Annotated in this window: 53 protein-coding genes (2 of these 53 cut by a window edge); 34 read left to right on the forward strand and 19 right to left on the reverse strand. The window is 63.6% G+C overall.

All coding sequences use genetic code 11. The annotated features are described in order from the left end of the window. The 5 genes from mbfA to ABVK50_RS27965 all read right to left on the reverse strand — a co-directional run. On the reverse strand, window positions 1–576 hold the 5' portion of the coding sequence (gene mbfA / locus ABVK50_RS27945) for an iron exporter MbfA (RefSeq protein WP_353643486.1). 408 nt of this gene lie to the left of the window's left edge; only the first 576 of its 984 coding nucleotides appear in the window; it begins with the start codon at window positions 574–576; the stop codon falls past the left edge of the window. Between the two features lie 173 nt (window positions 577–749). After that, complete coding sequence (locus ABVK50_RS27950) at window positions 750–1,901, reverse strand: ABC transporter permease (protein ID WP_353643485.1); 1,152 nt, start codon at window positions 1,899–1,901, stop codon at window positions 750–752. Next, a complete protein-coding gene (locus ABVK50_RS27955; RefSeq protein WP_353643484.1) occupies window positions 1,898–2,815 on the reverse strand; it encodes an ABC transporter ATP-binding protein in 918 nt (305 codons plus the stop codon). Before ABVK50_RS27955 ends, ABVK50_RS27950 begins: the two co-directional genes overlap by 4 nt. A gap of 131 nt (window positions 2,816–2,946) precedes the next feature. Further along, window positions 2,947–3,891 (reverse strand): HlyD family efflux transporter periplasmic adaptor subunit, encoded by a 945-nt coding sequence (locus ABVK50_RS27960; protein ID WP_353643483.1) that lies wholly within the window; start codon window positions 3,889–3,891, stop codon window positions 2,947–2,949. Next, entirely contained in the window at window positions 3,888–4,577 is a 690-nt protein-coding gene (locus ABVK50_RS27965; RefSeq protein ID WP_353643482.1) for a CerR family C-terminal domain-containing protein, read from the reverse strand. Before ABVK50_RS27965 ends, ABVK50_RS27960 begins: the two co-directional genes overlap by 4 nt. Before the next feature lie 82 nt (window positions 4,578–4,659). Here ABVK50_RS27965 and ABVK50_RS27970 point away from each other — a divergent pair, with 82 nt between their 5' ends. Genes ABVK50_RS27970 through ABVK50_RS27980 form a run of 3 tightly spaced genes read left to right on the forward strand, consistent with a single transcriptional unit; the run spans window position 4,660 to window position 6,871 of the window. After that, window positions 4,660–5,130: a CYTH domain-containing protein gene (locus ABVK50_RS27970; RefSeq protein ID WP_353643481.1), complete on the forward strand. Its 471-nt coding sequence runs from the start codon at window positions 4,660–4,662 to the stop codon at window positions 5,128–5,130. Beyond that, on the forward strand, window positions 5,127–6,059 hold the full coding sequence (locus ABVK50_RS27975; RefSeq protein WP_353643480.1) for a CHAD domain-containing protein: 933 nt from the start codon (window positions 5,127–5,129) through the stop codon (window positions 6,057–6,059). Before ABVK50_RS27970 ends, ABVK50_RS27975 begins: the two co-directional genes overlap by 4 nt. Beyond that, window positions 6,056–6,871: a YiiX/YebB-like N1pC/P60 family cysteine hydrolase gene (locus tag ABVK50_RS27980; protein WP_353643479.1), complete on the forward strand. Its 816-nt coding sequence runs from the start codon at window positions 6,056–6,058 to the stop codon at window positions 6,869–6,871. Before ABVK50_RS27975 ends, ABVK50_RS27980 begins: the two co-directional genes overlap by 4 nt. Before the next feature lie 5 nt (window positions 6,872–6,876). On the opposite strand, the gene ABVK50_RS27985 is transcribed toward ABVK50_RS27980, so the two are convergent. The 3 genes from ABVK50_RS27985 to ABVK50_RS27995 form a co-directional block, all read right to left on the reverse strand. After that, a complete protein-coding gene (locus ABVK50_RS27985; RefSeq protein ID WP_353643478.1) occupies window positions 6,877–9,069 on the reverse strand; it encodes an EAL domain-containing protein in 2,193 nt (730 codons plus the stop codon). Between the two features lie 115 nt (window positions 9,070–9,184). Further along, window positions 9,185–9,670, reverse strand: a complete 486-nt coding sequence (locus ABVK50_RS27990) for an SRPBCC family protein (protein ID WP_353643477.1) — start codon at window positions 9,668–9,670, stop codon at window positions 9,185–9,187. Between the two features lie 201 nt (window positions 9,671–9,871). Continuing rightward, window positions 9,872–10,591 carry a phosphatase PAP2 family protein gene (locus tag ABVK50_RS27995; RefSeq protein ID WP_353643476.1) on the reverse strand — a complete coding sequence of 240 codons (720 nt, stop codon included), beginning with the start codon at window positions 10,589–10,591 and terminating at the stop codon, window positions 9,872–9,874. A gap of 167 nt (window positions 10,592–10,758) precedes the next feature. Between ABVK50_RS27995 and ABVK50_RS28000 the strand changes: the two genes are divergently transcribed. Next, window positions 10,759–12,750, forward strand: coding sequence for a PhoX family phosphatase (locus tag ABVK50_RS28000; protein WP_353643475.1), 1,992 nt, complete (start codon window positions 10,759–10,761; stop codon window positions 12,748–12,750). A 174-nt stretch (window positions 12,751–12,924) separates the two neighbouring features. Here the strand turns inward: ABVK50_RS28000 and ABVK50_RS28005 are convergent, their stop codons facing one another. Then, window positions 12,925–13,263 (reverse strand): hypothetical protein, encoded by a 339-nt coding sequence (locus ABVK50_RS28005; RefSeq protein ID WP_353643474.1) that lies wholly within the window; start codon window positions 13,261–13,263, stop codon window positions 12,925–12,927. 211 nt (window positions 13,264–13,474) lie between these two features. Here ABVK50_RS28005 and ABVK50_RS28010 point away from each other — a divergent pair, with 211 nt between their 5' ends. The 4 genes from ABVK50_RS28010 (at window position 13,475) to ABVK50_RS28025 (ending at window position 16,989) form a co-directional block, all read left to right on the forward strand. Then, on the forward strand, window positions 13,475–14,179 hold the full coding sequence (locus tag ABVK50_RS28010) for an SDR family oxidoreductase (RefSeq protein WP_353643473.1): 705 nt from the start codon (window positions 13,475–13,477) through the stop codon (window positions 14,177–14,179). An 84-nt stretch (window positions 14,180–14,263) separates the two neighbouring features. Then, entirely contained in the window at window positions 14,264–14,491 is a 228-nt protein-coding gene (locus ABVK50_RS28015; protein ID WP_353643472.1) for a hypothetical protein, read from the forward strand. A 117-nt stretch (window positions 14,492–14,608) separates the two neighbouring features. Beyond that, entirely contained in the window at window positions 14,609–15,985 is a 1,377-nt protein-coding gene (locus ABVK50_RS28020) for a cytochrome ubiquinol oxidase subunit I (RefSeq protein ID WP_353643471.1), read from the forward strand. After that, window positions 15,985–16,989 (forward strand): cytochrome d ubiquinol oxidase subunit II, encoded by a 1,005-nt coding sequence (locus tag ABVK50_RS28025; protein WP_353643470.1) that lies wholly within the window; start codon window positions 15,985–15,987, stop codon window positions 16,987–16,989. The genes ABVK50_RS28020 and ABVK50_RS28025 overlap by 1 nt, the downstream gene beginning before the upstream one ends. Before the next feature lie 369 nt (window positions 16,990–17,358). Here ABVK50_RS28025 and ABVK50_RS28030 read toward each other — a convergent pair whose 3' ends face one another. Further along, complete coding sequence (locus ABVK50_RS28030; protein ID WP_353643469.1) at window positions 17,359–17,562, reverse strand: hypothetical protein; 204 nt, start codon at window positions 17,560–17,562, stop codon at window positions 17,359–17,361. Between the two features lie 236 nt (window positions 17,563–17,798). Then, complete coding sequence (locus ABVK50_RS28035) at window positions 17,799–18,746, reverse strand: homocysteine S-methyltransferase family protein (protein WP_353643468.1); 948 nt, start codon at window positions 18,744–18,746, stop codon at window positions 17,799–17,801. 243 nt (window positions 18,747–18,989) lie between these two features. Here ABVK50_RS28035 and ABVK50_RS28040 point away from each other — a divergent pair, with 243 nt between their 5' ends. Beyond that, on the forward strand, window positions 18,990–19,643 hold the full coding sequence (locus ABVK50_RS28040; protein WP_353643467.1) for a TetR/AcrR family transcriptional regulator: 654 nt from the start codon (window positions 18,990–18,992) through the stop codon (window positions 19,641–19,643). 143 nt (window positions 19,644–19,786) lie between these two features. On the opposite strand, the gene ABVK50_RS28045 is transcribed toward ABVK50_RS28040, so the two are convergent. Continuing rightward, window positions 19,787–19,963: a hypothetical protein gene (locus tag ABVK50_RS28045; protein WP_353643466.1), complete on the reverse strand. Its 177-nt coding sequence runs from the start codon at window positions 19,961–19,963 to the stop codon at window positions 19,787–19,789. 604 nt (window positions 19,964–20,567) lie between these two features. Further along, window positions 20,568–22,541: a PatA/PatG family cyanobactin maturation protease gene (locus tag ABVK50_RS28050; RefSeq protein ID WP_353643465.1), complete on the reverse strand. Its 1,974-nt coding sequence runs from the start codon at window positions 22,539–22,541 to the stop codon at window positions 20,568–20,570. A gap of 254 nt (window positions 22,542–22,795) precedes the next feature. Between ABVK50_RS28050 and lepA the strand changes: the two genes are divergently transcribed. After that, window positions 22,796–24,604: a translation elongation factor 4 gene (gene lepA / locus ABVK50_RS28055; protein WP_353643464.1), complete on the forward strand. Its 1,809-nt coding sequence runs from the start codon at window positions 22,796–22,798 to the stop codon at window positions 24,602–24,604. 107 nt (window positions 24,605–24,711) lie between these two features. Here the strand turns inward: lepA and ABVK50_RS28060 are convergent, their stop codons facing one another. Further along, entirely contained in the window at window positions 24,712–25,143 is a 432-nt protein-coding gene (locus ABVK50_RS28060; protein WP_353643463.1) for a hypothetical protein, read from the reverse strand. A 210-nt stretch (window positions 25,144–25,353) separates the two neighbouring features. Between ABVK50_RS28060 and ABVK50_RS28065 the strand changes: the two genes are divergently transcribed. From ABVK50_RS28065 to ABVK50_RS28130, 14 genes are all read left to right on the forward strand, one after another. Beyond that, window positions 25,354–27,189, forward strand: a complete 1,836-nt coding sequence (locus tag ABVK50_RS28065; RefSeq protein ID WP_353643462.1) for a Z1 domain-containing protein — start codon at window positions 25,354–25,356, stop codon at window positions 27,187–27,189. Further along, window positions 27,186–27,623, forward strand: a complete 438-nt coding sequence (locus tag ABVK50_RS28070) for a hypothetical protein (protein WP_353643461.1) — start codon at window positions 27,186–27,188, stop codon at window positions 27,621–27,623. Before ABVK50_RS28065 ends, ABVK50_RS28070 begins: the two co-directional genes overlap by 4 nt. Before the next feature lie 38 nt (window positions 27,624–27,661). After that, window positions 27,662–28,813 (forward strand): hypothetical protein, encoded by a 1,152-nt coding sequence (locus tag ABVK50_RS28075; protein ID WP_353646984.1) that lies wholly within the window; start codon window positions 27,662–27,664, stop codon window positions 28,811–28,813. 98 nt (window positions 28,814–28,911) lie between these two features. Beyond that, window positions 28,912–29,352: a D-aminoacyl-tRNA deacylase gene (gene dtd, locus ABVK50_RS28080; RefSeq protein WP_353643459.1), complete on the forward strand. Its 441-nt coding sequence runs from the start codon at window positions 28,912–28,914 to the stop codon at window positions 29,350–29,352. A gap of 510 nt (window positions 29,353–29,862) precedes the next feature. Next, the gene (locus ABVK50_RS28085; protein WP_353643458.1) at window positions 29,863–30,261 is read left to right on the forward strand and encodes a hypothetical protein; all 399 of its coding nucleotides are present in this window, start codon (window positions 29,863–29,865) and stop codon (window positions 30,259–30,261) included. 199 nt (window positions 30,262–30,460) lie between these two features. Next, entirely contained in the window at window positions 30,461–32,482 is a 2,022-nt protein-coding gene (locus ABVK50_RS28090) for a hydantoinase/oxoprolinase family protein (protein ID WP_353643457.1), read from the forward strand. 136 nt (window positions 32,483–32,618) lie between these two features. After that, entirely contained in the window at window positions 32,619–34,832 is a 2,214-nt protein-coding gene (locus ABVK50_RS28095; RefSeq protein WP_353643456.1) for a malate synthase G, read from the forward strand. A gap of 314 nt (window positions 34,833–35,146) precedes the next feature. After that, window positions 35,147–35,830, forward strand: coding sequence for a tRNA (adenosine(37)-N6)-threonylcarbamoyltransferase complex dimerization subunit type 1 TsaB (gene tsaB, locus ABVK50_RS28100; RefSeq protein ID WP_353643455.1), 684 nt, complete (start codon window positions 35,147–35,149; stop codon window positions 35,828–35,830). Between the two features lie 3 nt (window positions 35,831–35,833). Continuing rightward, window positions 35,834–36,316 (forward strand): ribosomal protein S18-alanine N-acetyltransferase, encoded by a 483-nt coding sequence (gene rimI, locus ABVK50_RS28105; protein WP_353643454.1) that lies wholly within the window; start codon window positions 35,834–35,836, stop codon window positions 36,314–36,316. A gap of 27 nt (window positions 36,317–36,343) precedes the next feature. Beyond that, the gene (locus ABVK50_RS28110) at window positions 36,344–37,135 is read left to right on the forward strand and encodes a 1-acyl-sn-glycerol-3-phosphate acyltransferase (protein WP_353643453.1); all 792 of its coding nucleotides are present in this window, start codon (window positions 36,344–36,346) and stop codon (window positions 37,133–37,135) included. A gap of 57 nt (window positions 37,136–37,192) precedes the next feature. Then, entirely contained in the window at window positions 37,193–38,602 is a 1,410-nt protein-coding gene (gene miaB / locus ABVK50_RS28115; protein WP_353646985.1) for a tRNA (N6-isopentenyl adenosine(37)-C2)-methylthiotransferase MiaB, read from the forward strand. Between the two features lie 74 nt (window positions 38,603–38,676). Continuing rightward, a complete protein-coding gene (locus ABVK50_RS28120; RefSeq protein ID WP_050898773.1) occupies window positions 38,677–39,672 on the forward strand; it encodes a PhoH family protein in 996 nt (331 codons plus the stop codon). Between the two features lie 13 nt (window positions 39,673–39,685). Next, entirely contained in the window at window positions 39,686–40,198 is a 513-nt protein-coding gene (gene ybeY / locus ABVK50_RS28125) for an rRNA maturation RNase YbeY (RefSeq protein ID WP_353643452.1), read from the forward strand. A gap of 26 nt (window positions 40,199–40,224) precedes the next feature. Further along, the gene (locus ABVK50_RS28130; protein WP_353643451.1) at window positions 40,225–41,295 is read left to right on the forward strand and encodes a hemolysin family protein; all 1,071 of its coding nucleotides are present in this window, start codon (window positions 40,225–40,227) and stop codon (window positions 41,293–41,295) included. 91 nt (window positions 41,296–41,386) lie between these two features. Here ABVK50_RS28130 and ABVK50_RS28135 read toward each other — a convergent pair whose 3' ends face one another. Further along, window positions 41,387–42,925 (reverse strand): MFS transporter, encoded by a 1,539-nt coding sequence (locus ABVK50_RS28135; RefSeq protein ID WP_353643450.1) that lies wholly within the window; start codon window positions 42,923–42,925, stop codon window positions 41,387–41,389. A gap of 340 nt (window positions 42,926–43,265) precedes the next feature. On the opposite strand from ABVK50_RS28135, the gene lnt reads away from it, so the two are divergent. The 4 genes from lnt to ABVK50_RS28155 all read left to right on the forward strand — a co-directional run bounded on the left by lnt (window position 43,266) and on the right by ABVK50_RS28155 (window position 47,565). Then, window positions 43,266–44,855: an apolipoprotein N-acyltransferase gene (gene lnt, locus ABVK50_RS28140; protein WP_353643449.1), complete on the forward strand. Its 1,590-nt coding sequence runs from the start codon at window positions 43,266–43,268 to the stop codon at window positions 44,853–44,855. A 122-nt stretch (window positions 44,856–44,977) separates the two neighbouring features. Continuing rightward, window positions 44,978–45,397, forward strand: a complete 420-nt coding sequence (locus ABVK50_RS28145; RefSeq protein WP_353643448.1) for a helix-turn-helix transcriptional regulator — start codon at window positions 44,978–44,980, stop codon at window positions 45,395–45,397. A gap of 183 nt (window positions 45,398–45,580) precedes the next feature. Continuing rightward, on the forward strand, window positions 45,581–46,861 hold the full coding sequence (metK, locus tag ABVK50_RS28150) for a methionine adenosyltransferase (RefSeq protein ID WP_353643447.1): 1,281 nt from the start codon (window positions 45,581–45,583) through the stop codon (window positions 46,859–46,861). Between the two features lie 5 nt (window positions 46,862–46,866). Continuing rightward, window positions 46,867–47,565, forward strand: a complete 699-nt coding sequence (locus ABVK50_RS28155; protein WP_353643446.1) for a tRNA (guanine(46)-N(7))-methyltransferase TrmB — start codon at window positions 46,867–46,869, stop codon at window positions 47,563–47,565. A 48-nt stretch (window positions 47,566–47,613) separates the two neighbouring features. Here ABVK50_RS28155 and def read toward each other — a convergent pair whose 3' ends face one another. Next, window positions 47,614–48,144, reverse strand: a complete 531-nt coding sequence (gene def, locus ABVK50_RS28160; protein ID WP_353645778.1) for a peptide deformylase — start codon at window positions 48,142–48,144, stop codon at window positions 47,614–47,616. Window positions 48,145–48,242: 98 nt separating this feature from the next. Here def and ABVK50_RS28165 point away from each other — a divergent pair, with 98 nt between their 5' ends. The 3 genes from ABVK50_RS28165 (at window position 48,243) to sugE (ending at window position 50,232) form a co-directional block, all read left to right on the forward strand. After that, window positions 48,243–49,502, forward strand: coding sequence for a DNA recombination protein RmuC (locus ABVK50_RS28165; RefSeq protein ID WP_353643445.1), 1,260 nt, complete (start codon window positions 48,243–48,245; stop codon window positions 49,500–49,502). Window positions 49,503–49,591: 89 nt separating this feature from the next. Beyond that, window positions 49,592–49,720 (forward strand): hypothetical protein, encoded by a 129-nt coding sequence (locus tag ABVK50_RS28170; protein WP_353643444.1) that lies wholly within the window; start codon window positions 49,592–49,594, stop codon window positions 49,718–49,720. 197 nt (window positions 49,721–49,917) lie between these two features. Then, window positions 49,918–50,232: a quaternary ammonium compound efflux SMR transporter SugE gene (sugE, locus tag ABVK50_RS28175; RefSeq protein WP_353643443.1), complete on the forward strand. Its 315-nt coding sequence runs from the start codon at window positions 49,918–49,920 to the stop codon at window positions 50,230–50,232. A gap of 12 nt (window positions 50,233–50,244) precedes the next feature. On the opposite strand, the gene ABVK50_RS28180 is transcribed toward sugE, so the two are convergent. After that, window positions 50,245–50,652, reverse strand: a complete 408-nt coding sequence (locus tag ABVK50_RS28180; RefSeq protein ID WP_353643442.1) for a DUF6481 family protein — start codon at window positions 50,650–50,652, stop codon at window positions 50,245–50,247. Window positions 50,653–50,870: 218 nt separating this feature from the next. On the opposite strand from ABVK50_RS28180, the gene ABVK50_RS28185 reads away from it, so the two are divergent. The 3 genes from ABVK50_RS28185 (at window position 50,871) to ABVK50_RS28195 (ending at window position 54,253) form a co-directional block, all read left to right on the forward strand. Beyond that, the gene (locus tag ABVK50_RS28185) at window positions 50,871–51,926 is read left to right on the forward strand and encodes an LLM class flavin-dependent oxidoreductase (RefSeq protein ID WP_353643441.1); all 1,056 of its coding nucleotides are present in this window, start codon (window positions 50,871–50,873) and stop codon (window positions 51,924–51,926) included. A 102-nt stretch (window positions 51,927–52,028) separates the two neighbouring features. Next, window positions 52,029–53,174 (forward strand): AI-2E family transporter, encoded by a 1,146-nt coding sequence (locus ABVK50_RS28190; RefSeq protein ID WP_353643440.1) that lies wholly within the window; start codon window positions 52,029–52,031, stop codon window positions 53,172–53,174. A gap of 77 nt (window positions 53,175–53,251) precedes the next feature. Then, a complete protein-coding gene (locus ABVK50_RS28195; RefSeq protein WP_353643439.1) occupies window positions 53,252–54,253 on the forward strand; it encodes an LLM class flavin-dependent oxidoreductase in 1,002 nt (333 codons plus the stop codon). Window positions 54,254–54,365: 112 nt separating this feature from the next. On the opposite strand, the gene ABVK50_RS28200 is transcribed toward ABVK50_RS28195, so the two are convergent. Together ABVK50_RS28200 and ABVK50_RS28205 are read right to left on the reverse strand one after the other, a co-directional pair. Continuing rightward, a complete protein-coding gene (locus ABVK50_RS28200; RefSeq protein WP_353643438.1) occupies window positions 54,366–54,839 on the reverse strand; it encodes a hypothetical protein in 474 nt (157 codons plus the stop codon). A gap of 727 nt (window positions 54,840–55,566) precedes the next feature. Continuing rightward, window positions 55,567–56,420: the 3' portion of a lytic murein transglycosylase gene (locus ABVK50_RS28205; protein WP_353645777.1), read on the reverse strand. It continues 352 nt past the right edge of the window; the window shows 854 of its 1,206 coding nt (coding positions 353–1,206); its start codon lies beyond the right edge, outside the window; its stop codon occupies window positions 55,567–55,569.

Below are 56,420 nucleotides of genomic sequence, written 5' to 3' on the forward strand. Positions count from 1 at the left end.
TCCGTCCATCAGCCCGGCCAGCCCCGGCTGCACATAGGTCAGGATGAACTGCCGCCGCTCACTCTGCCGCTCCTCCTGCCGCACATCTTCAGGCGTATGCTTCAGTTCAAGCCGCTGCGCGAGCGTTTCATGCGCCTGCTCGGCGGCGGCAAGATCGCCGAGCAGTTTGCGCGTCGAGGCTTCCTCGGTGCGCTTGGCCGCTTCCAGATAGAAGCGCTGCGCCTGCCGCTCCATTTCCTCGGCCTGGCCACGCACCTTGTCGATGCCGAGCGGCCGCACCAGCCAGTCCGGCTTGCGCTCATAATAGCCGCGCACATGCTCGCGGCGGATCAGCGGGATGCGCTCGCCGAAGCGCCTGCGATGCAGTTCGATGAGCTGATTGCGATGCCCGTCCTCCTCGTCGGCCATGCCGTCGAAGACCTTCGCCGATTGCGGAAAGTCTTCGCGCAAGCCGTCGGCATAGGCTCGGTAGATCCGCCCGTCGTCTTCTTCCGACGAAATCGCCAGCGCCAGTATCTCCTGCTCGCTAAGCGAATCGAAGGAGCGGCGGCCGAAGCCGAAGACGCGCGAAAGCATTCTCGAACAGTTCCAGTCTAGAATGATTCTAAATTAAGCCGGGTGTGCGAAGGCGTCAATGGCTGCATTGCGGCCGGCCCAATGCCGGGCGGGCGTCCGGTGTCGAGCCGCCATCGCTGTGGCGGTCGGCTTCCTCCGTCATGTTCGTCCTGTCGGAATTGGTTTGAATGGCTTCAATCCAGCGTCCGCCTGAACCTGAGCAGCGCCAACCCGGCAAACAGCGCGACGAATATCGCCAGCGCGCCGATTTCGCCGGCGATGGCGGGAAATTCCGCGCCTTTCAACATAACCGCGCGGGTGATGCGCAAAAAATGCGTCAGCGGAAATATTTCGCCAAAAATCTGCGCCCAGTCGGGCATGCCGCGATAGGGGAACATGAACCCCGAAAGCAGGATCGACGGCAGGAAAAAGAAGAATGTCAGTTGCAATGCCTGCATCTGCGTGCGCGCCATGGTCGAGATGGTGTAGCCGAGCAGCACCAGCGACAGCACGAAGACAAGGATGGCGAAGAGCAGCAGCGTCAGCGATCCGGTGAAAGGCACCGAGAACAGGAGCTTTGCCGCGATCAGCACCACCACCACCTGCACCGCGCCGACGACGAGATAGGGCAGCACCTTTCCGAGCATGATCTCCAGCGGGCTTGCCGGCATGGCGAGCAGGTTTTCCATTGTCCCGCGTTCGGTTTCGCGGGTCAGTGCGATAGAGGTCATCATCACCATGGTCATTTGCAGGATCACGCCGAGCAGGCCGGGCACGATGTTGTATTGCGAAATGCTTTCGGGGTTGTAGCGCCGTTGCACCACCACTTCGAGCTGGGTCTTGGCCTCCTCGGCCGCCACCGCTTCCATTCCCCGTTCGCGCAGCAGCGCCTGGCTGGCCACGGTGCCCAGGGTGGAGATTGCGCCGCTCGCCACCGCCGGGTCGGTGGCGTCGGCCTCGATCAGCAATTGCGGATTGTCGCCGCGCTCCACCCGGCGGGCAAAATCGGGCGGGATCGTCACCACGAAAGCGACGCTGCCGCTGGCCATCAGCGCTTCGGCCTCCGCGGCGCTCTCCGCGAAATGGTCGAAGCGATAATAGCCGGTCATCTGCAGCGCCGAGACCATGGCGCGCGTATAGTGATCGTTGCTGGTCGCGACCAGCGCTGCCGGAAGGCTCTTCGGGTCGTTGTTGATGGCATAGCCGAACAGCACGAGCTGCATCAGCGGCACCCCGAGCATCATGGCGAAGGTGATGCGGTCGCGCCGCATCTGGATGAACTCCTTCAGCAGTAGCGCGCCCAGCCTGGCGAAGGAGAACACGGTGCTGACGCCGTATCGCTTCATGCCATATTGTCCTTCGACCCGGCCATGAACTGGATGAACACGTCCTCCAGGCTGGTTTCACCCGGCCTGACGGTTGTGCCGTCGCGTTTCCTGACATCCGTCAGCGCCGCATCCAGCAGTTTCTGGTCCGACCCGACGACATGCAGCGTCGTGCCGAAGGGCGCCACCTGCTCGACGCCCGGCCGGCCTTCCAGGGCCCGGGCCACCTGGTCGAGCCGCGGGCCTTCAACCACGAAGGTCGTCAATCCGGCATTCTTCACCACTTCGTCGACGGTGCCGGTGGCCAGCAGCTTGCCGTAGGAAATATAGCTGATGCGGTGGCAGCGCTCGGCCTCGTCCATGTAGTGCGTCGACACCAGCACGGTCAGCCCGCCTTGCGCCAGTCTGTGGATCTCGTCCCAGAACTCGCGCCGCGCCTTGGGGTCGACGCCGGCAGTCGGCTCGTCGAGCAGAAGTAGCCTCGGCTGGTGCATGATGCAGGCGGCGAGCGCCAGGCGCTGCTTCCAGCCGCCCGAGAGCGTGCCGGCGAGCTGGTTGCGCCGCGAGCTCAGCCCCAGATCCTCCAGCGTTCGGCCGACATGTTCGGCCACCGGCCTTAGCCGGTAAAGCCGGGCCACGAATTCGAGATTCTCGGCGATGGTCAGATCCTCGTAGAACGAGAATCTCTGCGTCATGTACCCGACTTCGCGCTTGATCTTCAGGCTCTCGGTCAGGAGGTCGTAACCGAGCACCTGGCCTTCACCTTCGTCGGGGGTCAGGAGCCCGCACATGATGCGGATCGTGGTCGTCTTGCCCGAGCCGTTCGGTCCCAGGAACCCGACGATCTCGCCCTCGGCGACATTCATCGTGACATGATCGACGACGGTTTTGGCGCCGAAGCGCTTGACGAGATTGCGGACTTCGATGGCGTTCATATTGCGCTCCGCGCAAGGGGAACAAGAGTAGGGAGTAGGGGAATAGGGCAGTAGGCAAGATGGGGTTGGCGCACTCGTTCACTCTGTGACTTTGATCTACTCCCTACTCCCTACTCCCTACTCCCTACTGCCTACTGCCTCAGACTCACATCCACGATCTGCCCCGGCTGCAGCGGCGATGCGTCGTCTTCCGGCCGCGCCTCGACGAGGTAGACCAGCTTCTGCCGGGTCTCGAGCGAGAAAATCACCGGCGGCGTGAATTCGGGGTCGGGCGAGACATAGCTGACGCGCGCCGTCAGGCCGTCGGGGCAGCCGTCGCATCGCACGTCGAGCACGGCTCCGACCTGCACCGACGAAAATTGGGCCTGTGGCACGAACACCTTCAGCTTCACCGCGCCGTCGGGCAGCATCGAGATTACCGGCGCCGAAGGCCCGGCGATGTCGCCCGCATTGCGGATGACGTCGTCTATGCGGCCGGGAGAGGGCGCTTCGAGAACGCGCCTGGAAAGACGCCAGCGTGCCTGCTCGAGTTGCGCTTCGGCCTGCTTCACCTGGTATTCGGCCGCCCTGATCGTCTCCGCCCGCGCCGCCAGGCCGGCCACGGCCAGATTGGCCTCCGCCTGCCGGACCTCGGAGTCGGCCAGTTCGGCCCTTGTGGAGGCCTCGTCGAGCTGCGCCTGGGGCGCTATTCCGCGCTTGAAGAGATCCTGGGCTCTCGCCAGCACGCGCTTTGCCTCCGCGGCCTGGGCTTTGGCCGAGCGCACCGCTGCTTCGAGAACGGCTATTTCCTCCGGGCGCTTTCCGAGCTTCAAATCGGCAAGCTGCGCCTGCGCCCTCGCCAGCCCGGCCTCGGCCTCGGCGACCGCGATCTCGGCGTCGCCGCTTTCCAGCTCCACGATTGTCTTTCCCGGCATGACGCGGTCGCCGCGGCGAACCGAAACCGTCTCCACCTGCGCCGTCTCGATCGGCGCCAAAAGCACGAACTCACCCTCGACATAGCCGACGGCCAGCGGCGCTGCCGGCCCGCAGGCTGAAAACAGCAGCGCGGCGAGCGGGATGGCGCAGAGGAGGCTCATGGCTTTTCGCTCTTCCGCTCCGCGATGATCGCTTCGAGGTTGCTCTTGACGACGGAGATCACCGCCTCCGCCTCCGCCGGCCCGATGCCCTGCCACCCCATCCGCCGCATCACGGCCGGGCCGGCGATCCGGAAATAGACGACCTGTCCGATCATGGTGAAGACGGTGATCTTCGTGCGTTCACTTTCGGCGTCTTCGCCGGTCGCCTCGGCCCAGATGCGGCAAAGCCGGTTATGGACCGGTTCGAACACGCCTTCATAGATTATGTCGAGCGCCTCGCTCGGCTGTGAAAGTTCGCGCAGCACGAACTGCACGAACTCGCCCGCTTCCGGGCGCGCCACAATGAAGCCGACCATTGCTTCGAGCACGATGCTCAGCCGCGCGCGCGCCGCTTCGGCGCCCTTCGCCTCCCCGGCCTCCTCCGCCATTGCCGCCCCGGCAATGCCGCCGATCGTCTCGACGATGTGGTTCGCGCAGGCCGCCCGCAACCCTTCCTTGCCGCCGAAATGATAGGCGATCGAGCCGATATTGGCTCTCGCGGCTGCCGCAATCTCGCGGGTTGAGGTGGCGTGGAAGCCTTGCCGGCCGAACAGCCGCAGCGCCGCGTGGATGAGGGCGGCGCGAGTAAGCTCGGCCGAGGACGGCGGCGCTTTCAAGGGCGTGGGATTTTGCGGTGCTTCGATCATGCACTTTTGATTATTCAATCGAATGATTAAAGTCAACTGCCCGTCTTGCCCTGCGCGGCCCGGTGCGCTTTATTCACGCGCCATGGCCAAGGAAGTCGAACGCAAATTCCTGGTGACGAGCGACGACTGGCGCGGTCAGGCCGACGCGAAGACGGCGATACGCCAGTTCTACCTCGCAGCGGCCGACGGCCGGTCCTTCCGGGTGCGCATACGCGACGGCAGTTCGGCGGTCCTGACGCTCAAATTCGGCGCCCACGAGCGCGAAAGAGACGAATTCGAGTATCCAATACCGTTATCCGATGCCGAGGAGATGCAGAAATTTGCCGTCGGTCTGGTGATCGAGAAGGTGCGCCACCAGGTCCGGCACAACGGTTACGTCTACGAGGTGGATGTTTTTGCCGGTGCTCTTGCCGGGCTGGTCATCGCCGAACTCGAGACGCCCGACGATGTCCGGAAGGCGAAGCTTCCCCCGTGGCTCGGCCGCGAGATCACCGGCGAGAGCGCCTTCTACAATGCCTCGCTTGCCCGCAACGGTCTGCCGGTGGCGGCATGAGCTACCGCATCGACCCGCGCCTGCCGGTGACCGGCGAGATAAGGCGCATCGCGGCCGATGAGATCGGTAAGGCGATCGGCGATCTCACGGCCTCCCGCACCAAGCCCGAAAAAGGGCTGCACGCCTGCCGAAAGCGGTTCAAGAAACTTCGCGCCTTGTTCCGCCTCGTCCGGCCGGGCAACGAGCAGTTTTGCCGAACCGAAAATGAGCGCTACCGCGACATCTCGCGCAGTCTTGCCGGCGCGCGCGAGGACACCGCGCTCATCGAGACGATCGACCGCCTGGTCAAGGCGTTTCCCGGCCAGACCTCCGCTGGAGAGCTTGACGCGGTCCGCTCCGCCCTCGTTGCCCGCCGCGATGCGCCTGTGCGGGAAAGAATCGGTCTGAAAGAGATGGTCGATGCCGCTGTCGAGGCTTGCGAACAAGGCCGTTCGGCGCTCCCCGGCCTGGTCCTGCCTGACCTTCCGGAGGCCGCGGCCGAGGTGCTGGCCGACGGTGCCGGGAAAACCCTGCGCCGGGCCCGGCGCGTGCTTGACGCCGCCGGCAAGCGCGGCCAGCCAGAGGACTTCCACGAATTGCGCAAATGCGTCAAGGCGCACCGGATACACGTCTTGCTGCTGCATCGTTTCTGGCCGCGCCCGGTCAAGTCGCGCCGCTGGGCGCTCGATGCGCTCGGCGAGCGCCTCGGCGAATTGAACGATATTTTCGTCATGCGCCAGCTGATCAAGTCCAATAGCGAAGCTCTCGGTTCGAAAGAGCAGCTAAAGCTCCTTTGCCAGCTGATGAGACGCAGCGAGAAAGCGCTCCGCAAGCAATGCCTTCGCGAGGCGGAACTTCTGTTCGGCAAAGCGCGAAAGCCAATGGTCAGGAAGATCGCGGATCGCTATCAGGCCGGCGCCTCCCATTCTCAGCCAGGAATCAACCAATGACGGAAGCCGCCGACACGCTGCTGGATCGGCTGGGCCGCTGGCTGGCGGGCCGGCTGCAGGGGGAATCTTCCGGTTACGAGCCCTACACGCCGTCCGATCCGCAGACGCTCCGCCGCGCGCTGGAGCCCGGCGATATCCTGCTCATCGAGGGAAATCAGCGGATTTCGGCCACCATCAAATATCTTACGCAATCGACCTGGTCGCACTCGGCGCTCTATATTGGCGATGCTCTGCCCGAACCCGAGGACGGTTCCGAGCGCCCGCGCCTGATCGAGGTCAATCTCGGCGAGGGCTGCGTGGCCGTGCCGCTGTCAAAGTACCGCACCTACAACACCCGCATCTGCCGCGCCCGCGGCCTGACACCGGAAGATCGCGACCACGTGGTGGGTTTCATGGTCGCCCGGCTCGGGCTGAAATACGATCTGAAGAACATCTGGGACATGCTGCGCTTGTTCATGCCGGCGCCGCCGATACCGGTGCGCTGGCGCCGGCGCGCTTTGGCCTTCGGCTCCGGCGATCCAACCCGCGCCATCTGCTCGTCAATGATCGCAGAGGCTTACGAGGGCATACGCTATCCGATCCTGCCGGAAATCACCCGCGCACCCGGCCGCGCTTCGGCGCAGTCGACCTACTCGCGCCGGGAGATCCTGCACATCCGCCATCATTCGCTCTACACGCCGCGTGATTTCGATCTTTCGCCCTACTTCCAGATCGTCAAGCCGACGCTGGAATATGGCTTCGATTACAAGACGGTCACATGGGCCGAACAGGAGAAGCTGGATGCGGTTCCGGAGAGCGGCGGCACAGCTTGAGGCTGCTAGCCCGCCAGAACCTGCCGGCTTGAAACCGCGCCGGCTCCGATCTGGCTGCGGCTGAGCGGCGGCGACAGCAGAAAGCCCTGCAACTCCTGGCAGCCCATGGCTACCAGCGCGTCGCGCTGCTGGACGGTTTCGACGCCCTCGGCAGTGACCTGGATGCCCAGAGCGGCCGCCAGATCGACCAGCGCCTTCACGATCGCCGCCGATTCGTCCGAGCTGCCAAGCTGGTGCACGAAGGAGCGGTCGATCTTCAGCTTGTCGATGGAATAGTGCCGCAGATAATTCACCGACGAATACCCCGTGCCGAAATCGTCGAGCGCGATCCGCACCCCGCGGCCACGGAGTTCCTTCAGAACGGCCGTCGTTGCCGGCGTGTTCTCCAGCAGCACGCTTTCGGTGATCTCGAGCTGTATGCGGCTCGGCTCCACGCCCGCCGCTTCCATGATTACGAACAGATCGGCCGCGAAATTCTCGTCGCGCAATTGCAGCGGCGAGACGTTGACCGCCAGCCATGGCAGATCGCTGGTGGCGGCGAAGCTGCATGCCTCGCGCAGCACCCAGCCGCCAAGCATGCCTATCATGCCGCGCTCCTCCGCGATCCCGACGAAATGCGACGGCGACAATGCGCCATGAGCGGGATGGTCCCAGCGGATCAGCGCTTCCGCTCCAAGAAGCGTTTTGCCGTCCGCGGCGTAGATCGGCTGGTAGAGCAGCTTGATCTGGTCCCCCGTTTGCAACGCTGCGCGAAGGTCGCTCTCGACTGTTCGCCGGCGCAGCAGGAGGTCGTCCATATCGCCGGCAAACACCTGGTGGCGTCCGCGGCCGCCACGCTTGGCCTCGTACAGTGCGATATCGGCCTTGCGCAGGAGATCGTCGGGGTCGGCGCCGAAGTCCGGCGAAATAGCGATGCCGATGCTTGCGCCCACGAACACCTGGTCGTCGGCGAGCTGAAACGGCCGGCTGAGTTCCTCCAGCAACTGCCCCGAAACGTCCTCGGCGGTGCGAACATCCTTTATGCCGACCAGAATGATGGCGAACTCGTCGCCGCCAAGCCGCGCCACCGTATCCACCTCGCGCACCGAATTGCTCAGCCGCAACGCCGTCTGGCGCACCAGTTCGTCGCCGGCCGGGTGGCCGAACGTGTCGTTGACATGCTTGAAGCGGTCCAGGTCGAGATAGAGCAGCGCGATCCTGTCTTTTTCACGCTTCACCGTAACTAGAGCGCGCCTCAGCCTGTCCTCGAACAAAGCGCGGTTGGGCAGCCCGGTCAGCGTATCGTGAAACGCCAGGTACTGCGCCTGATCCTGGCTTCGCTGCAGCTGCGAGGAGGCGCGCCGCAGCCGCCGGAGCAGGAATACCAGCACGCCCGTCGCCATGAGCGCGCCGCCGATCAGTGCCGGGCTGGCCTTGCGTATCAGGCTCAGGCCGGGCCTGTCCTGCTGCCAGGCGATGTAGCCGAGCGTCGTGCCTTCCGCATTCCCGAACGCGATCGCGGCGTCCGCCTGCGGCCGCTCGGTTGCAAGGCGCGCATCCGTAAGCTGGTACTGCTCGGCGATTTTGCCGATCACCTCGCCGTCCAGATATTTCATGGTGACGTGGAGATATTCGGAGCCGGGCGCCTGCGCGATCTGATCGGTGCTCGGCACGATCGGCATGATGCTGAGAATGACCGGCTGGCCCGCTACTTCCAGCAGATCCCACACGACCGCTTTCGGCGCGACATCGTCCGGTTCGGCCTCAGCCGGCTCGGCGAGCATGCCGCGCATCCGCTCCACATAAGGCGCCAGCGGGCCGCGGTCCTCGGTGTAGAGCGCGGGCTCGACCGTCGCGCCGTCCTGCATCACATGTACCGGCTCATCCTGTTCGTCGAGCACGTATATGCGGTCGTGGCCATAATATTCGTGCATCCATTCGCCGAGATTGTCGCGCATCCAGGGATCGTCGCGTTCCTTGGCCTTCACGACCGCATCGTCCCAGACGGCTATGCTCTCCTGCTCGCGCTGCACGTTTCGAATTTGCTCTGCCAGCCCGTTGGCCACGAAGGTTTTCTGCTTTTGCAGAGCTTCGCCATCGGCTTGCTGGGTGGCGAAGAACCCGAAACCCACAATCAGCGCCAGACATAAAAAACCCACGGCCAAGACCGTGGATGTGACTTGATGGGTCAGCTCGTTGTGCCGGGCGTGCAATGTCATTCAGATGGCGTCCCGCGCTGAAGTTGCGCGCCATCCAAGCGACTCCGTCTTAACATCACGTTATGCTGAAATATCAGGCCGGCGGGGCAAGCCGCGCCGGCCATTCTGGAGGTATTCAGATCTTCGCGGCGAGAGCCGCAAGCTGGTCGGCGCACTGGCCCCAGCCTTCGTGAAAGCCCATCTCCTCATGCGCCTTGCGGTCCTCGACGGTCCAGTGGCGGGCGACCGCCGTGTAGCGCGTCTTGCCGCCTTCGTCCTCGAAGGTGATGATGCCCGTGAAGAACGGCTTCTCCGACGGCTTCCAGGCCTCGGTGTAGGCGTCGGTGAATACGATCTTCTCGTTTTCGACGACTTCCAGATAGACGCCCAGGCTCGGGAATTCCTGGCCCTCGGGGCTGCGCATTACGACCTTGCTGCTTCCGCCGGCCCTGAGGTCGACTTCGGCATGCGACAGCGTCCAGGGCAGCGGCGCAAACCACTGCTTCATCAGTTCCGGCCGCGTCCAGCATTTGAAAAGCTTTTCGCGCGGTGCGTCGATCAGCCGGGTCAGCACGAGTTCGCGGTCGTTGGCGGGGGCGGCGGTCTGGGCGGTATCGGTCATGGTTTCTCTCCGTTGATTGGGTGGTTCGGCCTAAGGACGAACCTTGCGACGGAAATCCGACAACGCTGTGATTTTTTATTGAGCCTGTTCTTCCCTTTCGAGCCGCAGCTGCTGCAGCGCGTTCTCGATTGTCGCCTTGTAGCGGACATGGGGCAGGCTTTATTTCTTTGCGCCTTGCGCACCGACATTAATGATGATGTTTCAAGCATCATCCTGCATGGTTTCTTCCCCACTCCGGCCGGATCTCCGCCTGAGCACGACGTGCGCCGCCAGCCAGCAGAGCATCGCCCAGGCGGCGCCAGCGCACCAGCCGGCCAGCACGTCCGAAGGCCAGTGGACACCGAGATAGACGCGGCTCGCCCCGATCAGGAATGTCGCCAGCACGGCGACGCCAAGGACGTAGATCCTGAGCGCAGTGCTGGGCATTATCCGGGCCAGCAGCGCCCCGAGCGTCAGATAGGTCACAGCCGACATCATCGCGTGTCCGCTGGGAAAGCTCAGCGTGTGCACATCGGCCAGATGCGACACCAGTTCCGGGCGGGGGCGGTCGACACCGAGCTTGAGCACGCTGCTCAGCAATTGACCGCCGGCGACGGAAACGAATACGAACAGGGCGGCGGCCGATTTGCGGACGATCATCAGGTAGAAGATGACGACCGCCGTGAAGAAGATCAGCACCGCCGCACTCCCCAGGCTGGTCATGTCGCGCACCGCCTCTTCCATCCAGAACGGACCGATTGGATTGTCGGGCTGGCCCGGTGTTCGGAAGGCGAGCAGGATGCGCGTATCGAATGCGTGCGGTGTTGTCTCGCGCGCGATCTCCGTAAGTTCGACGAAGCCATAGGCGCCGCCGGCAATGATCATCGCCGCCAGCAGCACGGAAAACGCGGGCCTCTTTCGAAAATAGGTAAAAAATTGCATGGCGTCTCTCGTCGAGGATGTGTGCGGGCGGGCCTTCAACCGCGCTAGACCTATAGGTTCGACGCCTTGGCCGGCAAGTGCGCCAAGGCGCAAAACCTGTCATCCTCCTGTTATAAGACCGCACTAGCCATCGCTCATCTCAAGCCGCCAGCCAGAGGGTCTGCCCGATGAACGAACACGTCTCTCCCGAAACCAAATTCCGCACCAGCCTGCTCGAGGATAATGACGGTCCGGGCCACAATCCGACTGGCAACCGCACGATGGGCGAGATCATCGGCGCACGCTTCTCGCGCCGCGGATTTCTGAAAGGCTCGCTCGCCGTTTCGGCCATTGCCGCCACGGTCAGTCCGATCGCCCTCATCACAGCCGATCAGGCGCGCGCCGGCGGCGGTTCGGCCTTCAGCTTCGACGAGGTCGAGGCCGGCATTGACGAGAACCATCACGTCGCCGCCGGCTACGACGCCGATATCCTTTTGCGCTGGGGCGATCCGATCTTTGCCGACGCGCCGGAATTCGACCCGGCCAACCAGACGCCGGAAGCGCAGGCAAAGCAGTTCGGCTACAACAACGACTATGTCGGCTACATCCCGCTCGACGGTTCGTCCGAACACGGCCTGCTCGTGGTCAACCACGAATACACCAACGAGCATCTGATGTTCCCCGGCATCGTCACCGTCACGGATGGCAAGGCCGAGGTCTCGCCGGCCGACCAGAAGCGGGTCGACATCGAAATTGCCGCCCACGGCATGTCGGTCGTCGAAATCCGCAAGACCGATGGTAAATGGCGGGCCGTTCGCGACGGCAAGCAGAACCGCCGCATCACCGCGAGCACCGAAATGCTGCTGACCGGTCCGGCCGCCGGCCACGAGCGAATGAAGACCAACGCCGATTCGTCGGGAACCAAGGTGCTCGGAACGCTCAACAACTGCGCTGGCGGAACCACGCCCTGGGGCACCGTCGTGTCGGGCGAGGAAAATTTCCACGGCTACTTCATCGGCGAACTTCCCGCCGATCATGCGGAGACGGCGAACTTCAAGCGCTACGGCATCCCTGGTGAGTCTTACGATTGGGGCAAATTCTACGACCGTTTCGATGTCTCCAAGGAGCCGAACGAGGCCAACCGCTTCGGCTGGATGGTCGAGATCGATCCCATGGACCCGAACTCCGTGCCGAAAAAGCGCACCGCGCTCGGCCGCTCCAAACATGAAGGCGCCGAATCGATCGTGGCGAAGGACGGCCGAGTCGTCTTCTACCTCGGCGACGACGAGCGCTTCGACTACGTCTACAAATTCGTGACCGCCGGCAAGTTCAACCCCGACGACCGCGCCGCCAATATGGACCTGCTCGACGAAGGCACGCTCTACGTTGCCAAGTTCGCCGAGGACGGCTCGTTCGAATGGCTGCCTCTGGTCCATGGCCAGGGCCCGCTGACCGCCGAGAACGGTTTTGCCAGCCAGGCTGACGTGCTGATCGAAACCCGCCGCGCCGGCGACCTACTTGGGGCCACCAAGATGGACCGCCCCGAGGACATCCAGCCCAACGCTGCCAACGGCAAGGTTTACGTCATGCTGACCAACAACACCAAGCGCAAGGCCGAGGCCGTTGATGCCGCCAACCCGCGCGCCGAAAACGCCTTCGGCCATATCATCGAGCTAATCGAGGACGGTGGCGACTTCGCCGCAACCGGGGGCAAGTGGGAGATCCTGCTGAAATGCGGCGATCCCTCGGTTGCCGAGGTCGGCGCATCCTTCTCGACCTCGACGACAGCCAATGGCTGGTTCGGCATGCCCGACAATTGCGCGGTCGATTCCGCCGGCCGGCTCTGGGTTTCCACCGACGGCAACGGCCCGAAAGAGACCGGCCGCACCGATGGCCTTTGGGCGGTCGACACCGAAGGAGAGGCGCGCGCCACCTCGAAACTGTTCTTCCGCGTGCCGATCGGCGCCGAGCTTTGCGGCCCGCTGTTCACGCCCGACGACGAGACGGCCTTCGTCGCCGTCCAGCATCCGGCCGATGGCGGCGAGGATTGGGAAGGCTTCGGCCGCCCGTCCTACTACGAGGATCTCTCGACCCGCTGGCCCGACTTCAACGATGACATGCCGGTGCGCCCCGCTGTCGTGGCCATCACCAGGCAGGGCGGCGGCAAGATCGGGGTTTAGCGTAATCCCGCAGCTTGGTGCTGCCCCTCACCCTTACCCTCTCCCCGTGAAGAACGGGGAGAGGATGCCGGCAGGCAGGTGAGGGGCAGCGCCGTGCGTCGTACGAAATCCGCAACTCTCCGGAAGTGCGGAATCCGCGTCAGATACCCGCCGAAGTAAAGTCATCAAACGTCTCTACCGTCCGCTCAGCGCGGGCCCAAGCGTAATCAGCCCGACCGCCAGGATCGCCAGCACGATCCCGCCGCTCTGCAGTGCGTTCAGGCGCTCGCCGAAATAGGCCAGCGCGATCACATTGACCGCGACGAGCTGGATCACCGCAGACAGGCTGAATGCCGAGGCCATACCGAATTCGCGCACCAGCCTGAGCATGATCAGGTTGCCCAGCGAATAGAGCGCCAACGTCAGAAGCAGCTTGGGGATGCTCGGCGCCAGCGCCCAGTATTTCGCCACGGTCGCGGCGAGGAGGAAGATCACGGTGGAAAGGCCGAGCTGAAGCAAGCCGGATAAGGTCAAGGCAGTTTTCTCCCCGTTGCGCCTTAAGACCCGCAAGCGCAGGCGCGATCTCTCGGGCAAAGCCGGCAAGCCGTCAAGATGCCGCCACGGCCGCAAGCCATGGTCCACGCCGGGCCGAACCGGCTGCCAGTCATTTACCCGCCGCTGGCTGCTTGCCCTGTCGCGCCTATATGGCTACCGCTCCCCTCCCGATACAGCGATGGAGAATGAAATGGCGGAACTGAAGACGGCGATCATCACGGCGGGCGGCAGCGGCATGGGCGCGGATGCGGCCCGCAAGCTCGCCGAGGACGGTTTCCAGGTCGCAATCCTGTCCTCTTCCGGCAAGGGCGAGGCCCTGGCCAAAAAGCTCGGCGGCATCGGCGTCACCGGCTCCAACCGCTCGAATGACGACCTGAAGCGCCTGGTCGACGCGACAGTCGACAAATGGGGCCGCATCGATGCGGTGGTCAACAGCGCCGCCCATGGCCCGCGCGCGCCGGTGCTGGAGATCAGCGACGAGGATTGGCATCTCGGCATGGAGATCTATCTGCTCAACGCCATCCGCGTCGCCCGTCTGGTCACGCCGGTCATGCAGGCGCAGAAATCCGGCTCGATCGTCAACATCTCCACCTATGCCGCCTTCGAGCCGGAAGCGCTGTTCCCGACCTCCGGTGTGTTCCGCGCCGGGCTTGCCTCCTTCACCAAGCTGTTCGCCGACAAATACGCGCCCGACAATGTCCGCATGAACAATGTCCTGCCGGGCTTCATCGACAGCCTGCCGGAGAGCGGCGACCGCCGCGAACGCATTCCGATGGGCCGCTACGGTCGCGTGGAAGAAGTGTCGGAGCTTATCGCCTTCCTGGCGAGCGGCCGCTCCAGCTACATCACTGGCCAGAACATCCGCATCGACGGCGGCATCACGAAATCGGTGTAACCGGGGTTGACGTTTCGCCGCCTGCAACAATGTCTCCGGCTGGCGGTTAGGCGTCAGGACCTCATCGGATCGGAGCAGGCGGCCGTGAAAAGAATCCTCATCGCCATCCTCATACTCGCCGTGCTCGCCATTCTGGCCGGCGTCGCCGTTTTCTTGATGACGCGCGAGGAGGCGCCGGTTCCGGTGGAGCAGGGCTACGGCGCCCGCACCGGCTCGCTCGGCCGGCCGGTCGGCATCGCCATCGACTGGCAGCGCGCGCTGCTTGTCGCCGACAATATCGGCAACAAGGTGTGGCGGGTTGTTCCGCGCTGAACGCCAGTCAATTTCTCAACCATAGGCTGCGACACTCCGCCCCGCGCCATAGCGCCGCTTTGACGGCGGGCCAGCCGCCGCTTACCTTTCGGTCGCAACAGCCGGGAACTACTGGCCATGGAAGCAGACCCGCTCATCCTGTCGCGAATCCAGTTCGCCGCGAACATCTCGTTCCACATACTGTTTCCGTCGATCACCATCGCGCTCGGCTGGATGCTCCTCTTCTTCAAGCTCCGCTACAACGCCACGTCCGACGCAGCCTGGATGCGCGCCTACTTCACCTGGGTGAAGGTGTTCGCGCTGTCCTTCGCCATGGGCGTGGTCTCCGGCGTCACCATGAGCTTCCAGTTCGGCACCAACTGGCCGGGCTATATGGAGAAGGTTGGCAACATCGCCGGCCCGCTGCTCGCCTACGAGGTGCTCACCGCCTTCTTCCTCGAGGCGGTGTTCCTTGGCATCATGCTGTTCGGCTTCCGCCGTGTCTCCAACAAGGTCCACACCGCCGCGACCTTCCTGGTCGCCTTCGGCACCACCATGTCGGCCTTCTGGATCCTGGCGCTGAATTCCTGGATGCAGACGCCGGCCGGCTTCGAGATGCGCGACGGCGTCGCCCATGCCACCGACTGGTGGGCGGTCATCTTCAACCCGTCCTTCCCCTACCGCCTCGTCCACATGCTGCTCGCCTCCGGGCTCACCGTATCCTTCTTCATTGCCGGCCTTTCCGCCTTGCGTTTCCTCGTCGGCGACCGCTCGGAATCGATGTGGAAGGCGCTGCGCACCGGCGTCTTCGCCGCCGCTATCCTGATCCCCATCCAGATCTTCGTTGGCGACCAGCACGGGCTGAACACGCTGGAGCACCAGCCGCAGAAGATAGCGGCCATGGAGGCCAATTGGGAGACCGAGGCCAACGTGCCGCTGATCCTGTTTGCCTGGCCCGACGAGGCCGCCCGCGAGAACCGCTGGGAAATCGCGATCCCCAACGCCGGCAGCCTGATCCTGACCCATCACGCCGCCGGCGTCGTTCCCGGTCTCAACGATTTCGTCGGCAATCACCCACCGGTTGCGCCGATCTTCTTCAGCTTTCGCATCATGGTCGGCATCGGCATCCTGATGCTCGTCATCTCCTGGTCAGCCGCATACTTCCTGTGGCGTCGGCAGACCCTGCCTCGGCTCCTGGCCTATCTGCTGGTGCCGATGACGCTGTCCGGCTGGGTTGCGGTGCTCGCAGGCTGGTACACGACCGAAATCGGCCGCCAGCCCTGGCTGGTCACCGGCGTCATGAAAACCCACGAGGCGCTGGGTCCGGTCGCCGGCGGCCATGTCGCGATGACGCTAGCCGGCTATCTCGCGCTCTATCTCGTGCTCATCGTCGCCTATCTCGCCACCTTGGTGCATCTGGCGCTGAAGGCCGCGAAGGACGGCGACGAGTCGCCGCTGCCTTCGGTGCTCGGCCGGCCCTTGTCGCAACCGCTGCAGCATGAGGGGAAGATCTGATGACGCTCGACTGGCCGACCCTCCTCCCGTTCATCTTCGCCGGCCTGATGGGCCTCGCCATCCTGATCTACGTCATCCTGGACGGCTTCGATCTCGGCATCGGCATCCTGTTCGCCTTTGCCGGCGGGGAGGAGCAGGACACTATGGTCGCGGCCATCGGCCCATTCTGGGACGCCAACGAAACCTGGCTGGTGCTTGCCGTCGGCCTGCTGCTCGTCGCCTTCCCGCTGGCGCACGGCGTCATCCTGACGGCGCTTTATCTGCCGGTCTTCGTGCTGCTGTTCGGACTCATCCTGCGCGGCGTCGCCTTCGATTTCCGCGCCAAGGTGCCGACCCACCGTAAGCAGCGCTGGAACCGAGCCTTCTTCGCCGGTTCTCTGATCGCCTCGCTGGCGCAGGGCTACATGCTCGGCGTCTATGTGCTCGGCCTCGCGACCGGCCTGCCGGCCATGGTCTTCGGCGCGCTGGTGGCGCTCTGCCTCGCCGCCGCCTATGCCGCCATGGGCGCGGCCTGGCTCATCTACAAGACTGAAGGCGAATTGCAGCAGAAGGCTGTGCTGTGGCTGCGCTCGGCGCTGGTCTTCACTGCGCTCGGCATGGCCGCCGTGTCGATTGCGACCCCGCTCGCCAGCCCGCGCATCTTCGACCGCTGGTTCGTACTGCCCGACATGATCTATCTGGCGCCGCTGCCCATCCTGTCGGCCATTCTCTTTGCCTGGCTCTGGTGGCAGACCTTCCATATGCCCAAGGCCAATGACCGGCACTCGATGCTGCCCTTCCTGACGCTCGCCGCAATCTTCGCGCTGGGCTTCGCCGGGCTCGCCTGGTCTTTCTATCCCTTCGTGGTGCCGGACAGGCTCACCATCTGGCAGGCCGCGTCCGCCCCCGAAAGCCTGGCGATCATTCTTGTCGGCACGCTGTTCGTGCTGCCGGTCATCATCGGCTATTCCTTCTACGCTTACCGCGTCTTCGGCGGAAAGGCGTCCGACCTGCGCTACGATTGACTGATCAGGAGTTTGCCGCCGGGCTGCGATGCGGCCCGCCTTTCGAGCAGCTTCTCCATGTCCACGCATCCGAAACTCAGGCCGTTGCGAAGTCCGATCGCCCGGCGCGCGGTTTCCCGGTATCCGAGCTCTTGGTAGAGCGCCACGCCGGCGAGGCGAAGGTGAGCGCCGCGGCCGCCGCGGCAGCGGCGATGATGTTGTTCGCTCCTTTCGGTTGGTGTTAAGGCGAGGGGGAGGTTCCCTGCGCGGCCTTGGCGCTCAGGGCCGTGCGGCCGGGCTGTCGGCCCGCCGCGTCATCCGCCGGGCAGCGCCGCTTGGCAAGGGCGGCCGGTTCAGGATCTGGTCTGGGGTAGAGCGCGGCGAAGGTCTTCAGAACCGCATCAGGTGCCGCCGGTGATTGCCGGACGGACAACGCTGGAGGCCGATGTCGCGCAGCAAATGGTCGTTGAAGGTTTCGAGCCGGGGGAGATCCCGGCCTTCAGACGAACGGCATTCCCGCTCCGTCAGCCAGCTTCTGATGCGGCCGGTAATGCCGCTGCGCCGCTCAGCGCCGCTATAGGTCGAGATACTCATGGCAATGCTCCGCATCGGCGGGACGATCCGTCCCGCTGCAAAGTGGGTTCAAACTTCCAAGTAAGCGCTAGATCTGCTGAGATTCAGGTCAGGCCGAGCCTGGAATCGAAGATGGGCGCGCAGCGACCAAAATGGCGGGTTTCGAGAACCGGAGCAGAGCGTACTGCAGTACGTGAGCACCGGAAGCCCAGAAAGCCGCCATTTGCAGGCCGGCATCACCTGAATATCAACTGATCCTACGCAGCCTGCGGCACACATGCCTCGCAGATCGCCTCGATGTGCCGGTGGTCGGTGCCGCAGCAACCGCCTAATATCCGCATCGTCGGAAACGAGGCTCTCAGCCCGCTGTATCGCCGCCCGAGATCGTCCGGGTCGCCCGCATCAAGCGTGATAGATTCGTCCAGTTCGGCATGACTCTTGGCCGAGGCGTTGGCCTTCACACCATAGACGCGATTGAGCCATTTCTCGCCCTTCTTCAGCGCCTGCATGAAATGCGTCGGATGCGCGCAATTGATCATGAAATAGGCCGGCGAGCCATCCGTGGCCTGGTCCGTCAGGGTGATCGCCCGTTCAAGCTCCATTCCGGTCGCCAGCTTGCCGTCCGTCTCGACCGTAAACGAGATTGCGCAGGGCATCCGAGCCGCCTTCGCCGCCCGTGCGATGCCGATCGCTTCCTCGACGGTGTTCATCGTGTAGGCGCCAACCATGTCGGCTTCGCTTTCGACAAACGCCGCGATCTGCGCGGCGTGGTAGGCCTCCGCCTCTCCGGCATCCATTCGGCCCGCCTTGTAACCGTCGCCGCGGGGCCCGATCTGGCCACTGATGACGATCGGCGTCGTTGAAGTCTCGTACTCGCGGCGCAGCTCGGCGATCACGGCCGCGGCGTCCCTGTTGATCGCCCGAAGCGCTTTCGCATCGAAGCCGAGCTTCGCGCCCCAATCGGCGCTCGCCCGCCACGTGGCGGTATCGAGAACGATGCCGACTTCGTTCTTCACCGCGACATCGAGATACTTCCGGTAGTAGTTCTTTATCTGTGTGCGTCCTTCGGGGGTGGCGAGCAGCACGAACGAAGCGAAATGCGGCAGGTCGGCGCCCTCGAGGAAGATCAGCGTCGTTTCCATGCCGCCGTCATTCAGGAAAGTACTGTTGGCGAGTTGCGGCAGATTCTGGCGGTACTTGGCCATGCTTTTCTCCAGTGATAGGATAATTTCCGCGCCGCTGGGTTGCGGCCGGTTCGGAATGGCCGTGTTTTATCCGCACGGGCCGCCGTGAACTAGAATGCTTGCGGTCCGGTAGCGCCGCCGAAGCGGGAACTGCTGAAATTACAGAAGGATAGCCGGACCCGATAGAGCCCGCATCTTTGCCGGTTCATTGTTCGCCGGCCGAAAACTGTACCGCAGGTACAGTAAATTCGAGGGGATTTGGTCATGCGCAAGGGTCAAGAAACCCGCGAACGTATTCTGGAGATCGCCGAGTCCTCGGTTCTCGCCAAGGGATTCGGCGCGACTTCGATCGAGGAGGTGATCGCCGAGGCCGGCATAACCAAGAGCGGCTTCTTCTACCATTTCAGGGACAAGAACGAACTCGCCCGCGCTTTGCTGCTGCGCTATGTCGAGATGGAGGATCGCATTTTCGACGAGGCGTTCAATCGCGGCCGGCAATTGTCGGACGACCCGTTGCAAGCCTTCCTGATCACGCTGAAACTGCTGGCCGAGCTCATGAACGACCTGCCCAACGGCCATCCGGGTTGTCTGGTCGCTACTTTTGTCTACCAGGAACGGCTGTTCGATCGCGAGGTGCGGGAGATGACCGCTGATGCGGCGCGCAAGTGGAGCGAGCGCTTCCGCGCAGCCCTTGCCGGCGTAGCGGAAGCCTATCCGCCACAAGATACCGTCGACATCAACGATGTCGGCGACATGTTCTCCTGCGTGGTCGACGGCGGCATCATTATGTCGCGGGCGCTCGGCGACTCAAGCATCCTGCAACGCCAGATACTTGCCTTCCGCAGCTTCGTGAAGATGCTATTCACGCCCGCCGCCCAAGCCGCAATGCCGCGCCCCACCGCGGTCGCCGCCGAATAATCAGGGTCGTCACCCGCGGCATGGCCCGCGACCTGCCGGCCTCGGCGGTCAAGCGCCTTGTACTTCGCCTGGATTTCGATGCGACGCGGCGGGCGGTGTTGAAACCTCCCGCCGCAGCCGGGTTGGTCGTCGCCTCGTTTACTCTAGCACTGGCCGATATTCGGCACGCACACCCCGGCGCAGCCGCCGCCGAACGGCAGGCACGCGCCGACGCAGCACCGGCCTGGTCCGCAGCAGTCGGAAGGCGCGATGCCCGCTGTTTCGTCCCGCCCTTTGTTCATCTGTCGGGCGACAGGCTTGGCCTGGATTGGAAACTTCATGGCAGTTCTCCTCTGAACCGGCTCGGGATGCACGGTTTGCTTCGAGAGACCCTATTGAGGAAGGGTCTGGATATCGCTCCCGCGGCGATACCTTTAAGCTAGAGACAATCCATGCAGTCGCTTGCCCCGATACCTGCGAAGCAGGCGATGCAAGCTGCCGGTCCCGCAGCGCATGCGGTGACGCATGCGGCTACGGAGGCGGCGCACCTGATGCCCTTCCAGATGTCGCACCCCGACGATCTTACCGCACCATTGAATGGATCGGCACTCCTGCCACGGACGACAGTAGGTGCTTGGTTAGGAAGTCTCATGGTCGTTTCTCCTTCTCGGTTTCATGGCTCATGTAAAATGTGTATGCCGCGGTCGCCACGCTTCAGCTGAAGCAGACTGCCGCGCGGAGGCTCTCGCAGATCGACCGCAGGTCGCCTCTGATACGGCTGCATGCGAGCAGACATCGCGTGCAATCTCCGTTTGATGCGCCCGCCCGCACACGGATTGAGTCGGCAGTGACGCCCCGAAACACCGGCTGGGATTGGGCGGGCAGCCGTATGGACGGGACGCTTCGCGGCGCGGTCTTGCGTGGCGTGCGCGTTCTGCGCGGACATCACGCCCGCCGCGTCCAGCTGCGCACTGCGCCGACGGTGACCGGGATGACGTCGCTAACGTCGACGGTGAAGCGGTAGACCCTGTTGGCGACGTTGGTATTGGCCGGATTGAAGAAGGACAGCTCCACGTCGTAGCAGTCCGAATCCGGGCGGCAGACCGGGCTTTTCTTGACCGCCAGACGGTCGAGGTCGAGCTGATCCCTGGTGGTGCTGCGGATCACGTCGGCGATCTGCACCGCATTGGTCGCCGAATAGTTGATCGCCCGTTCCTCGCCGGTGACGCCGAGATTGCGAAGATCGTAATAGACGCGGTCCAGGAAGTTGGTGAGCCCCGCCGAGGATCGCTCATAGCTCTCGCGCTCGGCCGCGGCCTTCGGGACCGGGCCCAGCACATGCGCGACCAGCGGCTGTGTGGCCCAGCTGTACATGCCGCGGATCGCCGGAACGATGATCGGCACCACCTGGCCCGATTGCAGGCGCATGCTGCCGGAGATCACGCCCGGCACCGAGATCAGTTCGACGCCCTCCACGAGCTGCACCCTGAGCGCTTCGCGCAGGCGGATGTAGGCGTCCGCCCCGAACGGCCCCATCGGCAGGATGGCGTAGATCGGCGTCGCGTCGAGGTTGAGCGTCCAGATCACCGCGGAGGCGTCATAAGGAGCGGCGTCGAGATAGGCGAGCAACTGGTTGGGCAACTGCGGATTGTTGGCCTCGGCCGGCATCGCCTGCGCCAGCGAATCGCGCCGCGCCTCGGTGCCGAAATCGTAGCCGAGCTTGCCCAGCGCATAGACCAGCTGCGGCTTCTTGGCTTCACCGCCCTTGCCGCCGCAACCGCAGCCGCAGTCCTTGTGATCCTCGCCGGCGCTCTTGCCTTTTCCGCCGCAGCCGCAGCCGCAATCCGAAGGCTCGATCTGCCCGGACGCGGTCACGGCCGACGGCTGCGCGAATTCCTCCACCGCTTCGGCCGCTTCGTCGCTCGACATCGCGATGCCGCCGCCTGCCGCTGGATGCGGCATCGCCGACGGCCGGAAGGCTGCTTCGGCCGGCGCCTGCGAGACCATGTCCCGCTCAGCGAAAATATTCATCTCGGTTTTCATGTCGTGTCCCCCTCCAAGGTCTCTGATGGTTCTCTCGATATCGATGCTGCCGGCCAGGAACTTTTCGCAACCCATGGCCGCGCCTTCCGGGCATGGTGTCGCGTTGCGCAGGATCGCGGCGCGTATGCCGTGCGGGTCGGGCGTTTCGCCTCTCGCCAATTGCGCTGCCGCGAGCAGGGCGCACACGCCCGGCACGTAGGGCGCGGCGAAGCTCGTCCCGCTCTTGGCCACCGTGCCGCCGCCGGGCGCCGCGCCCAAAACCTCCATGCCCGGCGCCAGCACCCCCTGGCTCGCATAGGCCGCGCCCCAATTGCTGGAGGCGAGCGGCGCGCCGTCGTGGCCCATCGCGCCGACCGCCAGAACCGAGGGCGCCGCCGCCGGAATGTGCAGGCACTCGCAGCCGTCGTTGCCTGCCGCCGCCACGATCAGCACGTTGCGCCTGAGGCAGGTCTCCACGGCCTGCGCCAGGATCGGCTCCGCCAGGCCAGACGGCGTCAGCTGGCCGCCGCTGATGTTGATGATGTGCGCGCCGTGCTCGACCGCAAGCAGGATCGCCCGCGCCAGGTCGAGCTGCGAGCAAGTCAGCCCGCTGCCCGCATCGGAGAAGATCGGCGCGATCAGCCCCCGGCAGGCCGGCGCGATGCCGCGCACCGGGCTGCCCGGCTGGCCGAAGATGACGCTGGCGACATGGGTGCCATGCGCCAGCGCCCGCCCGCCGCCGCTTCCCGCCGCCAGCGTCGGAAGCTCGGTCAGCTTCGCCCCTGCAAAACACGGATGCGCGAGATCCACCGGCCCGTCCAGCACCGCGATCGTGATCCGCTCGTCGCCGCCCGGCAGCGCCCTTTCCAGTTCCGCATAGGTCTTCGACCCCTGCACGCGACGGCTCCCCTGGACCGATGTCCAACCCCGCGGCCATGGTGTTCCTCTCTCAAGGAAAAGTCAACTATAGATTGTATTATCATTTTTGATACAACCAATGCGATCTGCGGTTGCCGCTTCCCTCATCCTGGCCTGTCGAAGGCCCCCTCATCCTGAGCCTGTCGAAGGGCTGAGCCTGCCAAAGCGCCTGTCCTGAGCTTGTCGAAGGGCCGCGCTTGCCGCACTGCACCGCCCCTGCTACATGCGCGCGCATGACAACACCCCTCTCCCACATCCGCAATTTCTCCATCGTCGCCCATATCGACCACGGCAAGTCGACGCTCGCCGACCGCCTGATCCAGTCGACTGGCGGTCTGGAGCTGCGCGACATGAAGGAGCAGGTGCTCGATTCGATGGACATCGAGCGCGAGCGCGGCATCACCATCAAGGCCCAGACCGTGCGCCTCAACTACCGCGCCAAAAACGGCGAGGACTATGTGCTGAACCTCATCGACACGCCCGGCCATGTCGACTTCGCCTACGAGGTGTCGCGCTCGCTCTCGGCCTGCGAGGGTTCTCTCCTTGTCGTCGACGCCTCTCAAGGGGTCGAGGCGCAGACGCTGGCCAACGTATACCAGGCCATCGACAACAACCACGAGATCGTCGTGGTCTTGAACAAGATCGACCTGCCCGCCGCCGAGCCCGAGCGCATCAAGGAGCAGGTCGAAGAGGTCATCGGCCTCGACGCCTCCCAGGCCGTCTACATCTCCGCCAAGACCGGCCTCGGCATACCCGACGTGCTGGAGGCGATCGTCAACCAGCTTCCGCCGCCGCGCGAGGGCGACATCAACGCGCCGCTCAAGGCCATGCTGGTCGACAGCTGGTACGACACCTATCTCGGCGTCATCGTTCTGGTCCGCATCATCGACGGCCGCCTGAAAAAGGGCCAGACCATCCGCATGATGGAGACCGGCGCCAGATATCTGGTCGAGCGCACCGGCGTCTTCACCCCCAAGATGATCACCGCCGAAGAGCTCGGTCCCGGCGAGTTCGGCTTCTTCACCGGCTCGATCAAGGAGGTGGCCGACACCCGCGTCGGCGACACCATCACCGAGGACAAGCGCCCGACCGCCGCCGCTCTCCCCGGCTTCAAGCCGGCGCAGCCGGTGGTGTTCTGCGGCCTGTTCCCGGTCGACGCCGCCGACTTCGAGGATCTGCGCGCCGCCATGGGCAAGCTGCGCCTCAACGACGCCTCCTTCTCCTTCGAGATGGAGACCTCGGCCGCGCTAGGCTTCGGCTTCCGCTGCGGCTTTTTGGGTCTGCTCCATCTCGAGATCATCCAGGAGCGGCTGGAGCGCGAGTTCAACCTCGACCTGATCGCCACCGCGCCATCCGTCGTCTACCGGATGAACCTCACCGACGGCACGGTGAAGGAACTGCACAACCCGGCCGACATGCCGGACCTCGTCAAGATCTCCTCGATCGAGGAGCCGTGGATCCGCGCCACCATACTCACCCCCGACGATTATCTCGGCGGCATTCTGAAGCTCTGCCAGGACAGGCGCGGCATACAGGCCGACCTCTCCTATGTCGGAAAGCGCGCAATGCTCATCTACGATCTGCCGCTCAACGAGGTGGTGTTCGATTTCTACGACCGGCTGAAGTCGATCTCCAAGGGCTATGCCTCCTTCGACTACCAGCTCACCGACTACCGCGAGGGCGACCTGGTGAAGATGTCGATCCTGGTCAATGACGAGCCGGTCGACGCGCTTTCCATGCTGGTCCACCGCTCGGCGGCGGAAAAGCGCGGCCGCGCCATGTGCGAGAAGCTCAAGGAGCTGATCCCGCAGCACATGTTCAAGATTCCGATCCAGGCGGCGATCGGCGGCCGCATCGTCGCCCGCGAGACCATTTCCGCCCTGCGCAAGGACGTGACGGCCAAATGTTACGGCGGCGACGTCACCCGCAAGCGCAAGCTGCTGGAAAAGCAGAAGGAGGGCAAGAAGCGCATGCGCCAGTTCGGCAAGGTCGACATTCCCCAGGCGGCGTTTATTGAAGCGCTGAAGATGGGGGACAATTAAGCGCCTTTATCTCCCCCCTTGCGGGGGAGAAAGGGCGCGGCATCGCGTTCCCGGCGGCGCAGGTCTGTTCGCCAGGTTTCGAGAAGCCGTCGCCGTTCAGGTGTGCCTCACGACGTGTCGGGCGCGGGAAGCGCCGGGGCCTCCCGCCACGGGTGGACCGATCCGGCCGGCTCGGCGCGCGACAGCCCGGCTCGCGGGCCGGCCTCGCCGACGACGCGCCGGGCCTCGGCCAAAAGGACGCCCAGCACCAGCGCCAGCACCCGCAAACCCGCCGCCAGGCGTGCGGCGTCGTCGAGCGGCGCGGGCTCCGGCGCGACATCGCCGCCGCATGCCGGAGAGCCGGTCGCCATGCCGAGGACAAGAGCGCGCGCCTCGGCCTCGCCGCGGCCAAGAATTTCGAGCACGGTGCGGCGACGGCGCAAGGGCAGGCCGGCCGCACGGTCGGCCAGCGACGCCATGAGGAGAAGGAGCGCCAGTATGCGCTCCAGCACGTACCGGTGCCGGTTCACCTCCCTCATCCCCTCAAATCGTCCCATCACGCACTCCTGTTTCGGACGGACGGAGTATGAGGGCGGCGCGGAGGGCGTGGATAAATTTGCGCAAAAAAAATTTGGAGGGCTCGGGGCGATCCGAGTCTTGCCGCAATCCCAGGCGTCGGCGACTTGGCGCGGACCGCGCTGCAACTGGGGACTACAACGCTTAATTGAATGGCTTTAACATGCCGCCGGGTTGTTGAGTCGGGGGGAACGATGGACATCGCAAAATGGGCAGGCATGGTCGGCAATGTGGGCCGGCATCAATACGAGGATCGTCTGGCCACGCTAAAGCGAAAAGGCATTAATACCGCGTCGATCGAAAAGACGATAAAAGCTACGGGAGAATCTCTCGATCATCGAGATAACGTCTCATTTGTGATCTTCGGCGAGCCGCAAAGCGGCAAGACCGAAATGATGATCGCGCTGAACGCCAAGCTCCTGGACGACGGTTATGACGTAATCATCAACCTACTGACCGATAGCGTCGATTTGCTCCACCAAAGTCTCTCAAGATTTCGAGGTGCCGGTCTTAGCCCGTCGCCGAAACAGTTTTCTGAACTCCCCTCGAATGCACGAGAGATCAAGGGGAAGCAGTGGGTGATCTTCTCAAAAAAGAACGCAAGAGATTTAGAAAAACTGAAGGAATCTCTCAGGTTTGTTGACAAGGTCATGGTCATTGATGATGAAGCTGACTACGCCTCTCCAAACGCAAAGATAAATTCAGGCGACAGGACCAAGATTAATTGGCTTATCCAGGAGCTCATCAAGGGTAGAGGACAGTACATTGGGGTGACGGCCACAGCAGCTAGACTTGATCTTAACAATACCTTCGACAACAAAACCGAAAGATGGGTGGATTTTGAGCCGCATCCTGAATACGTCGGTCAGGAGTTTTTCTTTCCACAAAATGGAAAGGTTACATATATACTCAAGCAATTTGAGGCGGACGAAGGAAATGAGCGTTTAGAACTGCGTAGCGCGATATATCATTTTTTATGTGGAGTGGCTGAGCAACATCAGAAAGGCTTATCTGAAAATTTCACTATGATCGTCCACACCAGCGGAAAGACATCAGAACATCGGGAGGATTTCTCGATCGTGGAGGAAACGCTTGGGATACTGGCAAATCCAAATCATAGAAAATTTGCCTCAAGTATCAGTCAGCTCCTGAAGGTCGCCCAGGACTTTGGGTCTCTCGGACCCGATTCAATCGTCGAATTTGTGCTTAAAAATATAAACAAGAATCAGATAGTAGAGATAAATTCTAAGAGAAGAAACGACAATATATCAGATATACTAAATCCAAAAAGCTTATTTTCTTTTGGGGTAGGTGGAAATATTATATCTCGGGGCGTTACGTTTGACAATCTTCTCTCTATGTATTTTACGCGGAGCGTAAAAGGGAAATTCACCCAAGATACCTACATTCAGCGCGCTCGAATGTTTGGTAGTCGCGGGAAATATAAAAATAGCTTCCAATTGTGGGTCACGAAGTCGCTGCTAACAAATTGGACGAAATGTTTCGCGTTTCACAAGCTAGCGATCGAGGCCGCACGATCGGGAATGGGTGCCCCGGTTTGGTTGTCTGACCACAAGACATCCCCTACCTCTTCTGCCTCGATAGATCGCTCCTCCGTTGATTTCGAGGACGGCGAAATGTCGTTCGCGCTTTTCCAGTTCGACAAGACTAAATCCTATATGGGTGACGAAAAGCTCAAGGACCTTCAACGGCTAGATGCTCTGCGAAAGTCTGTGCCCGCGGGCGTTTTTCCGGACTATGTGTTCAACTATCTAAAGACGCAGCATGAGAAGGAAGGTGACATCTGTTTTCACCCGTCTTCCGCGTTCGGTGTGACGGCTCGATATCCGCAGTCCGAGATCGACGCAGTGAGGAGGAGCAAAGGAATTTTCTCGACCAATGAATTTGCCAGGGGTGGGCGGCCAGACGCTAGGCATCATCTGAAAATTTACTACAACCCAAAAGGCAAAGCGCGACTTTTCTATAAGATTAACGGTAAAACTATTCGCTTTATGCAAAATAGAAGATGATTTCTGAATCGGCGCGATATTACGGTGTGGTGTTGTCGTATTTAGTAGACAACACTGATGGTCCTATTTTGATTTGCCAGCAGGAAGACGCTCTACCTGGAGAGTACCTTATCAACGAATCTGTATCAGTTTTGATTAAATACTCCACTAGGAGGAAGGGGCCGTGGTCATTTAATGTCCATAGAAGCCACTTGCTACGCGTGAAACAGATCAGCAAATCTGTGCAAAAGAGCGTGGTCGTGTTCGTTTGCGGCTCCGACGGAATTGTAGCGATTGCCCTAGACGATCTTAATAAAATCGTCGTCGACGGACCTGCCCAGCAAGCAATCTCGGTACGCCGCAAATTAAGACAGATGTACGGACTGAAGGGCCCGGCTGGTGGGCTCGATCGCCGGCTGTCCAGAGGCAGTCTGGCATCTCTTATCCAAGCATAGGGAACCTCGTGAAGCACATACATCCTTTCCCCGCTAGAATGGCACCGGAAATCGCGCTTGAACGCATCCTAAAAATGAATGCGGGTCAGGTCGTATTAGACCCGATGGTCGGATCGGGCATGGTGCTCGCTGTCGCAGCTCGTAACGGTATTCGCGGTATCGGTGTTGATTTAGATCCTTTGGCTCGGCTCGTATCGAGAACATGCTCGACCAGGATTGATGACTCCAAGGCACGGTCGGCACTAGTTCAGCTTATTTCTCGAGCTCAGATGACGGACCCCCGGAAGATCTGCCTGTCCTGGATGGACGATGACAAAGAGACCCTAGCATTTGTGAGGTATTGGTTTGGAGCGAAGCAAATTGCGCAATTGCGAGCGCTCAGCTATCACCTGATTGAAAGACCTTTGCTCGAAAATGGCCGAATACTAAGAGTTTTAATGGTATCCCTGAGCAGGCTTATCATTTCTAAGGAGCCGAAGGCGTCGTTAGCGCGTGACACCGCGCATAGCCGACCGCACCGCACGATCAAGCAAAATGAGTTCGATATTTTTGATGCCTTACCCGATTCACTCGAACATGTTCTCTCGGCGCTAGAAAGCGATAAAATCGCTGTTAACTCTCGGACATTTCTTGGTGATGGGCGCAAGCTAGCGAATATTCGTACTAGCAGTGTGGATGCTGTTGTGACGTCCCCGCCTTATTTGAATGCTATCGACTATATGCGTGGCCACAAATTTTCGTTGATTTGGTTTGGTTATCGGGTCGAAGACTTAAGGAGGATCAGAACCCTGTCGATCGGATCGGAGCGATCAGCAAATGCAGAGGTTGCGGCTGGATTTGAACTTGCTGCTAAAGAGCTTGCACTAGATCGTCTTTCCTCGCGGCATTTGAGGGTATTGGCCCGATATTTCGAAGATTTGTCGGCTCAGCTCCGCCAAACGAAGAGAGTTCTTAAGTTAGGCGGCTCGGCATGCTATGTAATCGGCAATTCGGAAATTCGGGGCATCTCCGTGGCTAACAATGAATTGTTGAAGCGAGCGGGGCTGACCGCTGGCCTTTCAGTTCTGTCCGAGACAGTTAGGAAAATCCCCGACAAAAACCGCTATCTTCCACTTCCATCACAAGTCGGAAATGCATTAGGCAAGCGTATGCGAACTGAGCATGTGCTTGAGTTCATTAAGGCTGCATGATTGATTGTTCGGGAACCTCCTTGCGAATTCTGGCAAAGTTCCGCCTAACGTGCTGAAATCGCTATCTCTCTCGCAAGGGGAGAGATAGAAGCGCTGCCATGCGAGCCCTCATCCAACGTGTCTCCTCCGCTTTCGTCGCCGTCGACGGCCAGACCGCCGGCGAGATCGGCCCCGGCCTTCTCGTGCTGGTCTGCGCCATGCAGGGCGACGGGGAGAAAGAATCCGAATGGCTGGCGCGCAAAGTGGTCAACCTCCGCATTTTCCGCGACGATGCCCGCCGCATGAACCGCTCGCTGCTCGACACCGGCGGCGCGGCGCTGGTCGTCAGCCAGTTCACGCTGGCGGCGGAAACCAAGGGCAACCGGCCGGGCTTCTCCACCGCCGCCGCGCCCGACGAGGGCAGGCGCCTCTACGAGCATTTTTCGCAAAAGATCGCCTCGCACGGCGTCACGGTCGCCAACGGCGTCTTCGGCGCGGAGATGAAGGTCTCGCTGGTCAATGACGGGCCGGTGACGATCTGGCTCGACACGGCGGAATGAGCGCCCGTTATCTCGCCCTGGCGGGGTGGGAAAGGCCGCCTCTCCCTTCATCATCCTGGGGCAAGCGCAGCGGAGCGAGCGCGACCCTAGGATCCGTGCCGTATCAATGCGGCAGCGCTCCTGCGGATCAGAACAAGCCGTGGCCAGGCCCGCGCCGATCCCCATCCTGCGCCGCCTCAGTCGTCCGCCAGGTCACGGCATGGATCCTCGGGTCTGCGCTGCGTCGCTTCGCTCCTGGCTACGCCCGAGGATGACGAAGAACAACGTTTCCAAAAAATTTGCCAACTTTATCCACACCCCCAAACCCTACCGCATAATCCACTCGTCCTTCCTGCCGGGAACGCTCTGGGGTCGTTCGAAAGCGGGGAAGGATCGGCGCCTCCGCTCCACTGCCGTCGAAGCCATGGGCCGGGGAGGCCCCGGCGATTGCCGCTTCCAAAACTCCCGGCCGCGTGCCAATCTCAACGGCGCGGCCGGGTGGGCCGTTTCTTTGTTTCCGGGGGCTTTTCCATGAACTTTTCCGCCGTGGCGCGCCGCGCCGCATCGTCCGCTTGCGCGGCAGTCCTTCTCGGCCTTGCAGCGCTCGCCGGCTCGGCCGGCGTCGCCGGCGCCGACGACGTCACCTTCATCATGAACAACGGCCATCCCAACGCCGTCCGCGTCGAGCTTTACAGCCAGGACCGCGATCATGTCTGGCCGGGCGGCGGCGAGGATTATTATCTCGACGACGGCGAGACCAAGGAGATGTCGCTCGCCTGCAAGGCCGGCGAGACCATCTGCTACGGCGCCTGGATCGACGGCGACGAAGACACCTATTGGGGCGTCGGCCCCAAGGACCGGCAGAGCTGCGACGATTGCTGCTACGTCTGCGAGGGCGGCGAAACCGAGGAGATCAATCTGGTGCCGTGAGTTTCCTTCTCCCCCCGATTCTGAGCTTGTCGAAGAAACGGGAGAAGACGCCGGCGGGCGTATGAGGGGCAGCGCCGACGCCCGAACGGCCAAGCGCTAATTCTGGCCCAACCCGGCGCGGCTAGCCTGCCGCAGAGCGATGGTCTAAAGGGCGCGGACGCAGAAAAATCCGTCCACGCCCCTTGGAACGCCCGCCAGAATGACCGCCAGGAAAACACCGCCCGCCTCGCCGCTTTTTCTCGGCATCGATACGGGCGGCACCTACACCGACGCCGTGCTCTGGTCGGAGGCGGCGGGAGTGGCCGCCAAGGCCAAGGCGCTGACCACGCGCCACGATCTGGCGGTCGGCATTTCCGGCGCGGTCGGCGCGGTGCTGGAAAAGGCGAAGGTCGACCCGGCGGCTATTAAATTGGTGTCGATGTCGACCACGCTCGCCACCAACGCCCTCGTCGAGGGACAGGGCGGGCGGGTGGCGCTCATCATGATCGGCTTTTCCGAGGCCGACCTTGCCCGCGACGGGCTGAAGGCGGCGCTCGGCACCGATCCGGTGGTGTTCTGCGGCGGCGGCCACGACGTCCACGGCAACGCCAAACCGCTCATGCTGGAGGAACTGGAGGCGGCGCTGCCGGAACTGGCCAAGGGCGTTTCGGGCTTTGCCGTTTGCGCCTATTTCGCCACGCGCAACCCTGCGCACGAGATCGCGGCGCGCGATCTGATCCGCGAGAAGACCGGCCTTCCCGTCACCGCCAGCCACGAGCTATCGGCAAAACTTGGCGGTCCGCGCCGGGCGCTGACGACGCTGCTGAACGCCCGGCTGATCTCGATGATCGACCGCCTCGTCGCCGCCACCGAAGGTTTTCTGGCCGATCGCAACATAAAAGCTCCGCTGATGGTCGTACGCGGAGACGGCGCGCTGGTCTCCGCCGCCTTCGCCCGCGCGCGGCCGATCGAGACCATCCTGTCCGGTCCGGCCGCCAGCCTCGTCGGCGCCCGCCACATGACCGGCCTCGACAACGCCGTCGTCTCCGACATAGGCGGCACCACCACCGACGTCGCCGTGCTCGACAAGGGCCGCCCGCGGCTGGACCCGGAAGGCGCGACCGTTGGCGGTTTCCGCACCATGGTCGAGGCGGTCGCCATGCGCACCTTCGGCCTCGGCGGCGATTCGGAAGTGGCGCTGGAGGAGGGGGGCCTGCGCCCGCGCCTGTTGCTCGGCCCCCGCCGCCTCGTGCCGCTGGCGCTGGCCGGTATGGTTCATGGCGAGGCCGTCACCGCAGTGCTCGAGCGGCAGTTGCGTGCGCCGAACCCCGGCCGTATGGACGGCCGCTTCGCCGTCCGAACCGGCGTGCCGGAACGGCTCGCTGCCGGCCTATCCGGACCGGAAGCGAAACTCTACGAGGCCATCCGCGCTGTGCCCCTGCCGCTCGTCACTCTGCTCACGTCGAACGCGCAGAATGCGACGCTGAACCGCCTGGTCGCGCGCGGGCTGGTGCATGTCGTCGGCTTCACGCCTTCCGATGCGGCCCATACGCTCGGCAGGCAGTCGAACTGGGACGCCGCCGCCGCCCGGCTCGGCGCTGAGCTTTTCGCCCGCAAGCGCGACGGCCGCGGACAGCCGATCGCGGCGAGCCCGGAGGCTCTCGCCGAGCGCGTTCTCGCGGCGCTCACCCGCTGGTCGGCGGAAGTCATCCTCGAAACCGCCTTCGCCGAAGATGGCCTCGACGGCGCGGCAACTGTCGCTCACGCGCTGGTGCAGCGCTCGGTCGACGGCCATGAAGGCATCGCGCGGCTGACCGTGGCGCTCGACCGTCCGGTGATCGGCCTCGGCGCGTCGGCCCCGCTGCATTATGCCGGGCTGCCGCAACTGGTCGGCAATGAATGCGTCGTGCCGGACGACACCGATGTCGCCAACGCGCTCGGCGCGGTGGTTGGGCAGGTGCGCGTCTCGGCCGAAGCCGGCATCAGCCAGCCGAAGGAAGGGCTGTTCCGCGTCTCGTCGGGCGACACCGTCCGAGATTTTTTGAGCGAGGCCGAGGCGATCGCCGTCGCCGAGGCCGACGTGCGCGAGATCGCCGCCTCCCGTGCCCGCGCCGCCGGCACCGACACGGCCGAGATCGAGGTGCTGCGCGAGTTCCGCACCTCGACGGTCGAGGGCCAGCGCATGTTCATCGAGGCGCAGATTCTTGCCGTCGCCACCGGCCGCCCGCGCATTGCGGTGTAGACCCGGCGGAATTCGTCCACGCTGCCCCTGCGCTATCCCGGCATTACCGGAACTTAGGGTGAATTGACCCGTTCCGCCCGGCATGGTCAAAGGCGGGAAAATCATGAAGTCCCGGACGCCTTTTGGAGAAGAGATGATGACGGATCTGGTCGAGATCGCCGGCTTGCGGATCGCGCGCCCGCTGCACGATTTCGTGGAGCGCGAGGCTCTGCCCGGCACGGGCGTCGACGCCGCCGCCTTCTGGGCCGGCTTTTCCGCGATCGTCCACGATCTCGCCCCGAAGAACCGCGCTCTGCTGAAGACGCGCGACGAGATGCAGGAGCGCATCGACCTCTGGTACCGGGAGAACGGTGCGCCGGTCGACATGGCCGCCTATCGCGCCTTTCTTGAGGAGATCGGGTACCTCGTTCCCGAGGGGCCGGATTTTCAGGTGACGACGGAAAATGTCGACCCGGAAATCGCCGTCGTCGCCGGGCCGCAACTGGTCGTGCCTGTGATGAATGCGCGCTATGCGCTGAACGCCGCCAATGCCCGCTGGGGTTCGCTCTACGACGCGCTTTACGGGACCGATGCGATTTCCGAGGAAGGCGGCGCCGAAAGGGGCAAAGGTTACAACCCGGCGCGGGGCGCGAAAGTCATTGCCTGGACGCGAGATTTCCTCGACGAGGCGGTTCCGCTCGACGGCGCCTCGTGGAGCGCGGTGGCGAAGTTCGAAGTGGCGGATGGCGTGCTTGTACTGGGCGTCGGCACGCCGGCCCAGCGCTCGGTCGGCGACGGCGAGGAAGAGCTGCAGCAGATCGCGTTCGCCGACCCGGCGCAGTTCGTCGGCTATCGCGGTGATGCGGATTCCCCCTTGGCGATCCTGCTGAAGAAGAACGGGCTGCATATCGAGATCGTCATCGACCGAGGCAGCGCGATCGGCAAGACCGATCCCGCCGGCATTTCCGACGTGGTCCTGGAATCGGCGCTGACGACTATCCAGGATTGCGAGGATTCAGTCGCCGCCGTCGACGCGGAAGACAAGGTTCTCGCCTACCGCAATTGGCTCGGTCTCATGAAAGGCGACCTGGAGGAGGAGATAGAAAAGGGCGGCAAGACTTTCGTCCGCAAGCTCAATCCCGACCGGACCTACACGGCCCCCGATGGAAGCGAGCTGACGCTGCCCGGCCGCTCGCTGATGCTGGTCCGCAATGTCGGGCACCTGATGACCAACCCGGCGATCCTCGACCGCGACGGCAGCGAGGTTCCGGAAGGCATCATGGATGCGATGATCACCGGCCTCATCGCGCTGCACGATGTCGGCCCGAACGGAAAGCGGAAAAATTCCCGCGCCGGCTCGGTCTACATCGTCAAGCCGAAGATGCACGGGCCGGAGGAGGTCGCCTTCGCCGTCGAGATCTTTTCGCGTGTCGAGGCGGTCCTGGGGATGGCGCCCAATACGCTCAAGATGGGGATCATGGACGAGGAGCGCCGCACCACCGTCAATCTGAAGGAGTGCATCCGTGCGGCCAGGGAGCGGGTGGTGTTCATCAACACCGGCTTCCTCGACCGCACCGGCGATGAGATCCACACCTCGATGGAAGCCGGCCCGATGATCCGCAAGGGCGACATGAAGCAGGCGGCGTGGATTTCGGCCTATGAGGCCTGGAATGTCGATACCGGGCTCGAATGCGGCCTTTCCGGCCATGCGCAGATCGGCAAGGGCATGTGGGCGATGCCCGACATGATGGCGGCGATGCTCGACCAGAAGATTGCGCACCCCGAGGCCGGTGCGAACACGGCGTGGGTGCCGTCGCCGACGGCCGCCACGCTGCATGCCACTCACTATCACAAGGTCGATGTCCAGGCGGTGCAAGAAAGCTTGAAAAGCCGGCCCAAGGCGAAGCTCGACGACATTCTTTCCGTGCCGGTCACCGTTCGGCCGAACTGGACGCCCGACGAAATCCAGCACGAGCTCGACAACAATGCGCAGGGCATTCTCGGCTACGTCGTGCGCTGGATCGATCAGGGCGTCGGCTGCTCGAAAGTGCCCGACATCAACGATGTCGGCCTGATGGAGGACCGCGCCACACTCCGGATTTCCTCGCAGCACATCGCCAATTGGCTGCATCACGGCGTCTGCACCGAGACGCAGGTGATGGAAACGATGAAGCGCATGGCCGACGTGGTCGACCGCCAGAACCAGGCCGATCCGCTCTACCGGCCCATGGCGCCGGATTTCGACAATTCGATCGCCTTCCTTGCGGCATGCGACCTTGTCTTCAAGGGGTGCGCCCAGCCAAACGGCTACACCGAGCCGGTGCTGCACGCGCGGAGGCTGGAACTGAAGGCGAAGGAGCGGGTGAGATAGATGGTTGGATCGCAACGCTCAATGCGTCTGTGATAACCTTGATCTATGACCGCATACCTTCTCATCCCCCTCTGTCCTGCCGGACATCCCCCCTTCAAGGGGGGAGATTCGCCGGCCGCTTGGTTTTCGCCAGTGGCCGATGCTGCAAGACATGCGGGAAGGTGGAAGCTGCCAATCTCCTCCCTTGAGGGGGAGATGTCCGGCAGGACAGAGGGGGCTGGGAGAATAAATGAACTCGGACGATCCTGCTCGGACCGAGATGTCCTGCCCGGCGTTATGACTGCGCTTGCGCACTTCGCATCCGCGAGTGTGCCATGAACCTCCTCGCCATCGACTGCTCGGCAAGCCTGTGCGCCGCCTGCGTCTATGACGCGCAAGCCGACAAGGAACTCGGCCGCGCCGTGCTCGACCTAGGCAAGGGCCACGCGGAAAAACTGATGGCGGTGGTCGGCGATGCGCTGGAGCAAGCCAAGGCAGGCTTCCCTGACCTCGGCGCGGTCGCCGTTTCGGTCGGTCCGGGTTCCTTCACCGGCGTGCGGGTCGGCGTTTCGGCGGCGCGCGGCTTCGCGCTGGCGCTGAAAATCCCCGCGATCGGCGTGACGACGCTCGAGGCGCTTGCCGCCGAGGCGCGGGACGCATTCGGCGCGCGGGCCGTGCTCAGCGCGCTCGATGGCGGGCGCGGAGAAATCCAGGCGGCCGTTTACGATGAATTCGGAGCGGCGGTGTATGCTCCTGCTGTGATCACATTGTCTCAAGCCGCCGAACTGGCCACGAAATTCTCGACCGTGCTCGCGGGCACGGCGGCAAACATTATTGCCGGTGCGGTTCCGTCGCAGGCGTTCGACTTTGGCCCGGTCGGCGCGACCGCCGATATCGCGGTTTATGCGCGTGTCGCGGCGAAGAAGCGTACGAGCGGTGAGAAGCCGGCGCCCATATATCTGCGCGAGCCGGACGCCAAGCCGCAGGCTGGCTTTATCCTGCCGAGAAGCGGCAGCTAGCCGATGCGCATCCCCTTCATTACCCCGCGCCGCAGGGAATATTCGCTGGAGCCGCTGACAATCTCCGACAGCGCCGCCGTCGCCCTCCTGCACCAGGAGGATTTCGTGCGGCCCTGGTCGGACGGCGAATTCGAGGCGCTGCTCGAACAGGACACCGTTTTCGGCTATGCGGCGCGCGAGATCGGCCATGGCAAAGAGAAACCGGTCGGCTTCGTGCTGGCGCGGCTGGTCGCTGGAGAGGCCGAGATACTGACCGTCGCGGTTGCGCGCGGGCACCGCCGTCAAGGGCTCGGCTGGCAGTTGCTCGACGCGGTGCTGCGGGAATTGCACGCACAGCGCGCCGAGGCACTGTTCCTCGAAGTCGACGAGACCAACATAGGCGCGATCGCGCTCTATCGGCGCATGGGTTTTCGCCAGGTCGGCAAGCGGCCGGGCTATTACCAGTCGGACCGTGGCGCGCTCGTCATGCGCCGCGACCTTCGCTAGCCGCGGGCTGCGGCGGGAAACCGGGCGATGATCGGCAGGCTCCGCATTTTTGTCGCGCTGCTGTTCGTCGCCGTCTCGACGCTGATCCTCGTGCCGCTTCAGCTTCTTTCGATGAAGACCGGGCTCTATCGCGAAAACCTCGTCCTGCGCGTCTGGCATCGGACGATTCTCGCCGCGCTCGGATTTCGGGTTCATGTAAGCGGGACAATGGTGGAAAAGCGCCCGCTGCTGCTCGCTTCGAACCATGTCTCCTGGACCGACATCATGGTGCTCGGCTCGATCGTCGACGTGTCCTTCATTGCGAAATCGGAAATGGCCGGCTGGCCGCTGATCGGCGGGCTATCGAGGCTTCAGCGTACGGTCTTCATCGAGCGCGAGCGCAAGCGCAAATCCGGCGAGCAGGCGAGCGAGATCGCCGCGCGCCTCGCTCAAAACGACGTGATGGTGCTATTTGCCGAAGGCTCGACCGGCGACGGCAACCTTCTCCTGCCGTTCAAGAGCACGCTTTTCGGCGCGGCCGCCATGGCGATCAGCGAGGGCGCCGTCGAGCATGTATTCATCCAGCCGGTGGCGATCGCCTATACGAGGCTGCACGGCCTGCCGATGGGCCGCCAGCACCGCCGTGTTGCGGCCTGGATCGGCGACCAGGATCTGGCGCCGCATATCGGCGAACTGCTCGCCGAGGGCGCGATTGACGTGGAAGTTCGCTTCGGCGAGCCGATCGAATTTTCGGCCGGCACGAGCCGCAAGGAAGCGGCAAGGCTGATGGAGCAGCGCGTATCCGCGATGATGCAGGAATCGCTGAAGAGCCCGAGATGAACCGGTTCGGGCAGAATCGTCTGTTTTTTGCAACTGAAAGGGGCTAAAAGCCCGCGCATGGATTTGAACGAGATTTCTGGAACGACGGCGGACAGCCTGCCGGACGAGGCCGCCGTGGCTTCTCCGAAGGCGAAGAAGGTTTTTGTCAAAACCTACGGCTGCCAGATGAACGTCTACGATTCCCAGCGTATGACCGATGCGCTGGCCGCGGACGGCTATTCTCCTACCAGCGAGATCGGCGACGCCGACCTCGTGCTGCTCAACACCTGTCATATCCGCGAGAAGGCCGCCGAAAAGGTCTATTCCGAACTCGGCCGCATACGCGAGCTCAAGGCGGAGCGGGCCCAGGCTGGCCGCGAGATGCTAATAGGCGTCGCCGGCTGCGTCGCCCAGGCCGAGGGCCGCGAAATCATCCGCCGCGCGCCGGCCGTCGACCTGGTGATCGGGCCGCAGACCTATCACCGGCTGCCGGAAGCGCTGAAACGAGCCCGTGGCGGCGAAAAGATCGTCGAGACCGACTACGCTCTCGAGGACAAGTTCGAGCATCTGCCGAATACGGCGCGGACCGAGATCATCAAGCGCGGCGTGACAGCGTTCCTGACCGTGCAGGAAGGTTGCGACAAGTTCTGCACCTTCTGCGTGGTGCCCTATACGCGCGGCTCGGAGGTCTCACGATCCGTAGCCCAGATTGTCGCCGAGGCCGAAAGGCTGGCCGCGGCGGGGGTGCGTGAGGTGACGCTGCTCGGCCAGAACGTCAATGCCTGGCACGGCGAGGGGCCGGACGGCGGTGAATGGGGTCTCGGCCAACTGCTTTTCCGGCTTGCTGACATCCCCGGCCTGGCGCGCCTTCGCTATACGACCAGTCACCCGCGCGACATGGATGACGCGCTGATCGCTGCGCACCGCGACCTGCCCGCGCTGATGCCCTATCTGCATCTCCCGGTGCAGTCTGGGTCGGACCGCATCTTGAAGGCGATGAATCGCCGGCATTCGGCCGCCGACTATGTCAGCCTGTTAGATCGCATCCGCACCGCCCGGCCCGACATCGCAATGTCCGGCGATTTCATCGTCGGCTTTCCGGGCGAGACGGACGAGGATTTCGAGGCCACGATGCAACTCGTGCGCGACGTGCGGTACGCCCAGGCCTTCTCGTTCAAATATTCGCCGCGGCCCGGCACTCCGGGTGCGGAAATGAAGGGCCATGTCGCGGAAAGCGTCAAGGACGAGCGGCTGCAGCGCCTGCAAGCGCTGTTGATGGAACAGCAGGGCGCTTTTGCCGTTAGCCTCGTTGGCAGGACGATCGATGCGCTCATCGAAAAGCCCGGGCGTCAGGCCGGCCAGATCGTCGGCCGGTCGCCCTGGCTTCAGCCGGTTATTCTTGATGAAACCGCCGGCGAAATCGGTGACATTGTAAAGGCGCGAATCATCAGGGTTGGACAGACCAGCCTGTTCGCGGAGCCGGCCTGAGCGCCGGTCGGGATGAGGAGAGACGGTTGAGCGCTACTGCAGACCTGAAGAACCCGCCCTCCGGGGCCTCCGACATGGCGCACATCGTACTCACCTTCGACAACAACAAGCTTGCCAGCGCCCTTTACGGCCAGTTCGACGAGAATCTCGCGCGGCTTGAGCAGAAGCTCGGCGTCGACATCAATTCGCGCGGCAACCAGGTGACCATCAAGGGCAGTTCCTCGGTGGCCGAGCAGGCGCGCCGGGCGCTCGACCATCTCTACGGTATACTGCAGAAGGGCGCCGACATCGGCCAGTCCGACGTGGATGGCGCGGTCCGGATGGCGATCGCCGCCGACGACCAGCTGACGCTGCCGACGCTGGAGCGCAAGGGCAAGATGGCCGCCGCGCAGATCGCGACGCGCAAGCGCACCATCTATGCCCGTTCGCTCAACCAGGACGCCTATATGCGCGCGCTGGAGCGCGCCGAACTGGTGTTCGGCATCGGCCCGGCCGGCACTGGCAAGACCTACCTCGCGGTCGCTCATGCCGCCATGCTGCTCGAGCGCGGCATGGTCGAACGCATCATCCTGTCGCGGCCGGCGGTCGAGGCCGGCGAGCGCCTCGGCTTCCTGCCCGGCGACATGAAGGAGAAGGTCGATCCCTATCTGCGGCCCCTCTATGACGCGCTCTACGACATGATGCCGGCCGACAAGGTCGAGCGGGCGATCGCCGCCGAGGTCATCGAGATCGCGCCGCTGGCCTTCATGCGCGGGCGCACGCTGGCCCATGCAGCGGTGATCCTCGACGAGGCCCAGAACACCACGCCTATGCAGATGAAGATGTTCCTGACCCGTCTCGGCGAGAATTCGCGCATGATCGTGACCGGCGACCCGACGCAGATCGACCTGCCGCCCAACACCAAGTCCGGGCTGGTAGAGGCGCTGCGCATCCTCGACGGCGTGACCGGCGCGGTGACGGTGCGCTTCAATGAAACCGACGTCGTCCGCCACCCGCTGGTCGCCGAGATCGTCAAGGCTTACGACCGCGACGGCAAGATCGCCCGCGGCCTCGACGTGTCGGAACACTGACCGGCCGGACGTCATGAGCGGAAAATTCAATGGAAGGGGCGTGCCGGCGCCGCTTCCGGTTGAGATCGATCTGCTGGTCGAGGGCGGCGACTGGCCGCCCGAGGCCGAGCTCGAGACCATGGTCCGCGAGGCGGTAGCCGCAGCCATGGCCGAGACGGGCGCGGTTGCGAAAGAGGGTACCGAACTCAGCGTCGTCTTCTCCGACGACGAGCATATAAGGGAGCTCAATGCGCAATGGCGCGGCAAGGACAAGCCGACCAATGTGCTGTCCTTTCCGGCCTTTCCGCCGAAGCGCGGCTCGCCGCTTCCGCCATTGCTGGGCGACATCGTACTGGCCGCCGAAACGGTTTCCCGTGAGGCAGCACTGGAACGCAAGCCGGTCCGGCATCATATTACGCATCTTGTGATCCATGGCTTCCTGCATCTGCTGGGTTATGATCATGAGACCGGCGAAGAGGCGGAAGAGATGGAAGCGGTGGAGCGCCGGGCGCTCGCGAGGCTTGCCATTCCCGATCCCTACGCGTAACAGAGAACGATAACCGACGGACGATGATGAACGAGCTACCCGAGACCGCCGCAAGGAACGACGCAGGCGGTACCCAGTCGCAATCCGACAGCGCCGAAGACGGACCTAGTCCCAGTACGGCCTATGGGGCGGTCGCGTCCGAACCTCCTGCCGAACGACCTTCGCTGCTGGCGCGCCTCGCCGGCCTGTTCAGGCCGCGCAACGGATCGAGCCTCCGCGACGACCTGACGGATGCGCTCGCCGAGATAGAAACCGGCGCAGCTTCCTTCTCGCCCGCCGAGCGGGCCATGCTCCACAACATATTGCGGTTGCGCGAAGTTCGCGTCGAAGACGTCATGGTGCCGCGCGCGGATGTCGAGGCGGTCGAGATCACCACCACGCTTGGCGAACTGATGGTCCTGTTCGAGCAGTCGGGCCATTCGCGCATGCCGGTCTATGCCGAGACGCTCGACGACCCGCGCGGCATGGTCCACATCCGCGATGTACTGGCCCACATCACCAAGCTTGCGCGCACCCGGAAAGGCCGGCAGCCGAAGAAGCCCGCCCCGGTGCAGCTCGACTTCGCCAATGTCGATCTTTCCCGCACCATCGGCGAATTGAACCTGATCCGGACCGTGCTGTTCGTGCCGCCTTCGATGCTGGCTTCCGACCTCATGGCCCGAATGCAGGCCGCGCGCACCCAGATGGCGCTTGTCATCGACGAATATGGCGGCACCGACGGCCTGGTCTCGCTGGAAGACATCGTCGAGATGGTCGTCGGCGACATCGAGGACGAGCATGACGAGGACGAACCGCTGATCACCGAGACCGGCGACGGCGTCTTCGTGGTCGACGCCAAGGCCGAGATCGACGACGTCGCCAAGATGATCGGCAACGACTTCGCCGCCGGTGAGCATGGCGAATATGTCGACACGATCGGCGGCATGATCTTCAACACGCTCGGCCGGGTGCCTGTGCGCGGCGAGGTGGTTCAGGCGATCCCCGGCTTCGAATTCCACGTGCTGGACGCCGATCCGCGCCGGGTCAAGCGCGTCCGCATCGTCAACACCCAGAAGAGCGACCGCCGCCGCCGTGCTGTCAGGACCGAGCAGGCCTGACGCACCGGGCGAGCGGCTGCTTGCGCCGCGGGACGACGCCGCAGCCCTGATGGTGAGCTTGCCGAACCGGAGGGCGCTAGATTAGCGCGCTCTACTCGCCATGATCCGCGCCGACCTCGATGTGCCTCAGCATAATCACTGCTGCAACAGCGGCCGCCAGTGTAACCACCACGCTGATTGCCGCCGTCGTCTGCAGACCCTGAATGAAGGCGTAGCGCGCTGCCTCGATCAGCGGCCCGGCAAGGTCGGCGGCCAGACCCCTGGCAACTCCCACCGCGCCGCCCAGCGTGTCCCTGGCCGTCTCGACCAGTTCCGGCTCGACGCCGCCCGGCAGATCGTCGGCGGCCATGCGGCTGCGGTAGATGGCGGTTCCGACGCTGCCGAGCACCGCGATGCCGAGCGCGCCGCCGAATTCCGAGCCGGTCTCCGAAAGCGCGGCGGCCGAGCCCGCCCTTTCGGGCGGCGCTGCGCCGACGATCATGTCGGTCGCGAGCGTGATCACCGGCGCCAGGCCCATCGAGAATATGATCGAGGCAGTGACAAGAACCGCCAGTCCATGGTCGCCGCCGATCTGCGTCATCACGCCGAAGCCCGCGGCCGCGGCGACAAGGCTGGCGCCCATCACATAGGCTGGGCGGACCCTGCGCAGGATTGCCGGCGTCGACATGGTGACGGCGATGAAGCCGATGGTCGACGGCAGCGACCAGAGGCCTGCCTGCAGCGGCGGCAGGCCGATGACCAGTTGCAGATACTGCGCCATGAACAGGAACGAGCCGAAGAATACGAAGAACACTGAAATGTTCACGCCGAGCGACGTGCTGAAGGCCGGGCTCCGGAAAAGCGCAAGGTCGATCAGCGGATCGGCGAGCTTCCGCTGACGGCGGAGGAAGACGAACCCGAGGACCAGTCCGGCCAGTATCGAAATAGCAGGCAGCCATCCGAAACCGTTCTCGGCCGTCTGCTTGAGGCCGAAGATCACTGCCAGCACTGCCACCAGCGACAGCGCGGCGCTTAGGAGATCCAGCCGCCCGGCCTCCGGGTCGCGGTATTCAGGCAGCAGCATGGGGCCGAGTATCAAAAGCAGCACCATGACCGGCACGGCCACCAGGAACACCGAACCCCACCAGAAATATTGAAGCAGAATGCCGCCGACCAGCGGCCCGAGCGCCCCACCGACCGAAAAGCTGGTGATCCAGACGCTGATGGCCACGGTGCGCTGGCGCGGGTCAAGGAACATGTTGCGGATCAGCGACAATGTGGACGGCGCAAGCGTCGCGCCGGCCAAGCCGAGCATAGCCCGCGCCGCGATCAGCATTTCTGCGCTGGTGGAAAAGGCGGCGAGCACCGAGGCGAGGCCGAAGGCGACTGCGCCGATCAGGAGCAGCCGGCGTCGACCGATCCGGTCGCCCAGCGTGCCCATGGTGATCAGCGATCCGGCGATCATGAAGCCGTATATGTCGACGATCCAGAGCAGCTGCGAGGCGCTCGGCGCCAGATCCGCGCTGAGCTGCGGCACGGCGAGATTGAGGACGGTCAGGTCCATCGAATAGAGCATGCAGGGAAGCGCGATGATCGCGAGACCGATCCATTCGCGCCGCGTCGCCTGTGGTTCGGCTGCCAGAGCAGTCATGACAAAACTCCATGCCCGTTTCGGGCGTTTGTGCTTCGGGTCGTACCGCTCGTTGCGGCGGCCCTCGTCTATTGACGTTTGAGCGAGGCCCGAATCGACATGAGCGCGGAAATATCGACGTTCGTGAGCCCGGAAAGGATTCTTGCCGCGGCTGGCCTCGATCCGTGATCGGCACATTCGCACATCCCTGCTGACAGCCCGCTGGCAGGAGGCATGCCCTGGCGTCAGGCCGATGTGGCCGGACATGGGACACCGATCAGCCGGTCCACGCGCCGGGTTTGGAGCGAGGGCTTCGTCCTGTTAGAACGTGGCTGCGTGATTCTGGGACGAGGGGCTGTGCATGGAGCGCCTGGCGGGGCGGATTATCTTGCTGTGGGGATGGCGCCGCGCGCTGACAGCGTTTCTCGCCGGCGCATTCGCCGTGCTTGCCCAGGCGCCCTACGATTTCTTCGCCGCCTGCTTCATTTCGTTCCCCGTATTGGTCTGGCTGCTCGACGGGGCTGCCGTTTCCGGCCCGGTGGGGCTGGTCAGGCGTCTGGCTCCGGCTTTCGCCATCGGCTGGTGGTTCGGCTTCGGCTATTTCCTTGGCGGTCTGTGGTGGATCGGCAACGCGCTTCTTGTCGAGGCCGAAGCCTTCGCCTGGGCGCTGCCGCTGGCGGTGGTCGGCATCCCCGTCATCATGGCTTTGTTCTACGGATTTGCCGCGGCGCTGGCTCGCCTGCTCTGGAGCAACAATATCGGTCGCATCGCGGCGCTGGCCCTCGGCTTCGGCGTGGCTGAATGGCTGCGCATGATCCTGTTCACCGGCTTTCCATGGGCCGCAATCGGCTATGCCGCCATGCCGGTGCCTCTGCTCATGCAAAGCGTTTCGGTGGTAGGCCTGATCGGCATGAACGCGCTTGCGGTATTCGTCTTTGCCATGCCGGCCTTGCTCGCCGGGGGCGGCGGCGCCCGCCTGGGCTTCGCGCTTGCCGCGCTGATAATCGCCGCCCACATCATGCTCGGCTATGTCCGGCTTTCGACGCCGCCGGGACCTCCCGAGCGCACGCTGACGGTGCGCATCGTGCAGCCGTCTGTCGCCATGACGGAAAAATGGGACGCCGCCGTTGCTGACCGGGTCTTCGGATCGATTGTCGGATTGAGCGGCGCGCCGGCGGCGGCCGGCGAGGCGAAGCCGCAGTTCATCCTGTGGCCCGAAACCTCGGTGCCGTTCCTGTTCACAGACAGGCCCGACGCCTTGGCAGCGCTGGGCGAGATGCTGTCGGACGGTCAGATCCTGATCGCCGGCGCTGTGCGTTCCGAGGGGGCCGGCGGCAAGGAAGGCACGCGCTACTACAATTCCGTCGTGGCGATCGACGATAGCGGCGAGATCGTTGATGCCATCGACAAAATTCATCTCGTCCCGTTCGGAGAATACCTGCCCTTTGCGGACTGGCTGGGCAGGCTCGGACTGGAAAAGCTTGTCACCGGCCCGATGGACTTCACCGCCGGCAGCAAGAGGCATTCGATCGTCTTGCCCGGCGGCATCCGCGCACTTCCGTTTATTTGCTACGAAATAATCTTCCCCGACCTGGTGGCAGTTGACGTTGCGTCAACTGATATTATTGTGAATGTCACAAACGATGCGTGGTTTGGCGACACGCCCGGCCCGTATCAGCATTTCCGGCAGGCTCAGGTCCGTGCCGTGGAGACAGGGCTACCGCTCGTGCGCGCCGCCAATACGGGGATTTCGGGCGTCATCGACGAGCGGGGCAGTGTGGTCGATGCCTTGGCGGTCGATGCGCGGGGGGTAATAGACGTGACCATCCCGTTCCGGTCCCCTGACACAATGACCCGTCTTCCCTCCCGCTTTATTGGTGTCGGAATTTTGTTTGGTTTCGCGGCGTTGGCCCTTGGAATGAAACTTCGGCAGAAGCTCCGTTCGAATTGACAGAACGTATATTAGAAACTCATACTGTAAGTGTCGCATTTGCCCGTCGACGGTCATCTGAACGGGAATTCCCGGCGCCAGCGACTCGAAAAATTCGTTAGCCGGGAGACGGCGAGGAAGAAATGGACAAGGAAAATAAGAAAAAGCCGAACCCGACCGATATTCACGTCGGAAGCAGAATCCGCCTCCGCCGAAACATGCTGGGTATGAGCCAGGAAAAGCTCGGTGAAAGTCTTGGCATAACTTTTCAGCAGATCCAGAAATACGAAAAGGGCACCAACCGCGTCGGCGCCAGTCGCCTGCAGGCGATCTCCAACATACTGGGCGTCCCGGTTTCTTTCCTGTTCGAGGATGCGCCCGGCCAGCCTGCCACGGCCGGCAAGGGCTTCGCCGAAGACCAGTCGGCGGGTTTCACTCTGGATTTCTGCAGCAGCACCGAGGGTCTGCAGCTGAACAGGGCGTTCGTGAAGATCCAGGATCCGAAGGTACGGCGCAAGGTCATAGACCTGGTCAAGGTGCTCGGCGCCGACGACGCCGAATAGACGCCAAAGCTCCGGCCGCAGCCGTCGCTGCGAAGCGTCGCTGGAGGCCACAGCGCGCGATAGCGGAAGCCAATGCGATATTTGAGGCAAGCTGTGTCTTGACGACGGGCATGCCGCTTCGTTAACACCTGTCCCGCCTATGTTCGGCATTCTGCCGATCAAAGACTTCGAGAGGGGACACCCGTGACGCGGCAGAATTATCTTTTCACCTCGGAATCCGTTTCCGAAGGCCATCCCGACAAGGTTTGCGACCGTATTTCCGACGAGATCGTCGATCTGGTCTATCGCGAGGCCAAGAAGACAGGAATGAATCCCTGGGACGTCCGCGTCGCATGCGAGACGCTGGCCACCACCAACCGCGTGGTCATCGCCGGCGAGGTCCGGGTTCCGCCGACCCTGCTCAAGACCGATAAGGTCGGCAAGCCGTTGCTCGACGCCAAGGGCCACGTCGTCGTCAATCCGTCGAAATTCCGTTCCGTCGCCCGGCGCGCCATTCGCGACATCGGCTACGAGCAGGACGGCTTCCACTGGAAGCACGCCAAGATCGACGTGCTGCTGCACGCACAGTCCGCGGATATCGCGCAGGGCGTCGACAAGGCGTCCGACTCCAATACCGAAGGCGCCGGCGACCAGGGCATCATGTTCGGTTATGCCTGCCGCGAGACGCCGGAGCTGATGCCGGCGCCCATCTATTACAGCCACAAGATCCTGGAAGCGCTTTCGACGGCGCGCCGCGCCGGCATTGGCGACGTCGCCAAGCTCGGGCCCGACGCCAAGAGCCAGATAACGGTGAGCTATGTCGACGGCAAGCCGGCCTCGGTCACATCGATCGTCCTGTCGACCCAGCACCTCGACGCAAGCTGGGACTCCAAAAAGGTCCGTCAGGTCGTCGAACCCTACATCCGCGAGGCGCTGGGCGATCTGGAAATCGCGCCCGACTGCCAGTGGTACATCAACCCGACGGGCAAGTTCGTTATCGGCGGGCCCGATGGCGACGCCGGCCTGACCGGCCGCAAGATCATCGTCGACACCTATGGCGGCGCGGCCGCGCATGGCGGCGGCGCGTTTTCGGGCAAGGATACGACCAAGGTCGACCGCTCGGCGGCTTACGCCGCGCGCTACCTCGCCAAGAACGTGGTCGCGGCCAAGCTCGCGGACCGCTGCACGATCCAGCTTTCCTATGCGATCGGCGTCGCCCAGCCGCTGTCGGTCTATGTCGACCTGCACGGAACCGGCAGGGTGGAGGCGTCGGCCATCGAAAGCGCCTTGCGTGAAGTGATGGACCTGTCGCCTTCGGGCATCCGCCGCCATCTCGACCTGAACAAGCCGATCTACGCCAAGACCACCGCTTATGGCCATTTCGGCCGCAAGCCGGGTCGCGATGGCTCGTTCTCCTGGGAAAAGACCGATCTGGTCAAGGCCATCAAGGAAGCGGTGACGGGCAAGGAGACGGTTGCAGCCTGACCCCAATGGCGAGCGAGCGCCGCGAACGGTCGACGGAGGCCTTCTTCGGGCGCCGCCACGGCAAGGCGATCCGGCCGCTCCAGGCTTCGGCCCTGGCGGCCGGTCTTGAAAAGTACCGGATAGATATCGAACAGCCGGACCCGGGCGACCTTCGCCGGCTGTTTCCGGTCAAGGTGTCGAAGCTGCGGCTCGAAATCGGCTTCGGCGGTGGCGAGCATCTGCGCCATGCCGCCGCGGCCGAGCCCGACACCGGCTTCATAGGTGTCGAGCCCTTCGTCAACGGCCTGGCCAAGATGATGGTGGCGCTGGACCGGCAGCCGCTCGCCAATCTGCGCATTTACGACGACGATGCGACCCGGGTGCTCGACTGGCTCCCGCCGGCCTCGCTCGACGGCATAGACCTCTTCTATCCCGATCCGTGGCCGAAGCGGCGGCACTGGAAGCGCCGCTTCGTCAGTCCGACCAATCTTGACCGCTTCGCCCGCGTGCTCAAACCGGGCGGAAAATTCCGTTTCGCTTCCGACATCGACCATTACATCAATTGGACGCTGCTGCATTGCCGGGCGCATGGCGCGTTCGAATGGCAGGCGCGCGACGCCGATGACTGGCGCCGGCCTTACGAGACCTGGGTGCGCACCAGATACGAGGCGAAGGCCATTCGCGAAAACCGCATCCCGGCCTATCTGACATTCGTCAGGACGTAGGACGCTCGTCAGGGTTGACGCCGGCTATCCGGTCAATCCGAGAACCGCCTACCCGACCATCCGGCTAGGCGGGCGTTCCTTGGCCAATTTCTTGAACTTCTTCACGACCATATCGCGCTTCAGCTTGGAAATATGGTCGATGAACAGCACGCCGTTGAGATGGTCGATCTCGTGCTGCAGACAGGTTGCCAGAAGGCCCTCGGCCTCCGTCTCCTGAAGCTTGCCGTCGCGGTCGAGATATTTCACGCGCACGGTCGCCGGCCGCTCCACCTCGGCATAATAATCCGGGATCGACAGGCAGCCTTCCTCATAGACCGAACGCTCTTCGCCGCTAGCGACAATCTCCGGATTGATGAAAACCTGCGGCGCAGGCTTCTCGTCTTCCTTAGCGAGATCGATGACCAGCATTCTGAGCGGCTCGCCGACCTGGATCGCCGCCAGTCCAATGCCCGGCGCGTCATACATGGTTTCCAGCATATCGTCGGCCAGCTTGAGCAGCGGCGCGTCGACTTGGCTGACGGGCTTTGAAACCTGGCGGAGGACTGGGTCGGGAAGGATGATGAGAGGCTTGATCGACATCGTGTTCACGTAATCGCTCGCCTTAATTCAGTCAACCGCGACCGATGTGCAAATGTTCATGTTTTGATCTATCGCCGAATCGCGTATCGTACGCGGGCATGAACGAACTCAGCTCAATACTCTCGGCCCCCGTTGCGCAGCTTGGCGCATCCACCGTCACGCTCGGCCAGCTGCTCGCTGTCGCCGCCACGCTGTTCCTTGTCCTGCTGGTGGCGCTGATCGCGGCGCTCTGGCGCGCGGCGAATGCGCGTGCGGCGGCCGCGGCCGAAGCCGCGGACCACGCCCGCGATGCCGAAGCGCGCATGGCCGGCATATTGCAGGCGCAGGCCGAAATGCAGGGCCGGCTCGGCGCGGTCGCCGAAGTGTTCGGCGCGAGACAGGCCGAGCTCACCCAGTCGATCGGCCAGCGCCTCGACGCCATGACCGGCCGCATCGGCCAGACCATGACCGAGCAGACCAGGTCGACGCATGAGAGCCTGGCGAAACTGCAGGAGCGGCTGGCGGTCATCGACACCGCGCAGGGCAACATCCAGTCGCTCGCCGGCCAGGTCGTGCAGCTTCAGGCGATCCTCTCCAACAAGCAGACGCGCGGCGCCTTCGGCCAGTCGCGCATGGAAGCGATCGTTGCCGACGGCCTGCCGCACGGCGCCTACGAGTTCCAGGCGACGCTTTCCAACGGCAACCGGCCGGACTGCGTCGTGAAAATGCCGAACGATGCGCCGTCCCTGGTCATCGATGCGAAATTCCCGCTGGAAGCTTGGAACGCCATCCGCGCAGCCGCCGACAGCGAAGGTTCCGAGGCGCAGAAATATGCCGCCCAGGCGTTCAGGCGCGATCTCGAAGTGCACATCAAGGCAATTTCGGAAAAGTACCTGATAAATGGCGAGACGCAGGACACCGCCTTCCTGTTCGTGCCGTCGGAATCGATCTTCGCCGAGATCCACGAGAACTTCGAATCGATCGTGCATCGCGCGCATCGCGCCCGCATCGTGATCGTCTCGCCGTCGCTGCTGATGCTGTCGATCCAGGTCATTCAGGCGATCCTCAAGGACGCCTCGATGCGCGAGCAGGCGCATCTGATCCAGGGCGAGGTCATCCGCCTGATGGAAGACGTCTCGCGCCTCGACGAACGCGTGCGTAAGCTGCAGACGCATTTCGGCCAGGCCTCGAAGGACATAGACGACATTCTGGTCTCGTCCTCGAAGGTGACCAAGCGCGGCCAGAAGATCGAGGCGCTGGAATTCGGGACGCCTGGCGCGGAGACCGCGGAAGTTGTCGCCGCACCGGTCAAGGCGCGGAGCGCCGATTCAAGGACCGGTCAGCTCAGGTTGCGGGTGGTCGACGAAGCGGACGCCTGAACGCAGGCCGTCGTGGCGCTTCGAGCGCTCTTGCCCTTGCCCCGATTCTCTTGTTTCACTCATCTGCCAGCCAGCCGGAGGAGCGAATCATGGCCAAGGGTCAATTGCGCAGCAACAAGGAAGCCAGGAAACCGAAAAAGGACGCCAAGAAGCCGGCGCCCGCGCCAGCGCTCAAGGCGGCGCCGGTTCCCGCAGCCAAGCTGAAGGACAAGAAATAGCCTTCGGAAGAACCGATGAAGGCGGCCGGCGCCTATATCCCGCCGGCCGCCTTCATTTGAGCGCTGCGCGTCCTTCGAAAAAGCTCCGGTTTTCGGAGAAATGAGTTTGAGATGCCAGAATTCCCTCTGGCGGTGCCGGGACGACCCTGCACCTTGCGACACGGTCGGGACGGCCCGCCGAATCCACGAGGCCGGACATGGCTTGGACTTATCTTTTCTTCGCGGGACTGTTTGAAATCGGTTGGGCTATCGGCCTGAAATATACCGACGGCTTCACCCGCCTCACGCCGACGCTGCTGACCGTCGCCAGCATGGTCATCAGCCTCGGCCTGCTCGGGCTTGCCCTCAAGACGCTGCCGGTCGGCACCGCCTATGCGGTCTGGACCGGCATAGGCACGGTCGGCACCGCTGTGCTCGGCATCTACCTGCTCGGCGAGCCGGCCACCGTCATCAGGCTGGTCTGCATCGGGCTGATCGTGGCAGGCATTGTCGGCCTCAAGCTGGTCGCCTGAAGCCGTCGAGTACTAGCCGAACCGCTTGCGCTGCTTGCGCGCCGCATAACGCGCGTCGCGCTTGGCCTTGCGCTCGGCCTCGTCCGCTAGAAGGCGAGCGATACGCTCGGTTTCTTCCGCTTCCTTGGCCTTGGCCTCGGCGGCAGCAGCTTCCTCGGCGGCAATGCGTGCTGCTTCAGCCGCCGCTTCGCGCTCGGCGCGCTCGACCGCTTCACGGGCCAGCTTTTCCTGCCTCAGCTTTTCCTTCTCCGCAGCCCGCTTCTCGCGCGCCTCGAGGATCGCCTTGCGCTCGGCCTGCTTGGCCAAGACCTGGGGGTCGTTCGGGTCGGGCTTTGCCTTGAACCGCTCCAGCAGCGCCTTTTTCGCCTCGTTTGCCGCGTTGCGCCGCTCGAAAATGTCTTTCTCTCTGTAGATAGCCAATGTCCGCCTTCAATTCTTGTCGTCGATTGCGCCGCTTACATACGCGCGATAGCCGAGAGTTCAAGCGTCAAATGGGAATGCCTGCCATGAAATCGCCCGCTATGTTGCCGCAGGGGAACGCTTTTGCGGCATACCCGAAATGGACTGTTCACCGGATGGGCACTGGCGGCAGGCCCGCCGTGCAGCTACCTGTGCGGGCGATATAGCGAGGAGAATCCATGGAACTCGGCCTCTACACCTTCGCCGACGTCAGCCTCGACAAGGGGCCCGGCGCGATCACCCCGCACCAGCGCCTGCGCAACCTCATCGAGGAGATCGAACTGGCCGACCAGGTCGGGCTCGATGTGTTCGGCCTCGGCGAGCACCACCGGCCCGACTACGCCGCTTCGGCCCCGGTCGTGGCGCTTGCCGCCGCTGCCGAGCGCACAAAGCGCATCCGGCTGACCAGTGCCGTTACCGTGCTCTCCTCGGACGATCCGGTGCGCGTCTTCCAGCAATTCTCGATGCTCGATCTCCTGTCAGGCGGTCGCGCCGAGATCATGGCCGGGCGCGGCTCGTTCATCGAATCGTTCCCGCTGTTCGGCTACGACCTGAACGACTACGACACGCTGTTTGCCGAGAAGCTCGAACTGCTGCTCAAGCTGCGCGAAAGCGAACACATATCGTGGTCGGGCGGCAAGCATACGCCGAGAATCGAGGGTCGCGGCGCCTATCCGCGCCCGCTCCAGGACAAGCTGCCGATCTGGATCGCGGTCGGCGGCACGCCCAATTCGGTCGCCCGCGCCGGCGTACTCGGCCTGCCGCTGGCGCTCGCCATCATCGGCGGCGAGCCGGCGCGTTTCGCGCCGCTCTTCGATCTCTACCGGCAGGCTGCCGGCCGCGCCGGCCATGATCCGGCAACGCTCGCCACCAGCATCAATGTGCACGGCTTCATCGCCGAAACCACCGAACAGGCGGCCGACGACTTCTATCTCCCACAGGCCGAAGTGATGAACCGTATCGGCCGCGAGCGTGGCTGGGGCCCGACGTCGAGAGCGCATTTCGACCAGTCGCGCGGCCCGCGCGGCGCGCTCTTCGTCGGAAATCCGGAAGAGGTCGCCGAAAAGATCGTGGCCCACCATCGCATCTTCGGGAACGACCGTTTTCTGCTGCAGATGGCGATCGGCATGATGCCGCACGCCAAGCTGATGAAGGCGATCGAGCTTTACGGCACGAAGGTCGCTCCGATCGTGCGCAAGGAAACCGCCAAAGCCCCGGCCGTCGCCGCGCCCTGATCGAGCCCGGCGGAACTTCGGCGCGGCATGCGCATTGTTGCGCGTAAAGGATTTTTCGCGCCGGCACCCGCCGGATGAGCGAAGATCGGGGGAACTCGAGCCATGACGATCCAACCCGCCGTTCCCGGTGACGACAAGCCGGAAACTGCGCGGTCTGCGTCCGATACGCGGCTGATGCGCTCGCTGCTGATCGGCATCTTCATCTTCACCGCCGTCTACGCGCTCTATTTCGCGCGCGATTTCTTCATGCCGGTCCTTCTCGCCTTCATGCTGGCGCTGATGCTGACGCCGATCGTGCGCTTCCTACGCCGGCACGGCGTGCCGGAGGCGCTGTCGGCCACGTTCCTGGTGGTTCTGTCGGTCATCGGCATCGGCGGCGCCGGATATTTCATGAGCGGCCCAGTCATGGACCTGGTCAACGATGCTCCGGCGATCGGGCGCGAACTCACCGAGCGTTTGGCCGAACTGCGCCATCCATTCGAGCGGGTGATGCAGGTCTCCCGGCAGGTCGAGCAGGTCGCCGAAACCACGCAGGAGCCCGGCGTACAGAAAGTGGTGGTCGCGCAGCCCGGCATCGTCTCGCAGGCCGCGGGCAACCTTCTGTCCGCCGCTACGACCATCGCCATCACCTTCGTGCTGTCGCTGTTCCTGCTCGCCTCGGGCACGATGTTCTACGAGAAGATCATTCAGTCCTTTGCCCGCATGAGCGAAAAGAAGCGGGCTTTGCGCGTCGTCTACGATGTCGAGCGCGAGATCTCGCGCTATCTGCTCACCGTGGCGCTTATAAACGGCGGGCTTGGGCTCGCCGTCGGCCTCGGCCTGTGGGCGATCGGCCTGCCGAACCCATTCGTCTGGGGCGTCGCCGCCGCCCTGCTCAACTTCCTGCCCTATATCGGCGCGCTGATGACGATTGTGCTTGTCGCCGCCATCTCGATCATCAGCTTCGATAGCCTGGCATACGCCTTGGTCGCGCCGGCCTTCGTAGTGGCCTGCAACATCACCGAAGGCCAGTTTGTGACGCCGCTGGTGGTCGGTCGCCGCCTTGAGATCAACGCCGTGGCGATCTTCATCGCCGTCGCCTTCTGGTCATGGCTGTGGGGTTTCGTCGGCGCGCTGATCGCCGTGCCGATCCTGGTGGTCATCAAGGTTTTCTGCGACCATTTCGACAGCCTGCGCCATGTCGGCAATTTCCTGGCGGCGCAGCAGACGGCCGAAGAACCGGAGGAGCAGTCGGAGCCGGCCGGTTAGCATCGTTTATTGGTCCAGCCTTTGCAGCCATGGACATCGCTCCCCATATCCGGGTTCCCGATCCCCGGAAGCGTCTCATGATCCCTCTTTCCGTTCTCGACCTGTCGCCGATCACCGAAGGTGGCACCGCCTCGCAATCGCTCGCCAACACGCTCGATCTCGCCCGCCACACCGAGCGGCTCGGCTATCGGCGCTACTGGCTCGCCGAGCATCACAACATGCCGGGCATCGCCAGCGCCGCCACATCGGTCGTGATAGCGCATGTCGCGGCGGGCACCTCGACCATCCGCGTCGGCGCCGGCGGCATCATGCTGCCCAACCACGCGCCTTTGGTCATCGCCGAGCAGTTCGGCACGCTGGCGGCGCTGCATCCGGGCCGCATCGACCTCGGCCTCGGCCGCGCGCCGGGCACCGATATGGCGACGGCGCGGGCGCTGCGCCGCAATCTGGAGGCCGGCGTCGACAGCTTTCCGCAGGACGTCGTCGAGCTGATCGGCTATTTCCAGCCTGCCGAACCCGGCCAGCGCATCCGCGCCGTGCCCGGTGAGGGCCAGAATGTACCCGTGTGGATTCTCGGCTCGTCCACCTATGGCGCGCAGCTTGCCGCCATGCTCGGCCTGCCTTACGCCTTCGCTTCCCATTTCGCGCCGGCCGAAATGGAGCACGCGCTCGACATCTACCGCTCGCGCTTCCAGCCCTCGGCGCAACTCGACAAGCCCTATGTGATGCTCGGGCTGAACGTCATCGCAGCGGCGACCGACGCGGAAGCCGAGCTTCTGTTTTCGTCACTGCAGCAGGCATTCGTCAATCTGCGCACCGGCCGCCCCGGTCCGTTGCCGCCGCCTGTCCCCGGCTACAGGAACCAGATCGAACCGATGGCCAGCGCGATGCTCGACCAGGCTCTTTCCTGCGCCATCGTCGGCTCGCCCGAAACCGTGCGCAGCGGCCTCGACGCCTTCATCCGGCGCACCGGCGCGGACGAACTGATGGTCACTGCGCAGATATTCGATCATGCGGCGCGGCTTCGCTCGTTCGAGATACTGGCCGACGCGCATCGGGAATTGTCGAAGGCGGCTTAAGCTCAGGAGAAGCTCAGGAGACAGTTTACTTTTCCCGCCCGTGCGAACCCTCAGCCGCGCGGCCTTTTCCGCGGAAAGAAAGTAATAAAACTGTCCCCGGCACAGCGGTACGTCACTCGGTCCGCGAAAACTTCATCACCCAGTTGGTTTCCCAGTTCTTGCCGTCGTCCTGCGAAAATGCCTGCTCCCAGCGCGGGCTTTGCGTCGATGGCGTCCAGGTGAAGCGGGCGCGCACCGTCCGGCCCTCATGCTCCTCGTCGCCGTAGAAGACGCCTGTTCCGTTCTCAAAACGACCAACCATGGGCGGCAGCACGCGGTGGCGGTCATTGTCGGCCCAGTGGATCGACCATAGCCCGTCGGCGGGATTGAATATCCGCAGGGCCAGTCCGGCAAACGCCTTTCCAGGGATTGTCATCTCCTCCAGATTGCCCGCGCCGTTCAGGAGCTTGCGGCAGGTCGAGATGGCCGTGAACCGCGTCCACTCGCTGCTTCCGGCAAACCGCTTCGCCAGCCTCTCGTTCTCGATTGCCCAGCTTCCGATCAGGAAATCAAACCCGGCCGCGCCGTCCTGCTCTTGAGAAATCATGCTGTTTTCTCTCCCGGCGCGGAAATGCGCCTCCGACGGCTACAATCTAGCAGGGCGCTCCTGACAACTCCCCGTCAGGAGCGAAGCATTTGTTTGCGCTGCCGAAGGCGGTGGAAGGGGCGGGCTCCTGACCCGCCGCATGAGATACCCCTGTGGATAGAATCGACCCTCATTTCGGCTAGATCGAAGAAATCACCCTTGCGGATCAATGGTATAACAACCGGATCGAAATTATTTCGCTCCCCGTTTATCCCACACCCCTGCCGCTTCCGCATAATGGCCTCACCGTTCTGGCGGGACCTTGGTGCGCACCGCATTCCGGTACGACGCGTCAATGCTTCGTGGAGAGAAGGCGGATCATCCGCGCGTCATTGTCCATGGAAAGAACATGGAGCGGGGCGCGTGACCGGTCGACCGGGCGACAGACACCGGACGGGCGGGCATGGGAGTGCCTGTTCCTTTACGAATTCGTGCGGCGCTTTCCTGCCCGCCCGTCTTCCTGACTACCTCACCCTGAGCTTGTCGAAGGGGCAATGGCCAGGGCGGAAACGCAGCGTGGCAACGGAGAAGCGCATGCCGGGGGACAGTTTACTTTCTTTCCGCGGAAAGGCGGCGGCAGTCGACAGGTTTGCGCGGGCGGAAAAAAGTAAACTGTCCCCTGCGGCAGACCAAGCGTGGCGATGATGAAGCGAGTCTCTTCCCCTGTCCCCTTGTGGGGAGGGAAACCTCACCTCAGCGCCTCCACCAGACCTTTGTCCGGAAAGCACGTCGCCGCGCGGCCGTTTTTCTTCTGCCACTCGCCGATCGAGCGCCGCGTCTTGAAGCCGGGCAGGCCGTCGGCGCCGCCGACATCATAGCCGGCCCGCTCCAGCCCGCGCTGAAGGTCGGCCACATCCGAACGGTAGAGCCCGCCGACCTTGCCCCAGCGGCCGACAAAATTCCTGTCGCCGCCGGCGATGCGGTCGGCGGCGTGGCCGATGAACAGCGCGTAGAGATCGCTCTCATTATACTTCTTGAGCACGTAGAAATTGGGCGTAACGATAAAAGCGGGGCCGCTGCGTCCGGCGGGCATCAGCAAAAAGCCCTCGGCGCGGGCCTCATGCGCCGGGAACGGCTTGCCGCCAACGCGCGAAATGCCCATCGCCGCCCACTCGGAAATTTTTCTCCCCCGGTCCGGACCTTCGAGCGCGCAGGAAACGCTGTCCGGCACCGTCACCTCGAAACCCCAGTCGCGCCCCTTCACCCAGCCGTAATTGACGAGGTAATTGGCGATCGAACCCAGCGTGTCGGGCACGGAGTTCCAGATGTCGGGCCGGCCGTCGCCGTCGAGATCGACGGCATGATCGAGAAACGAGGTGGGCAGGAATTGCGGCTGGCCGAGCGCGCCGGCCCAGGACGACTTCATCGCCTTCGGGCTGGCAAGGCCGCGCTCGACCATGACGAGAGCGGCGATCACCTCCTTGCGAAACATCTCCTTGCGGGTCGACATGAACGCCTTGGTCGCCAGCACCTCGAAGGCGTTGTGCGGGATCTTCGCCGTGCCGAAACCGGATTCGCGGCCCCAGATCGCCAGCGCGATCT

The organism is Mesorhizobium sp. WSM2240 (genome assembly GCF_040438645.1).
Classification (GTDB): Bacteria; Pseudomonadota; Alphaproteobacteria; order Rhizobiales; family Rhizobiaceae; genus Allomesorhizobium.

Bases quoted from the DNA above. Each gene is read 5' to 3' on its own strand.
- miaB (WP_353646985.1), top strand. From the start codon at position 37,193: ATGGATTTGAACGAGATTTCTGGAACGACGGCGGACAGCCTGCCGGAC.
- ABVK50_RS28075 (WP_353646984.1), top strand. From the start codon at position 27,662: ATGGCACCGGAAATCGCGCTTGAACGCATCCTAAAAATGAATGCGGGT.
- ABVK50_RS28025 (WP_353643470.1), top strand. From the start codon at position 15,985: ATGACGCTCGACTGGCCGACCCTCCTCCCGTTCATCTTCGCCGGCCTG.
- ABVK50_RS28030 (WP_353643469.1), bottom strand. From the start codon at position 17,562: ATGAGTATCTCGACCTATAGCGGCGCTGAGCGGCGCAGCGGCATTACC.
- ABVK50_RS28035 (WP_353643468.1), bottom strand. From the start codon at position 18,746: ATGGCCAAGTACCGCCAGAATCTGCCGCAACTCGCCAACAGTACTTTC.
- ABVK50_RS27965 (WP_353643482.1), bottom strand. From the start codon at position 4,577: ATGATCGAAGCACCGCAAAATCCCACGCCCTTGAAAGCGCCGCCGTCC.
- ABVK50_RS27980 (WP_353643479.1), top strand. From the start codon at position 6,056: ATGACGGAAGCCGCCGACACGCTGCTGGATCGGCTGGGCCGCTGGCTG.
- ABVK50_RS28040 (WP_353643467.1), top strand. From the start codon at position 18,990: ATGCGCAAGGGTCAAGAAACCCGCGAACGTATTCTGGAGATCGCCGAG.
- ABVK50_RS28165 (WP_353643445.1), top strand. From the start codon at position 48,243: ATGAACGAACTCAGCTCAATACTCTCGGCCCCCGTTGCGCAGCTTGGC.
- ABVK50_RS28065 (WP_353643462.1), top strand. From the start codon at position 25,354: ATGGACATCGCAAAATGGGCAGGCATGGTCGGCAATGTGGGCCGGCAT.
- ABVK50_RS27975 (WP_353643480.1), top strand. From the start codon at position 5,127: ATGAGCTACCGCATCGACCCGCGCCTGCCGGTGACCGGCGAGATAAGG.
- ABVK50_RS28195 (WP_353643439.1), top strand. From the start codon at position 53,252: ATGATCCCTCTTTCCGTTCTCGACCTGTCGCCGATCACCGAAGGTGGC.
- ABVK50_RS27970 (WP_353643481.1), top strand. From the start codon at position 4,660: ATGGCCAAGGAAGTCGAACGCAAATTCCTGGTGACGAGCGACGACTGG.
- ABVK50_RS27950 (WP_353643485.1), bottom strand. From the start codon at position 1,901: ATGAAGCGATACGGCGTCAGCACCGTGTTCTCCTTCGCCAGGCTGGGC.
- ABVK50_RS28200 (WP_353643438.1), bottom strand. From the start codon at position 54,839: ATGATTTCTCAAGAGCAGGACGGCGCGGCCGGGTTTGATTTCCTGATC.
- ABVK50_RS28085 (WP_353643458.1), top strand. From the start codon at position 29,863: ATGAACTTTTCCGCCGTGGCGCGCCGCGCCGCATCGTCCGCTTGCGCG.
- def (WP_353645778.1), bottom strand. From the start codon at position 48,144: ATGTCGATCAAGCCTCTCATCATCCTTCCCGACCCAGTCCTCCGCCAG.
- ABVK50_RS28095 (WP_353643456.1), top strand. From the start codon at position 32,619: ATGACGGATCTGGTCGAGATCGCCGGCTTGCGGATCGCGCGCCCGCTG.
- ABVK50_RS28020 (WP_353643471.1), top strand. From the start codon at position 14,609: ATGGAAGCAGACCCGCTCATCCTGTCGCGAATCCAGTTCGCCGCGAAC.
- lnt (WP_353643449.1), top strand. From the start codon at position 43,266: ATGGAGCGCCTGGCGGGGCGGATTATCTTGCTGTGGGGATGGCGCCGC.
- ABVK50_RS28155 (WP_353643446.1), top strand. From the start codon at position 46,867: ATGGCGAGCGAGCGCCGCGAACGGTCGACGGAGGCCTTCTTCGGGCGC.
- ABVK50_RS28000 (WP_353643475.1), top strand. From the start codon at position 10,759: ATGAACGAACACGTCTCTCCCGAAACCAAATTCCGCACCAGCCTGCTC.
- ABVK50_RS28110 (WP_353643453.1), top strand. From the start codon at position 36,344: ATGATCGGCAGGCTCCGCATTTTTGTCGCGCTGCTGTTCGTCGCCGTC.
- tsaB (WP_353643455.1), top strand. From the start codon at position 35,147: ATGAACCTCCTCGCCATCGACTGCTCGGCAAGCCTGTGCGCCGCCTGC.
- ABVK50_RS27990 (WP_353643477.1), bottom strand. From the start codon at position 9,670: ATGACCGATACCGCCCAGACCGCCGCCCCCGCCAACGACCGCGAACTC.
- ABVK50_RS27995 (WP_353643476.1), bottom strand. From the start codon at position 10,591: ATGCAATTTTTTACCTATTTTCGAAAGAGGCCCGCGTTTTCCGTGCTG.
- ABVK50_RS28190 (WP_353643440.1), top strand. From the start codon at position 52,029: ATGACGATCCAACCCGCCGTTCCCGGTGACGACAAGCCGGAAACTGCG.
- ABVK50_RS28070 (WP_353643461.1), top strand. From the start codon at position 27,186: ATGATTTCTGAATCGGCGCGATATTACGGTGTGGTGTTGTCGTATTTA.
- dtd (WP_353643459.1), top strand. From the start codon at position 28,912: ATGCGAGCCCTCATCCAACGTGTCTCCTCCGCTTTCGTCGCCGTCGAC.
- ABVK50_RS28010 (WP_353643473.1), top strand. From the start codon at position 13,475: ATGGCGGAACTGAAGACGGCGATCATCACGGCGGGCGGCAGCGGCATG.
- ABVK50_RS27985 (WP_353643478.1), bottom strand. From the start codon at position 9,069: ATGACATTGCACGCCCGGCACAACGAGCTGACCCATCAAGTCACATCC.
- ABVK50_RS28090 (WP_353643457.1), top strand. From the start codon at position 30,461: ATGACCGCCAGGAAAACACCGCCCGCCTCGCCGCTTTTTCTCGGCATC.
- ABVK50_RS28145 (WP_353643448.1), top strand. From the start codon at position 44,978: ATGGACAAGGAAAATAAGAAAAAGCCGAACCCGACCGATATTCACGTC.
- rimI (WP_353643454.1), top strand. From the start codon at position 35,834: ATGCGCATCCCCTTCATTACCCCGCGCCGCAGGGAATATTCGCTGGAG.
- ABVK50_RS28185 (WP_353643441.1), top strand. From the start codon at position 50,871: ATGGAACTCGGCCTCTACACCTTCGCCGACGTCAGCCTCGACAAGGGG.
- lepA (WP_353643464.1), top strand. From the start codon at position 22,796: ATGACAACACCCCTCTCCCACATCCGCAATTTCTCCATCGTCGCCCAT.
- ABVK50_RS27955 (WP_353643484.1), bottom strand. From the start codon at position 2,815: ATGAACGCCATCGAAGTCCGCAATCTCGTCAAGCGCTTCGGCGCCAAA.
- ABVK50_RS28045 (WP_353643466.1), bottom strand. From the start codon at position 19,963: ATGAAGTTTCCAATCCAGGCCAAGCCTGTCGCCCGACAGATGAACAAA.
- ABVK50_RS27960 (WP_353643483.1), bottom strand. From the start codon at position 3,891: ATGAGCCTCCTCTGCGCCATCCCGCTCGCCGCGCTGCTGTTTTCAGCC.
- ABVK50_RS28120 (WP_050898773.1), top strand. From the start codon at position 38,677: ATGGCGCACATCGTACTCACCTTCGACAACAACAAGCTTGCCAGCGCC.
- ABVK50_RS28170 (WP_353643444.1), top strand. From the start codon at position 49,592: ATGGCCAAGGGTCAATTGCGCAGCAACAAGGAAGCCAGGAAACCGAAA.
- ybeY (WP_353643452.1), top strand. From the start codon at position 39,686: ATGAGCGGAAAATTCAATGGAAGGGGCGTGCCGGCGCCGCTTCCGGTT.
- sugE (WP_353643443.1), top strand. From the start codon at position 49,918: ATGGCTTGGACTTATCTTTTCTTCGCGGGACTGTTTGAAATCGGTTGG.
- ABVK50_RS28135 (WP_353643450.1), bottom strand. From the start codon at position 42,925: ATGACTGCTCTGGCAGCCGAACCACAGGCGACGCGGCGCGAATGGATC.
- ABVK50_RS28130 (WP_353643451.1), top strand. From the start codon at position 40,225: ATGAACGAGCTACCCGAGACCGCCGCAAGGAACGACGCAGGCGGTACC.